Annotated in this window: 54 protein-coding genes, 1 other RNA gene and 1 pseudogene (1 of these 56 only partly in view); 33 read left to right on the forward strand and 23 right to left on the reverse strand. The window is 68.3% G+C overall.

All coding sequences use genetic code 11. The features are described from left to right. Positions 1-16: 16 nt before the first annotated feature. From FHW78_RS18835 to FHW78_RS18845, 3 genes are read right to left on the reverse strand one after another with little or no spacing between them, the layout of a single operon-like run. Positions 17-2,458: a TonB-dependent receptor gene (locus tag FHW78_RS18835; protein WP_183644345.1), complete on the reverse strand. Its 2,442-nt coding sequence runs from the start codon at positions 2,456-2,458 to the stop codon at positions 17-19. Between the two features lie 41 nt (positions 2,459-2,499). After that, positions 2,500-3,687 carry an SO2930 family diheme c-type cytochrome gene (locus FHW78_RS18840; protein ID WP_255443345.1) on the reverse strand — a complete coding sequence of 396 codons (1,188 nt, stop codon included), beginning with the start codon at positions 3,685-3,687 and terminating at the stop codon, positions 2,500-2,502. 5 nt (positions 3,688-3,692) lie between these two features. Continuing rightward, positions 3,693-4,904 carry a parallel beta-helix domain-containing protein gene (locus FHW78_RS18845; protein WP_255443346.1) on the reverse strand — a complete coding sequence of 404 codons (1,212 nt, stop codon included), beginning with the start codon at positions 4,902-4,904 and terminating at the stop codon, positions 3,693-3,695. A gap of 168 nt (positions 4,905-5,072) precedes the next feature. Here FHW78_RS18845 and FHW78_RS18850 point away from each other — a divergent pair, with 168 nt between their 5' ends. Beyond that, positions 5,073-6,116: an AraC family transcriptional regulator gene (locus tag FHW78_RS18850; protein WP_183644351.1), complete on the forward strand. Its 1,044-nt coding sequence runs from the start codon at positions 5,073-5,075 to the stop codon at positions 6,114-6,116. Between the two features lie 27 nt (positions 6,117-6,143). Here the strand turns inward: FHW78_RS18850 and FHW78_RS18855 are convergent, their stop codons facing one another. The 5 genes from FHW78_RS18855 to FHW78_RS18875 form a co-directional block, all read right to left on the reverse strand. Beyond that, positions 6,144-6,527: a RidA family protein gene (locus tag FHW78_RS18855; protein ID WP_183644354.1), complete on the reverse strand. Its 384-nt coding sequence runs from the start codon at positions 6,525-6,527 to the stop codon at positions 6,144-6,146. Between the two features lie 184 nt (positions 6,528-6,711). Beyond that, positions 6,712-8,883 (reverse strand): bifunctional (p)ppGpp synthetase/guanosine-3',5'-bis(diphosphate) 3'-pyrophosphohydrolase, encoded by a 2,172-nt coding sequence (locus FHW78_RS18860; protein ID WP_183644357.1) that lies wholly within the window; start codon positions 8,881-8,883, stop codon positions 6,712-6,714. Between the two features lie 127 nt (positions 8,884-9,010). After that, on the reverse strand, positions 9,011-9,310 hold the full coding sequence (gene rpoZ, locus FHW78_RS18865) for a DNA-directed RNA polymerase subunit omega (RefSeq protein WP_183644360.1): 300 nt from the start codon (positions 9,308-9,310) through the stop codon (positions 9,011-9,013). Between the two features lie 123 nt (positions 9,311-9,433). Beyond that, the gene (gene gmk / locus FHW78_RS18870; RefSeq protein WP_183644363.1) at positions 9,434-10,054 is read right to left on the reverse strand and encodes a guanylate kinase; all 621 of its coding nucleotides are present in this window, start codon (positions 10,052-10,054) and stop codon (positions 9,434-9,436) included. Further along, entirely contained in the window at positions 10,051-10,911 is an 861-nt protein-coding gene (locus FHW78_RS18875; protein WP_183644366.1) for a YicC/YloC family endoribonuclease, read from the reverse strand. The genes gmk and FHW78_RS18875 overlap by 4 nt, the downstream gene beginning before the upstream one ends. Positions 10,912-11,028: 117 nt before the next feature. On the opposite strand from FHW78_RS18875, the gene rph reads away from it, so the two are divergent. The 7 genes from rph (at position 11,029) to pepQ (ending at position 18,266) form a co-directional block, all read left to right on the forward strand. Then, on the forward strand, positions 11,029-11,754 hold the full coding sequence (gene rph, locus FHW78_RS18880; protein WP_183644369.1) for a ribonuclease PH: 726 nt from the start codon (positions 11,029-11,031) through the stop codon (positions 11,752-11,754). 41 nt (positions 11,755-11,795) lie between these two features. Continuing rightward, positions 11,796-12,188, forward strand: a complete 393-nt coding sequence (locus FHW78_RS18885) for a VOC family protein (protein ID WP_183644373.1) — start codon at positions 11,796-11,798, stop codon at positions 12,186-12,188. 32 nt (positions 12,189-12,220) lie between these two features. Beyond that, complete coding sequence (gene rdgB, locus FHW78_RS18890) at positions 12,221-12,811, forward strand: RdgB/HAM1 family non-canonical purine NTP pyrophosphatase (RefSeq protein ID WP_183644376.1); 591 nt, start codon at positions 12,221-12,223, stop codon at positions 12,809-12,811. A 49-nt stretch (positions 12,812-12,860) separates the two neighbouring features. After that, on the forward strand, positions 12,861-14,015 hold the full coding sequence (gene hemW / locus FHW78_RS18895; protein ID WP_183644379.1) for a radical SAM family heme chaperone HemW: 1,155 nt from the start codon (positions 12,861-12,863) through the stop codon (positions 14,013-14,015). Positions 14,016-14,104: 89 nt separating this feature from the next. Next, positions 14,105-16,516 carry a DUF1631 domain-containing protein gene (locus tag FHW78_RS18900; RefSeq protein WP_183644382.1) on the forward strand — a complete coding sequence of 804 codons (2,412 nt, stop codon included), beginning with the start codon at positions 14,105-14,107 and terminating at the stop codon, positions 16,514-16,516. Then, on the forward strand, positions 16,513-16,857 hold the full coding sequence (locus tag FHW78_RS18905) for a PilZ domain-containing protein (protein WP_183644385.1): 345 nt from the start codon (positions 16,513-16,515) through the stop codon (positions 16,855-16,857). Before FHW78_RS18900 ends, FHW78_RS18905 begins: the two co-directional genes overlap by 4 nt. A gap of 68 nt (positions 16,858-16,925) precedes the next feature. Beyond that, complete coding sequence (pepQ, locus tag FHW78_RS18910) at positions 16,926-18,266, forward strand: Xaa-Pro dipeptidase (protein ID WP_183644388.1); 1,341 nt, start codon at positions 16,926-16,928, stop codon at positions 18,264-18,266. Positions 18,267-18,375: 109 nt separating this feature from the next. Here pepQ and FHW78_RS18915 read toward each other — a convergent pair whose 3' ends face one another. Then, on the reverse strand, positions 18,376-19,698 hold the full coding sequence (locus FHW78_RS18915; RefSeq protein ID WP_183644392.1) for an aminopeptidase P N-terminal domain-containing protein: 1,323 nt from the start codon (positions 19,696-19,698) through the stop codon (positions 18,376-18,378). Next, positions 19,698-20,249, reverse strand: a complete 552-nt coding sequence (locus FHW78_RS18920) for a UPF0149 family protein (RefSeq protein WP_183644395.1) — start codon at positions 20,247-20,249, stop codon at positions 19,698-19,700. Before FHW78_RS18920 ends, FHW78_RS18915 begins: the two co-directional genes overlap by 1 nt. A gap of 137 nt (positions 20,250-20,386) precedes the next feature. On the opposite strand from FHW78_RS18920, the gene FHW78_RS18925 reads away from it, so the two are divergent. The 9 genes from FHW78_RS18925 (at position 20,387) to FHW78_RS18965 (ending at position 26,953) form a co-directional block, all read left to right on the forward strand. Further along, complete coding sequence (locus tag FHW78_RS18925; protein WP_183644399.1) at positions 20,387-22,645, forward strand: GGDEF domain-containing phosphodiesterase; 2,259 nt, start codon at positions 20,387-20,389, stop codon at positions 22,643-22,645. A 59-nt stretch (positions 22,646-22,704) separates the two neighbouring features. Beyond that, complete coding sequence (locus FHW78_RS18930; protein ID WP_183644402.1) at positions 22,705-22,926, forward strand: TIGR02449 family protein; 222 nt, start codon at positions 22,705-22,707, stop codon at positions 22,924-22,926. Further along, on the forward strand, positions 22,923-23,222 hold the full coding sequence (locus tag FHW78_RS18935; RefSeq protein WP_141454013.1) for a cell division protein ZapA: 300 nt from the start codon (positions 22,923-22,925) through the stop codon (positions 23,220-23,222). The genes FHW78_RS18930 and FHW78_RS18935 overlap by 4 nt, the downstream gene beginning before the upstream one ends. 89 nt (positions 23,223-23,311) lie before the next feature. Next, positions 23,312-23,498: non-coding RNA, 6S RNA (ssrS, locus tag FHW78_RS18940), on the forward strand. A gap of 343 nt (positions 23,499-23,841) precedes the next feature. Then, positions 23,842-24,444 (forward strand): 5-formyltetrahydrofolate cyclo-ligase, encoded by a 603-nt coding sequence (locus FHW78_RS18945; RefSeq protein WP_183644406.1) that lies wholly within the window; start codon positions 23,842-23,844, stop codon positions 24,442-24,444. After that, the gene (locus tag FHW78_RS18950; protein WP_183644409.1) at positions 24,441-24,911 is read left to right on the forward strand and encodes an EVE domain-containing protein; all 471 of its coding nucleotides are present in this window, start codon (positions 24,441-24,443) and stop codon (positions 24,909-24,911) included. The genes FHW78_RS18945 and FHW78_RS18950 overlap by 4 nt, the downstream gene beginning before the upstream one ends. Continuing rightward, entirely contained in the window at positions 24,908-25,570 is a 663-nt protein-coding gene (rpiA, locus tag FHW78_RS18955; RefSeq protein WP_183644412.1) for a ribose-5-phosphate isomerase RpiA, read from the forward strand. The genes FHW78_RS18950 and rpiA overlap by 4 nt, the downstream gene beginning before the upstream one ends. A gap of 34 nt (positions 25,571-25,604) precedes the next feature. Then, entirely contained in the window at positions 25,605-26,066 is a 462-nt protein-coding gene (locus FHW78_RS18960; protein ID WP_183644415.1) for a DUF192 domain-containing protein, read from the forward strand. 38 nt (positions 26,067-26,104) lie between these two features. Then, positions 26,105-26,953, forward strand: coding sequence for a SirB1 family protein (locus FHW78_RS18965; protein WP_183644418.1), 849 nt, complete (start codon positions 26,105-26,107; stop codon positions 26,951-26,953). 337 nt (positions 26,954-27,290) lie between these two features. Here the strand turns inward: FHW78_RS18965 and FHW78_RS18970 are convergent, their stop codons facing one another. Further along, positions 27,291-27,482, reverse strand: a complete 192-nt coding sequence (locus tag FHW78_RS18970) for a rubredoxin (RefSeq protein WP_141454019.1) — start codon at positions 27,480-27,482, stop codon at positions 27,291-27,293. Between the two features lie 65 nt (positions 27,483-27,547). Between FHW78_RS18970 and thiE the strand changes: the two genes are divergently transcribed. The 3 genes from thiE (at position 27,548) to FHW78_RS18985 (ending at position 30,207) form a co-directional block, all read left to right on the forward strand. Continuing rightward, positions 27,548-28,189 (forward strand): thiamine phosphate synthase, encoded by a 642-nt coding sequence (gene thiE, locus FHW78_RS18975; RefSeq protein ID WP_183644421.1) that lies wholly within the window; start codon positions 27,548-27,550, stop codon positions 28,187-28,189. Between the two features lie 108 nt (positions 28,190-28,297). Beyond that, a complete protein-coding gene (gene hemL, locus FHW78_RS18980; RefSeq protein ID WP_183644425.1) occupies positions 28,298-29,590 on the forward strand; it encodes a glutamate-1-semialdehyde 2,1-aminomutase in 1,293 nt (430 codons plus the stop codon). Continuing rightward, entirely contained in the window at positions 29,590-30,207 is a 618-nt protein-coding gene (locus FHW78_RS18985) for an HAD family phosphatase (RefSeq protein ID WP_183644863.1), read from the forward strand. Before hemL ends, FHW78_RS18985 begins: the two co-directional genes overlap by 1 nt. A gap of 135 nt (positions 30,208-30,342) precedes the next feature. Here FHW78_RS18985 and FHW78_RS18990 read toward each other — a convergent pair whose 3' ends face one another. The 6 genes from FHW78_RS18990 to FHW78_RS19015 form a co-directional block, all read right to left on the reverse strand. Continuing rightward, a complete protein-coding gene (locus FHW78_RS18990; protein WP_183644866.1) occupies positions 30,343-31,572 on the reverse strand; it encodes an acetylornithine transaminase in 1,230 nt (409 codons plus the stop codon). Between the two features lie 141 nt (positions 31,573-31,713). Beyond that, positions 31,714-32,247, reverse strand: coding sequence for a cysteine hydrolase family protein (locus tag FHW78_RS18995; protein ID WP_141454023.1), 534 nt, complete (start codon positions 32,245-32,247; stop codon positions 31,714-31,716). 101 nt (positions 32,248-32,348) lie between these two features. Next, entirely contained in the window at positions 32,349-32,771 is a 423-nt protein-coding gene (locus FHW78_RS19000; protein ID WP_183644428.1) for a VOC family protein, read from the reverse strand. A 27-nt stretch (positions 32,772-32,798) separates the two neighbouring features. After that, positions 32,799-33,206 carry a DoxX family protein gene (locus tag FHW78_RS19005; protein WP_183644432.1) on the reverse strand — a complete coding sequence of 136 codons (408 nt, stop codon included), beginning with the start codon at positions 33,204-33,206 and terminating at the stop codon, positions 32,799-32,801. A gap of 47 nt (positions 33,207-33,253) precedes the next feature. Then, positions 33,254-33,682, reverse strand: coding sequence for an HIT family protein (locus FHW78_RS19010; protein WP_183644435.1), 429 nt, complete (start codon positions 33,680-33,682; stop codon positions 33,254-33,256). After that, complete coding sequence (locus FHW78_RS19015; RefSeq protein WP_183644438.1) at positions 33,682-34,503, reverse strand: NAD(P)-dependent oxidoreductase; 822 nt, start codon at positions 34,501-34,503, stop codon at positions 33,682-33,684. The genes FHW78_RS19010 and FHW78_RS19015 overlap by 1 nt, the downstream gene beginning before the upstream one ends. A gap of 189 nt (positions 34,504-34,692) precedes the next feature. Between FHW78_RS19015 and FHW78_RS19020 the strand changes: the two genes are divergently transcribed. Next, positions 34,693-36,723, forward strand: coding sequence for a bifunctional DedA family/phosphatase PAP2 family protein (locus FHW78_RS19020; RefSeq protein ID WP_183644441.1), 2,031 nt, complete (start codon positions 34,693-34,695; stop codon positions 36,721-36,723). A 6-nt stretch (positions 36,724-36,729) separates the two neighbouring features. On the opposite strand, the gene FHW78_RS19025 is transcribed toward FHW78_RS19020, so the two are convergent. The 3 genes from FHW78_RS19025 to FHW78_RS19035 form a co-directional block, all read right to left on the reverse strand. After that, entirely contained in the window at positions 36,730-37,302 is a 573-nt protein-coding gene (locus FHW78_RS19025; protein WP_183644444.1) for an LON peptidase substrate-binding domain-containing protein, read from the reverse strand. 92 nt (positions 37,303-37,394) lie between these two features. After that, complete coding sequence (mpl, locus tag FHW78_RS19030) at positions 37,395-38,759, reverse strand: UDP-N-acetylmuramate:L-alanyl-gamma-D-glutamyl-meso-diaminopimelate ligase (protein ID WP_255443347.1); 1,365 nt, start codon at positions 38,757-38,759, stop codon at positions 37,395-37,397. 217 nt (positions 38,760-38,976) lie between these two features. Then, positions 38,977-39,555 carry an adenylate kinase gene (locus FHW78_RS19035; RefSeq protein ID WP_183644447.1) on the reverse strand — a complete coding sequence of 193 codons (579 nt, stop codon included), beginning with the start codon at positions 39,553-39,555 and terminating at the stop codon, positions 38,977-38,979. Between the two features lie 121 nt (positions 39,556-39,676). Between FHW78_RS19035 and FHW78_RS19040 the strand changes: the two genes are divergently transcribed. The 3 genes from FHW78_RS19040 (at position 39,677) to FHW78_RS19050 (ending at position 42,303) form a co-directional block, all read left to right on the forward strand. Further along, on the forward strand, positions 39,677-40,933 hold the full coding sequence (locus FHW78_RS19040) for a 6-phosphofructokinase (RefSeq protein ID WP_183644450.1): 1,257 nt from the start codon (positions 39,677-39,679) through the stop codon (positions 40,931-40,933). Positions 40,934-41,117: 184 nt separating this feature from the next. Then, positions 41,118-41,744 (forward strand): hypothetical protein, encoded by a 627-nt coding sequence (locus FHW78_RS19045; protein ID WP_183644453.1) that lies wholly within the window; start codon positions 41,118-41,120, stop codon positions 41,742-41,744. A 7-nt stretch (positions 41,745-41,751) separates the two neighbouring features. After that, on the forward strand, positions 41,752-42,303 hold the full coding sequence (locus FHW78_RS19050; protein WP_183644455.1) for a DUF2846 domain-containing protein: 552 nt from the start codon (positions 41,752-41,754) through the stop codon (positions 42,301-42,303). A gap of 145 nt (positions 42,304-42,448) precedes the next feature. On the opposite strand, the gene FHW78_RS19055 is transcribed toward FHW78_RS19050, so the two are convergent. Further along, positions 42,449-42,976, reverse strand: coding sequence for a hypothetical protein (locus tag FHW78_RS19055; RefSeq protein WP_183644458.1), 528 nt, complete (start codon positions 42,974-42,976; stop codon positions 42,449-42,451). A gap of 254 nt (positions 42,977-43,230) precedes the next feature. On the opposite strand from FHW78_RS19055, the pseudogene FHW78_RS19060 reads away from it, so the two are divergent. Together FHW78_RS19060 and FHW78_RS20095 are read left to right on the forward strand one after the other, a co-directional pair. Continuing rightward, positions 43,231-45,264 (forward strand): annotated as a pseudogene (locus FHW78_RS19060) (sodium-translocating pyrophosphatase); the annotation flags it as partial. Between the two features lie 81 nt (positions 45,265-45,345). Continuing rightward, positions 45,346-45,666 (forward strand): OmpA family protein, encoded by a 321-nt coding sequence (locus tag FHW78_RS20095; RefSeq protein ID WP_225562232.1) that lies wholly within the window; start codon positions 45,346-45,348, stop codon positions 45,664-45,666. A 167-nt stretch (positions 45,667-45,833) separates the two neighbouring features. Here the strand turns inward: FHW78_RS20095 and FHW78_RS19065 are convergent, their stop codons facing one another. Both FHW78_RS19065 and FHW78_RS19070 read right to left on the reverse strand, forming a co-directional pair. Continuing rightward, complete coding sequence (locus tag FHW78_RS19065; RefSeq protein ID WP_183644464.1) at positions 45,834-46,430, reverse strand: hypothetical protein; 597 nt, start codon at positions 46,428-46,430, stop codon at positions 45,834-45,836. An 80-nt stretch (positions 46,431-46,510) separates the two neighbouring features. Continuing rightward, the gene (locus FHW78_RS19070) at positions 46,511-47,563 is read right to left on the reverse strand and encodes a LysR family transcriptional regulator (RefSeq protein ID WP_183644467.1); all 1,053 of its coding nucleotides are present in this window, start codon (positions 47,561-47,563) and stop codon (positions 46,511-46,513) included. Between the two features lie 129 nt (positions 47,564-47,692). Here FHW78_RS19070 and FHW78_RS19075 point away from each other — a divergent pair, with 129 nt between their 5' ends. From FHW78_RS19075 to FHW78_RS19105, 7 genes are all read left to right on the forward strand, one after another. Beyond that, positions 47,693-47,920: a hypothetical protein gene (locus FHW78_RS19075; RefSeq protein WP_183644470.1), complete on the forward strand. Its 228-nt coding sequence runs from the start codon at positions 47,693-47,695 to the stop codon at positions 47,918-47,920. Beyond that, positions 47,917-48,402 carry a hypothetical protein gene (locus FHW78_RS19080; RefSeq protein WP_183644473.1) on the forward strand — a complete coding sequence of 162 codons (486 nt, stop codon included), beginning with the start codon at positions 47,917-47,919 and terminating at the stop codon, positions 48,400-48,402. The genes FHW78_RS19075 and FHW78_RS19080 overlap by 4 nt, the downstream gene beginning before the upstream one ends. Then, on the forward strand, positions 48,399-49,175 hold the full coding sequence (locus FHW78_RS19085) for an SDR family NAD(P)-dependent oxidoreductase (RefSeq protein WP_183644476.1): 777 nt from the start codon (positions 48,399-48,401) through the stop codon (positions 49,173-49,175). Before FHW78_RS19080 ends, FHW78_RS19085 begins: the two co-directional genes overlap by 4 nt. 67 nt (positions 49,176-49,242) lie before the next feature. Next, positions 49,243-50,463: an efflux RND transporter periplasmic adaptor subunit gene (locus FHW78_RS19090; protein ID WP_183644479.1), complete on the forward strand. Its 1,221-nt coding sequence runs from the start codon at positions 49,243-49,245 to the stop codon at positions 50,461-50,463. A gap of 116 nt (positions 50,464-50,579) precedes the next feature. Then, the gene (locus FHW78_RS19095; RefSeq protein ID WP_183644482.1) at positions 50,580-53,750 is read left to right on the forward strand and encodes a multidrug efflux RND transporter permease subunit; all 3,171 of its coding nucleotides are present in this window, start codon (positions 50,580-50,582) and stop codon (positions 53,748-53,750) included. Between the two features lie 55 nt (positions 53,751-53,805). Further along, positions 53,806-54,540, forward strand: a complete 735-nt coding sequence (locus tag FHW78_RS19100) for an SDR family oxidoreductase (protein WP_183644485.1) — start codon at positions 53,806-53,808, stop codon at positions 54,538-54,540. After that, positions 54,534-54,597, forward strand: partial view of an efflux transporter outer membrane subunit gene (locus FHW78_RS19105; protein WP_183644488.1) — the beginning only. It continues 1,409 nt past the right edge of the window; 64 of the gene's 1,473 nt are visible here — the first part of the coding sequence; its start codon is at positions 54,534-54,536; the stop codon falls past the right edge of the window. The genes FHW78_RS19100 and FHW78_RS19105 overlap by 7 nt, the downstream gene beginning before the upstream one ends.

Here is a 54,597-nt window from a genome sequence, read left to right on the forward strand (position 1 = left end):
GAACCGCCCGCCGGCATCAGAACCGGGCGCTGAACTCCACGCCGACCTGGCGCGAGGCCGAGATCGAGGCGAACGGCGTGCCCAGCACCGAGGCGGAAATGTTGTTCACCCCGGTCACGTAGCGCTTGTCGAACACGTTGTTGCCGTACACGCCGACGCCCCACATGCCATCGGCCGAGGACCACTGCACGCGCATGTCGGTGCGGTTCTGCGCCTCGCCGGTGCGGAAAGCCGGGCTGGCCTGGCAGGTGCCCTGGGTTTCGGACTCGGCGTTGCAGCGGCTCTTGCCGCGGTAGGCGTGCAGCAGCGAAAAACGCACGTCGCCGCCGTCGTCCAGGTTCCAGGTATAGCCGGCGCCGAACGACGCCGACAGGTAAGGCTCGCCGGTCGGATCGCCGGAAATGTCGCGGCCGTTGGTGGACAGGCCATCCTTGTAGGTGGCGTCGATGAACGAGGTGTTGAAGGTCAGGTCCAGGCCGGTGACCGGCCGCCACTGCAGGTCCACGTCCACGCCCCAGGCCTGCATGTCGCTGGTATCCACCACATAGCGGGGCACGCCGGAGCCGGCGGTATTGAGGTCCAGGCTTATCGCCTGGCGATCCTTGTAGACGTAGTAGTAGCTGGACGCATTGAGCGACAGCTTCTGTTCCGGGAACACGGTCTTGACGCCGAACTCCGCGTTCCAGACGTCCTCGTTGTCGAACTGCGACTGCGGCTGCACGCTGTTGAAACCGCCGGCCTTGTAGCCCTTGGCCAGCGAGCCGAACACCATGGTGTTGTCGTTGATCGCGTAGTCGACGACGAAGCGCGGGCTGACATCGGTCCACGACTTCTTCCGGCTGTTCCGCACACCATCCAGTTCACCGAAGGCGAACACGAAATCGCGCTGGAACAGATCAGGCGTGATCGGGAAGTCGGGAAACATCTGCTGCAACAGCTCGAAGAAGCCCTGTTGCTCCAGCATCGCCACGGTGGCATCCAGCGTCGCCGCCTCGCGCGGGCCGTTGAACCAGGAGAACTCCTTGCGATCGTGGGTCAGGCGCAGGCCGAAGGTCAGGTTGAGCCGATCGTTGACGTGCCAGATGACGTCGCCGAACGCCGCGTATGCCTCGGCCTTGCCCTCGTTGACCATGCTCTCGCGCCAGGGGTGTCCCTGGAACCGCAGGGGCAGGCCCGCCCCTTCCAGTACCTGGTCCAGCAACGCGATGACGTTAAGCCCGCCGAAATCCGGAAGGTTGCCCATCGCGGTACCCACGCTGTCGGTGAACAGGTTGGTCTCGCTGGTCTGGTCGGCCTCCTCCTTGAACCAGCTGGCGCCGGCCACCCAGTCGAACTTGCCGGACACGCCGGAGAACTTGAACTCCTGGTAGTAGCTGCGGTTGCTCTCGATGTTGGCGGTGTCGAAATAGAGGTTGATGCGGTTGGTGCCGTCCTCGTCTTCGCGGTTCACGGTGTCGAAATCACGCACGGCGGTGGTCGACTGCAGGCTGCCCCAAGGGAAGGCGTGGTCGATCTGCAGGGTCAGGCCGTTGAAGGTGCGTGATTCCTCGTTGTGGACCACGTCGTTGAAAACCGGAGCCTTCAGCGGGTTCCGATAGGTCAGCGGATTGGCGGGATACGGAGCCGGGGCCGGATACGGGTCCAGCGCCACCAGGCCGACCGCCGGACGCGCCAGCTGGTCGATGTTCTCGTAGTCCCAGGACAGGTTGAGGGTGGTCGACTCGCCCAGATCCGAACGCCAGGCCGCGCGCAGCGCCATCGTGTCCTCGGGGTTGAGCCGGTCACCGGTCGCGGCATCGGTCATCCAGCCGTCGCTGTGGTTGGACAGTGCGCTGAAGCGCAGCGCGTGACGCTCCCCGAAGGGGACATTGAACAATCCGGACAGATAGCGGCGACCATCCTCGCCCACCCGGATGCGGGCATTGCCTTCCGCCACGTTGCTCGGCTTGTTGGTGATGATGGACACCGCGCCGGCGGCGCTGTTGCGGCCGAACAGGGTGCCCTGCGGCCCCTTCAGCACTTCGATGCGCTCGATGTCGTTGAACGCCAGCATCGCTCCGCCCGTGCGGGCCGAATAAACGCCGTCGATATAGACGCCCACGGCCGGATCGGTGCCGATGCCGAAGTCGCCGGTGGAAATGCCGCGGATGGCGTAGCGCGGCTGGGTCGGACTGCCGTCGCTGACCTCCAGGCCGGGCACGAACATGTCCAGGTCGCCGATGTCGGCGGCCGCGACCTGGTCGATCATCTCGCCGTTGAGCACGTTGATCGCGATCGGCACGTCCTTCAGTTCCTGTTCGCGGCTCTGCGCGGTCACCTTGATGGTGTCCAGCGTGGTCGCATCGTCGGGCGCGGCGGCGGCCTGCCCCCATGCGGTACCCGACACGCCCAGCAACACGCAGCTTCCGAACAGGGCGCGCCGCAGCCCCACCACCAGACACCGTTGATTCAACTTCATCACTCCCTCCCAGAAGCGTTGTGTTCCTACGGATGTTTCCCTCAAATGGACGCCGGTACCGCTTCTCCCCCCGGCGCCTCCCCATCGCAACTGCCATGCTGCGCGCGAATCCAGGCATCGATCAGTTCCACGCCTTCGCGATGCACCACCGAGCGCCCCAGTTCCGGCATCATCACCGCCGGATCGGCGCTGTCCATGCGGAAGCTGAGAATCGATTCGTCCGGCTTGCCCGGCTCGATGTCGTGCCGCCGGTCGCCAGTGCCCTTGCCGGCGGCGATCGGCTGCTTGCAGAAACCCAGCTTCAGGCGCTCCCGGGTGCCCGCGTCCAGCCACAGGCCGGAAGTGATCGCCGGTCCGGTCGGGCTGTGGCAATGCCCGCAGTTGACGTCCAGGTAGGCGCGCGCGCGCGCGTCGAGGCCGGCGTTCGTGTCCATCCAGTCGGCATCGCGCGGTGCCTGCGCAGGTGCGGGCGCGCCGGTCAGGTAGCCGATCCGGGCCAGGTGCGCGAGCTGGTTCTCGCGACCATCGCCATAGTCGAAATCCCGGTTCAAATGACGCGCCTTCGGCCCGATCGGCGACAGTTGCCGCGACCGGTTGTCGGTCATGTGGCAGCCGCCGCACTGGTTCTGGTCGGGTACCTGGTAGGACGCTTCCTCGCGCTCGCCGGAAGCGTCGACCAGTTCCAGCGAGATCAGATCACCGGTGCGCTTGAGCGTGGCTTCGGTCTGGGCTTCGTTCCAGACGTACGGCATCGCCACCCAGCCCGATTCGCGCCGCACCAGCAGGCGGGTTTCGATCAGGCGCACCTTCGACAGGTCCAGCGACTCCTGCTTCAGCATGCTGGCCGAGGGCGGGGTGCGCGCCACCGAGCGGCCATCCCATGCCTGTCCTTCCGGCAGCGGGTAGTAGAAGGTCTTGCTGATGATGGTGCCGACCGGGAAGTCGAAGGCGGCGTCGGCCCGATAGGCCGCCGCCTTGCCCTTCGGCATCCAGATGGTGCGCAGCTTGTGCGCGTAGTCGCTGAACAACGGGGTGTTGAGATCGTAGGGCACGACGCCGCCATTCAGGCGCAGCCGGCCGTTCTCGATGCGCAGCACGTGCCAGTCGTCCAGGCTGGCCGGCTGGCCCTCGGCGAAGAAAGTCACTTCCTGCTGACGCTTGCAGCTCGTGATCAACCCGGCGGCCAACAGCGCGCCGATGGCCATCCACGCGGCCCGGTACTTCCGCATCGTGATCAACCCCGCTTCAGGTCCACCGCCGGCAGGCGCGGCAGTTCGCACTGATGGGACCGGGTGTCCTTGCTCGGGCTCTTGTAGCCGCCGGGGCCGTCGGCGTTGATCACGCCGCTGACGTCGCGCAGGCAGATCTCCGGTCCACGCGCCTGGCCATCGACCTTGCGGTCCTTGTTGAAATAGCCATCCCACAGCACGTCCGGGAAGTTGCCGCGCAACCCGTACATCGCCACCTTCAGCGCCTTCAGATCGAAACCGTCGGGCGAATCACCGCCGCCGGACAGGGTGTTGCCATGCACATAGATGCGCTCCGGATACGGATCGAAGGTTTCCGACTTGCTCGAATCCTTGTAGCCGGTGGAGTAGACACTGGAGATGATGATGTTGGTGGTCGCGTTGTCGCGGATCTCGTTGCCGAAGATCTCGATGTCGTCGTTGGAATTGACCACGATGCCGGAACCGGCCGGCACGCTCGCCACCGGCGTACCCTTGGCGCCGAAGTTCTCGTGGTTGTTGGCGATGACCTTGTTGTTGAACACGCGGATGTTGCCACCCTGCTGCTTCAGCCCGGGCATGTTGAACACCAGGATGCCGCCGGTGTTGCCGGTGGCGACGTTGTCGTGGACGTCGGCGTTGATGGTGTTCTCGATCTCGATGCCCGCCACGTTCTTCTCGGCGCGGCTGCGACGCACGATGACGCCGTCGGACTGGCCCACGTAGATGCCGGCATCCGAGGCACCGATGGATACCGAATCCTCGATCAGCACGTTCTTCGTCAGCACCGGATACAGCCCGTAGGCACCGTTCTTGGTGCTGGGACCGCCGGTCCATTCGACCTTCACCCCGCGAATGGTGATGTTCTCCGATTCGCTGATCTTCAGGCCATCGCCCTTGGAGTCCTGGATGGTCAGGTTCTCGATGGCGAAGTCGTCGCCGTTGACCAGCAGGCCCTCGGCGCCGGCCTTCTGGCCCTTGAAGCTGAGCACGGTCTTGTCCATGCCGGCGCCGCGGATCGTCACGCCGTCCGCGCGCAGGGTCAGGCTGCGATCGAAATGATAGGTGCCGGCGGGAATCTCGATGACCTCGCCGGGCTTGGCGTCGAGCAGCCGCTCGTGGAGTTGCCGGGCGAAGTCCGTGCTGGCCGCATCCGCCTTCGGTGCCTGTTCGTCGCCCTTCGGCTGGCAGGCGGCCAGCGCCAGTGCCAGACCCGCCATCAACATCGTCCGCTGCATCGCGTTCCCTCCCCGGTCCTCGCGCGGCGGCCGGCGGCCACCATACGCGTGCGAATTCAGTAATTGAGAGTCTTGTCCCACTGGTTTCCCTGAAGTAGGGCAGGAGCGGCATACTTGGGGGGGCAAAGCGGACAAGCTGGAGGGGCTTCGATGCGCCGTAAACTGGGCCTGGACGGGGGCAATCGCCTGTCCATCGCCAACCTGCCGACCAACATGCTGTGCAGCCTGGTGCTGCTGGCGGGCGAGTTGGGCGTGAACTGCGAGTCCTGGTTCAGCGGGCTCCGCCTGACCCCGCGGGAGATCCAGGATCCGCTGGCACGGGTCTCCTACCGGCAGGCGACCGAGGTCATCCGCCGCGCGCTGCCGACCCTGCCCATCGAGGACGTGGGCCTGACCCTGGGCGGCAACCAGAACGGCGCCAACTTCGGCCTGCTGGGCCTGGCGATGCGGATGGCGCCGAATTTCGGCGAGGCGGTCAACATCGGCCTGACCTACCAGCGCAACCTGGGGCCGCTGATGGACCTGCAGTTGCTGCAGGAAGATCCCGAAGTGGTGTCGGTGGTGGCGACCACGCCGCTGGATCTGCCGGAGATCCTGCCGTTCCTGTGCGAGGAGATGTTTTCCAGCGTGCTGATGCTGGCGCGGGAACTGGCCGGCCCGGAATTTCATCCGGTGCGGCTGGATCTGACCTACCCCGCTCCGGCCTATGCCAGCAAATACAGCCGGATGTTCGAATGCGAGGTGCGGTTCCGCCAGGGCCAGAACCGGATGCTGGTGGATCGCAGCTGGTTCTCGCTGCCGTTCACCAGCTACAACCCGGTCGGCTCGCAGCAGGTGCTGGCGCTGTGCCACGCGCAACTGGCAGCGGTGGCGACCTCGGGCGAGGCGACCGCGGCGGTGGAACGACAGCTGCGACCACGCTTGCGCGAAAACCCGCAGATGACCGAGATCGCGACCGCGCTGCACCTCAGCGAGCGCACCCTGCGCCGGCAATTGGCCGACGAAGGCCAGCGCTTCAGCGACATCCACGACCGGGTACGCACCGATCGCGCACTGGAATTGTTGCAGGATCGCGAACTGACCATCGCCTACATCGGCACCCAGCTGGGCTTCAACGACGTGCGCGAATTCCGCCGCGCATTCAAGCGCTGGACCGGGCACACGCCCAGCGAGGCGCGCGATCGGATGGTGTGATCGCGCGCCGGGGTCAACGGCGGGCGGTCAGCCGACCACCATCACCGCGTCAACCTCGAACGCCGCGCCCTTGGGCAGGCCGGCCACCTCAATGGTGGAGCGCGCCGGAAACGGCGCCTGGAAGTAGTCCTGCATCACCGCGTTGACCTTGGCGAACTCGCCCAGGTCGGTCAGGTACAGGCCCAGGCGGACGACGTCGCCCAGCGAACCGCCGGCCGCCTCGGCCACCGCCTTGAGATTATCGAACGCGCGGCGCGCCTGCGCCTCGATGTCGCCCTCGACCAGGTTGCCGGTGGCCGGATCCAGCGGAATCTGCCCGGAGAAATACACGGTGTTGCCGGCGCGCACCGCCTGCGAATACGGGCCGATGGCGGCGGGCGCCTGTTCCGTGTGGATGATCTGCTTGCTCATGGGGCGCTCCTGACGGGAAAGGCGGGGATTTTAACCGAGGCAGCAATCCGGCACGGTACACGCCATCCCCTTGTGGGAGCGACGTGAGTCGCGACGGGATGTACCGGGCGACCGCAATCGCGACTCACGTCGCTCCCACAGGGCGAAATCCGGGCACCGGAAAGGCAGCGGAGCGAGATCCGCTCTACTGGCGGCGGACGCCGTGGACGACGTTGAGGCGGCGCAGGCGACGCATCACTTCGGCCAGGTGGTTGCGGTCGCGCACCTGGATGGAGAAGCGCAGCACCGCCACGTTGATGTCGCGCTCCAGGTATTCCACCCGCTCGATGTTGGACTGGCTCTTGGCCACCGCGGCGGCGACCTGGGCCAGGACGCCCGGACGGTTTTCAACGTCGATCAGCAGCGAGGCGTCGTAGTCGCCAGTGACGTTGGCGTCCCAGGCGATCGGCACCCAGCGCTCGGGTGACTTGCGGAATTCGGTGACGTTGGGACAGTCCATCCGGTGCACCACGATGCCCTTGCCGGCGGTGTGGTAGCCCATGATCTCGTCGCCGGGAATCGGCTGGCAGCAGTTGGCGAAGCTGACCACGCCGCGCTCGGTGCCCTTGATCAGGATCTTTTCCTGCGAGTGGCGCGAGTGCGCGCCGGCACGCAGTTCGGCGTGCGCGGTCAGTGCCTGCGCGGCCTGTCCCGGCATCCAGTTGCCGAGCGCGATGTCGGCCAGGAAGGCTTCCAGGCGCGGATAGCGGTGCTCGGCCAGGAAGGTGTCCAGCCGCTGTTGCGGCAACCGCTCCAGCGAACTGTCCAGTTCCTCCAGCGCGCGATCCAGCATGCGGTGGCCCAGCTGCACGGCGTCCTCATGCTCCAGTTGCTTGAGCTGGTGGCGGATCGCGGTGCGGGCCTTGCTGGTGACCACGAACTCCAGCCACTGCGGCTTGGGCGCGGCGGACTTGGCGGTGATGATCTCCACGCTCTGGCCGCTGGCCAGCTTGGTGCGCAGCGGCACCAGCTTCTTGTCCACGCGCGAGGCCACCGCCTGGTTGCCGACATCGGTGTGCACCGCGTAGGCGAAGTCCAGCGCGGTGGAGTTGCGCGGCAAGGACAGGATCTTGCCCTTGGGCGTGAACAGGTAGACCTCGTCCGGGAACAGATCGACCTTGACGTTCTCCAGGAACTCCAGCGACGAGCCGGCGGCGCGCTGGTTGTCGATCAGTTCGCTGATCCAGGCGTGCGCGCGGTTCTGCGCGCTGTTGGGCGAATCGGTACCGAACTTGTAGGTCCAGTGCGCGGCGATGCCGCGCTCGGCGATGAGATCCATCTCCTGGGTGCGGATCTGCACCTCGATCGGCGAACCGTAGGGGCCGAACAGCACCGTGTGCAGCGACTGGTAGCCGTTGGCCTTGGGAATGGCGATGAAGTCGCGGAAGCGACCGTCCAGCGGCTTGTACTGCGCGTGCACCGCGCCGAGGGCGTGGTAGCAGGAAGGCACCGAATCGACTACCACGCGGAAGCCGAAGACATCCATCACCTGGTCGAAGCTTTTGCCCTCCGCGCGCATCTTGTTGTAGATGCTCCACGGGGTCTTGATGCGGCTCACCAGGCGATGTTCGATGCCCTCCTTGGTAAGTCGCTGGGACAAATGCGCCTCGATCTGCGCCATCGACTCGCGGCGCATGACCGGCTGGCTGCGGATGTGCTTGTCGATCACCGCGTGCCGCCACGGATGCAGCGCGCGGAAGCCGAGATCCTGCAGCTCCGACTTGACCAGGTTCATGCCCAGCCGCTGGGCGATGGGCGCGTAGATTTCCAGGGTCTCGCGGGCGATGCGCTGGCGCGCCTCGGCGCTCTGCGCGCCCAGCGTGCGCATGTTGTGCAGGCGGTCGGCCAGCTTGATCATGATGACGCGCAGATCGCGCGACATCGCCAGCAGCATCTTGCGGAAACTCTCGGCCGCGGCCTCCTGGCGGTCGCGGAACTTCAGCTTGTCCAGCTTGGTGACGCCGTCCACCAGTTCCGCCACCGACTCGCCGAACTCGCCGGCGATGGCCTCGCGGGTAAGCGGGGTGTCCTCGATGGTGTCGTGCAGGATCGCGGCGATCAGGGTCTCCGCGTCCATGCCCAGTTCGGCCAGCACGCCGGCCACCGCGACCGGATGGGTGATGTAGGGCTCGCCCGACTTGCGGGTCTGGCCTTCATGCGCGGCGGCGCCGACCTCCCAGGCACGGCGCAGCAGCGGCAGCTGTTCCTTGGGCAGGTATCGGGCGGTCTTTTCGAATTGGGCGAGATAGTCCGGCACGCCATCGTTGCGCGATGAAGCGGGAGTGCGGAGCGCCTTGGCGGTACGGCCTGGGTTCATGCCGCCAGCCTAGTGCAGACGTGGCGGTACGGCAAACCCGGAAAACGCGAAAAGCCCGCTCGCGCGGGCCTTTCCGACAAGTGTGACCTGGCGGTGCCGCCCCTCGGGTGACGGGCGGCGTCCGGCGTCAGTCGTCGCCCTTGGACATGTCGTCGTCGGCGACCACTTCGGCGGCGGCCCATTCCAGCGCTTCGCGCTCGGCGCGCTCGCGCTCGGCCTTCTCGACGCGATCGATCAGATCGTTGTCGATCTTGCGGGCGGCGATTTCACGCAGCGCCAGCACGGTGGGCTTGTCGGCGGTTTCGCTGTTGTCGATGGTGGACTCGACGCCATTGGCGAGCTGGCGGGCGCGCTTGGCGGCCATCGTGACCAGTTCGAAACGGTTGTTGACGACTTCCAGGCAATCTTCGACGGTGATGCGGGCCATGCGGGCTCCCGGCGACCCGGGGGTCGCGCGATGAATAGGGAAAGGGGCGGCGATTGTACGGCCTCGGCTGGCCCGAGGCAACCGTTTCTTTACAAATCAGTCAGTTAGCAGCCCACGCGGCCCCTACTCGGCCAGCAGCGCCCCGATCAGCGCCTCGTGCCGCTGCTGCTGGGCTTCCCGGCGCAGGCGGCTGGCGGTGAAGATGGCATGCATCTGGTCGCAAGCGGTGTCGAACACGTCGTTGACGATCACGTAGTCGAACTCGTCGTAGTGCGACATCTCCTCGCGTGCCGCCGCCAGCCGGCGCTGGATGACCTCCTCGCTGTCCTGGCCGCGTGCGCGCATGCGCTGTTCCAGCGCATCGCGCGAAGGCGGCAGGATGAACACGCTGACCGCGTCGGGCACCTTCTCGCGCACCTGGCGCGCGCCCTGCCAGTCGATTTCCAGCAGCACGTCCTTGCCGGCGCACAGCTGCGGTTCCACCGACTGCCGGGCGGTGCCCTTCCAGTCGCCGTGGACCAGCGCGTATTCGAAGAAGTCGCCGGCGCGGATCATCGCCTGGAACTCGTCGGCGTTGATGAAGTGGTAATGCTGGGCGTGGCGCTCGCCCGGACGCGGCGCGCGCGAGGTGAAGGAAATCGACAGGGCGATTTCCGGATCCCGCGCCAGCACGGCGTTGACGATGCTGCTCTTGCCGGCGCCCGAGGGCGCGGCAACGATGTAGAGGGTGCCGCGGCGGCTCATTCGATGTTCTGCACTTGTTCGCGGATCTGGTCGATCAGGACCTTCAGTTCCACCGCCAGGTTGGTGGTGCGCGTGTCCACCGACTTCGAACCCAGCGTGTTGGCCTCGCGGTTGAATTCCTGCAACAGGAAATCCAGCCGGCGGCCGACCGGCTCGGCCTGCTTGAGGACGCGGCGGATTTCCTTGACGTGGCTGTCTAGCCGGTCCAGTTCCTCGTCCACGTCCAGCTTCTGCAGCCACAGCACCAGTTCCTGCTCCAGCCGGCCGGGATCGGCGGGCTGGGACAGCTCGGCCAGCCGCGCTTCCAGCTTCTGCCGCTGGCCGGCGCGGATGATCGGCAACAGTTCGCGCACGTCGGCGGCGCGGGCGGCGATCGCGTCGACGCGCTCCAGGATGGCGGCGACCAGCTTCTGTCCCTCGCGTTCGCGGGCGACGACGAACTGCTCGACCACCGCGTCCACCAGCGCCAGCGCCTCGGCCTGCAGGATCGCCTGATCCACCGCCTTGCTCTGCACCACGCCGGGGAACTGCAGCAGATCGGTGAACTCCGTGCGCAGGGCCGGGAACCGCGCATGCAGGTCCAGCGCCAGCTCGGACAGCTGGGCGACCAGCGCGGGATTGATCTGCAGCGCGCCCTCGCCCTCCGGCGCGCGCAGGCGCAGGGTGAAGTCCAGCTTGCCGCGCGACACCCGCGCGGACACGCGTTCGCGCAGCGCCGGTTCCAGCGCGCGCAGTTCCTCGGGCAGGCGCGTGCCCAGCTCCAGGAAACGATGGTTGACCGCGCGCAGTTCGCCGGTCAGCGTGCCACCGGAAGTGGCGCGTTCGACGGCGGCGAAGGCGGTCATGCTGCGGATCATGGGAAACCCGGTCGGATCGAAAGCGCGAATGGTACCCTAGCGCGCCCCGGTCGGCCGAATCGGCGGGCCGTCCGGCCCACGCGGTCATCCGCTCCTTCCTCCAGTCGAGTTCCCTGCATGTCCGTCCTTCGTCCCAGCGGCCGCCTTCCCGATCAGATGCGCGAGGTCCGCATCGAGCGCGGCTACACGCGCCACGCCGAAGGCTCGGTGCTGATCCGCTTCGGCGAGACCCGGGTGCTGTGCACCGCCAGCGTCGAGAACAAGGTGCCCTCGTTCCTGCGCGGCAAGGGCGAGGGCTGGGTCACCGCCGAATACGGCATGCTGCCGCGCGCCACCCATACCCGTGGCGATCGCGAAGCCTCGCGCGGCAAGCAGGGCGGTCGCACGCTGGAAATCCAGCGCCTGATTGGCCGCGCGCTGCGCGCCTGCGTGGATCGCGCCGCGCTGGGCGAACGCACCATCACCCTGGACTGCGACGTGATCCAGGCCGACGGCGGCACCCGCACCGCCGCCATCACCGGCGCCTACGTGGCGCTGGCCGATGCGATCGGCTGGCTGCGCCAGCGCAATGAAATCAAGCGCGACGTGCTGCTCGGCGCGGTCGCCGCGGTCTCGGTGGGCATCTACCGAGGCGCACCGGTGCTGGACCTGGATTACGCCGAGGACAGCGACTGCGACACCGACATGAACATCGTCATGAACGATGGCGGCGGCTTCATCGAGTTGCAGGGCACCGCCGAAGGACACGCCTTCCGCCGCGACGAACTGGACGCGCTGCTGGCGCTGGGCGGGAAGGGCACCGCCGAGCTGTTCGCGGCCCAGCGCGCGGCACTGGCGGGCTGACGCCCCGCGCAAGCATTCCCTCCCTCCACCGGTTCAATCCGATGCGCCAGACGCTCAGCCTGATCACCGTCGTGGTCGACGACTACGACCGGGCCATCGCCCATTACACCGGCGCGCTGGGCTTCGAGCTGCGCGAGGACACCGACCAGGGCGGCGGCAAGCGCTGGGTGCGGGTCGCTCCGCCCGGCTCGCGGGAAACCTGCCTGCTGCTGGCCGTTGCCGGCAACGACGCCCAGCGCGCGCGCATCGGCGACCAGACCGGTGGACGGGTCGGTTTCTTCCTGGAGACCGACGACTTCCATCGCGACCATGCGCGGATGCTGGCGCAAGGCGTGGAATTCCTGGAAACCCCGCGCGAGGAAAGCTATGGAACGGTCGCGGTGTTCCGCGATCTCTACGGCAACCGCTGGGACCTGCTGCAGCTCAAATCCTGATCCCCCCGAATCCCCCTGACGGATCCCCACCCGTGAAACTGGTACTCGCCTCCTCCAACGCCGGCAAGCTCGAGGAACTGCGCCACCTGCTGGCCGATACCGACATCGAGCTGATCGCCCAATCCGATCTCGGCGTCACCGACGCCGACGAAACCGCCACCACCTTCGTCGAGAACGCGCTGATCAAGGCGCGCCACGCTTCCCGCCTGACCGGCTTGCCGGCGCTGGCCGACGATTCCGGCATCTGCGTCGATGCCCTCAATGGCGCGCCCGGCCTGTATTCGGCCCGCTATGCCGGCGAGCACGGCAACGCTGGCCGCAACATCGACAAGCTGCTGGACGCGCTCAGGGACGTTCCCGACGCGCAGCGCGACGCGCATTTCTACTGCGTGCTGGTGCTGCTGCACCATGCCGACGATCCGCAGCCGCTGATCGTGGAAGGCGAATGGCGCGGGCGCATCCTGCACGAGCGCCGCGGCACCGGCGGCCACGGCTACGACCCGGTGTTCCTGGATCCGCAGCTGGGCCGCTCGGCGGCGGAACTGGAAGTGGCGCTGAAGAACCGCATCAGCCACCGCGGCCGCGCCCTGGCCGCGCTGCGCGAGCGCCTGGCCCGCGCCTGATCGCAAAACCGGCATCCCGCCGGCGGCGGGATGCGACAATGTGCCGGCCATGCTGATCCCGCCGCCGCTGTCGCTGTATGTGCACCTGCCCTGGTGCGTCCGCAAATGCCCCTACTGCGACTTCAACTCGCACCAGGGCAAGGGACCGCTGCCGTTCGACGACTACGTCGACGCGCTGATCCGGGATCTGGATTTCGACCTGCCGCTGGTCTGGGGCCGCACCGTGCATTCGGTGTTCTTCGGCGGCGGCACGCCCAGCCTTTTCCCGCCGGAGGCCATCGACCGCTTCCTGCAGGCCGCCGCGGCGCGGCTGCGATTCGCGCCGGGCCTGGAAGTCACCCTGGAAACCAATCCGGGCACCGCCGAGCACGGCCGCTTCGACCGCTACCTGGCCGCCGGGGTCAACCGCATCAGCTTCGGCATCCAGAGTTTCGATGATGGCTGCCTGCAGCGGCTCGGCCGCATCCACGACAGCGGCGAGGCCGAAGCGGCGGTGAAGCTGGCGCAGGACGCGGGTTTCGACAACTTCAACCTGGACCTGATGTACGCCCTGCCCGGCCAGACCCTGGCGATGGCCGAGCGCGATCTGGAACGCGCCTTCGCCCTGCAACCGGCGCACATCTCCCACTACCAGCTCACCCTGGAACCGAACACGGTCTTCTTCGCCCGGCCGCCGCAGGGCATTCCCGACGACGATGGCGCCTGGGAGATGCAGGCCCATTGCCAGGCGCTACTGGCCGGAGCCGGGTTCGGCCACTACGAGATCAGCGCCTATGCCCGCGAGGGCCGGCAGTGCGCGCACAACCTGAACTACTGGCGCTTCGGCGACTACCTGGGCATCGGCGCCGGCGCGCACGGCAAGATCAGCCTGGGCGCGGAGCAGGCGATCCTGCGCCGCTGGAAGGTCAAGCATCCCACCGCCTACCTGGCCGCGGCCGGGACCGCGCAGGCGCTGGGCGGCGACGATCGCATCGCGCCGGAACAGCGTCCGTTCGAGTACATGCTGAACCTGTTGCGCCTGCACGAGGGATTCCGCGTGGCCGATTTCGAACATGGCACCGGGCTTCCGCTGGCCGCCATGGAAGCGCCGCTGGCGCGGGTCGTGGCCGCCGGGTGGCTGCGGCGCGAAGGGGACCGGTTCATCCCGACCGAACTGGGCAGGCGCTTCACCAACGACGTCGTGTCGGCCTTCCTGGCCGATTGACGGCCCGCCATCACCCCTCCCCCACGCCGGGGCGGTCACGATTCCAAAATGTTGTGATAATTGTCGCCTCAGGGGAGATCCACCACGCCGTGACCGCGATACCACCACCACCGCCCAGCGCCGCCGCAGGCAGCCTCGCCGGCGCACCGCTGCCGCCGCGTGTGCGCAAGCTTCTCCGCGGCTTCTTCGATCACATCTCCAGCGACATCATCCAGTCGCTCAACGCGATGCTGCCGGAGTACGAGCAGGCCTTGTTCAAGCAGGCCGAACAGGCCCGCAGCGACAACCGCCAGGCTGAATTCTTCAGCAACCTGCGCGCGTTCCAGCGCAACCGCGGCGAGTTCGTCCCGCACTTCATGTTCGCGCTGGAAGCCGAGCTGGCCGCTGTCCGCACGCCGCCCTCGCGCACCCGCGCGACGGCACCCTCCGGCATCGAGTTCCGCACCCTGACCCTGGTGGAAGACGCCGCGATGGACGAGGAAATCGTCCTCAGCGACATCGCCCGCCGGCACGAGGCCCGCGCCTCCCAATCCCTGCTGCTGCTGGGCCAGCGCTTTGGCGCCCTCGGCGGCGCGCCCGCTTTCGACAACGAACGCCTGCCGATTGGACCGCAGGGCCTGTGCCGGATGCTCAAGCTGGCCGCGCGCACCCTGGAGCTGGACCTGGAGGAGCGCCTGCTCCTCTATCGCACCTTCGACCACAAGGTGATGGCCAACTATCAGGAGTGGGCGGAAACACTGAACCAGTACCTGTCGCAGGAAGGCGTGCTGCCCGGCCTGATCTACCTGCCCCGGCGTACCCGGGCGGTGGATGCGGCCTCGCCCGCGCGCGCCGGCGCCGATGCGGCCCGCGCCGCCGGGCGCGCCGACGCGAACAGGCCGCTCACCGGCTGGCACGGCCCGTCCACGCCATCGGCCTGGACCATCCCCACGCCCGCGCCCGGCGCCACCCCGCCGCCGCTTCCGGATGTCCCGGGCAGCCGGGGAGCGGCCGGCGACGGCCCCAGTTTCGAACTCCTGCAGCAACTGCTGGCGGTCCGGCGACAGGCGACCGCGCGCTTCAGCGAGCCGGCCGCCACCCGCTTCGCCGGAGCGGAAACCGGCGGCGCCGGCGTGCCGGCGGGAAATACCGCCGGCCCGGCCATGCCGGCGGCCGCGACCGCCGACGGCACCCGCAAGCTGGTGCCGACCCCGGAAGTGCTGTCCGCGCTGCAGGCCCTGCAGGGCACGGCCGCGCCACGCATCGAGGGCCAGCCCAAGCGGAGCCTGAAGGACATCCAGCAGGCGCTGGTCGCGCGGATGCGCCAACAGCATGGCGCCCAGGCCGCCCTGGCCGCGCCGGACTCGGACACCTTCGAACTGCTGGGCTTGCTTTACAACGAAGTCGAGCGCGAGGTGCGCCCGGAGTCGCCGGCCAGCGATCTGCTGACCCGCCTGCAGGTGCCGCTGGCGCAGGTCGCCTTGCGCGATCGCGAATTCTTCCTGCGTCCGGAACACCCTGCCCGCGAACTGCTCAACGCGGTGGCCGAATCCGGCGCCACCTGGCAGACCGACGATGATCTGGACCCGCGCCTGCTGCACCAGTTGCACCAGTCGGTGGACTTCGTGGTCAAGCACTACCAGGGCGACGAAGCGGTATTCGCCCAGGCCAACACCGAGGTGCAGCGGCACCTGGAAGCCGCGGCGCGCAAGGCCGAACTGGCCGAGCGCCGGCACATCGAGGCCGCACGCGGCAAGGAACGGCTGGAGATCGCCAAGCAGCGCGCGAGCGAAACCATCGAGACCGCCTTCAACGATCAGCAGCCGCCGCGGTTCGTCCAGGCGCTGGTCAACCAGGCCTGGGCCGACGTGCTGACCCTGACCCAGTTGCGCCAGGGCGAAAACTCGGACGAGTGGACCGAGCAACTGCAGACCACCCTGCAGATCGTCGCCGCCACCACCGCGCCGGCGGACGCGCCCAAGGACTCGCAATTGCCGGCGCGGATCGAGAAGGCGCTGTTGCAGGTCGGCTACCACGAGGACGAGGCGCAGGCCATCGCCCGCCGCCTGTCCAGCGCCGACGGCGAGGACGATGGCACCTCGCGCACCGAACTGACCGCCAAGCTGAAGGCGCGCGCGCGCCTGGGCGAGCAGAACATGATCCGGCGCGAACCGATCCAGCCGCGCTCGCCCCGGGAACAGGAGTGCTACGACCTGCTCCGCTCGCTGCCCTACGGCACCTGGTTCGAATTCACCCTCAACCAGCAGGGCGACGTGCAGCGCCAGCGGCTGTCATGGTTCAGCCCGGTCACCGGCCACGCGCTGTTCGTCAACCAGCGCGGCCAGCGCACCGGCGAGCACACGCTGGACAGCCTGGCCCGGCTGATGGCCCAGGGCCAGGCGCAGGTCGTGACCGAAGACAAGGGCCGGTTGATCGATCGCGCCTGGAACGCCACGCTGCGCGCGCTGCGCAGCCTCACTGGAATGGGCAAGGCCGCGGACATCGGAGGAAACGGCGCATGATCCAGGAATTCCGCCGTGCCCGCCGCCGCAACGTGCCCGAGCCGGTTGCGGTGATGGATACCTTCACCGACCAGCTGGTCGGCCGCCTGGGCAATGTGTCCGAGTCGGGCATGCTGCTGCTCGCCAGCGCGCCGGTGGTGGAGGACGCGATCTACCAGCTGCGTTTCCATCTTCGCCTGGGCGGCGGTCGCGAAGTGCCGATCGATGTCGGCGCGCACGTACTCTGGATGGCCGAGGCCAACACGCCCGGACAGGGTTTCGCCGGCCTGCGGTTCCTGACCATCGAACCGGCTTCGCTGGAAACCCTGCGCGCGTGGGTGAACGCGCCCGGCACGGCCTGAGCGAACGTCACGGGAAAGGCGGGCGCGGATGCGGCAAAATGCGGGTTTCGCCCGCAAGAGCCGCCGCCATGAACGCCTCCGCCCCCCAGGCCACCGAACTCGTCCCGCTGTACGCCGAACACCTGGCGTTGATGAAGCGGCGCGCGGAGGAAGCGCTGGCGCGTGGCGGTTTCGATCACCTGGTCGTGCCCAGTGGCGGCCTGCACTACCAGGTGTTCGACGATCGCGACTATCCGTACGCGGTCAACCCGCAGTTCAAGGCCTGGCTGCCGCTGACGCGGGTGCCAGACAGCTGGCTGGTGTACACGCCCGGCCAGCGCCCGAAGGTGATCTACCACCAGCCCTTCGACTACTGGCACGTGGTACCCGCCGCGCCGACTGGCTGGTGGGTGGATCATTTCGACATCCAGATCATCCGCAAGCCCGCCGACGCGCTGGCGCTGCTGCCCGGCCCGGCGGCGCGCTGCGCCATCCTCGGCGAACCGCAGAGCGCGCTGGGCGATTACCAACCCAACAATCCGGAAGCGGTGGTCAACTACCTGGAGTACCAGCGTTCGTACAAGTCCGCTTACGAAATCGCGCTGATGCGCGAGGCGCAGCGGTTGGCGGTGCGCGGGCATCGCGCGGCGGAAGCGGCGTTCCGCGAGGGCAGGAGCGAATTCGCCATCCACATGGCCTACTGCGCCGCGGTCGGCCAGGATCCCGCCGAACTGCCGTACGGCAACATCGTGGCGCTCAACGAACATGGCGCGGTGCTGCACTACATGGAACTGGATCGCCAGGCGCCCGCCGCCCCGCGCAGCTTCCTCATCGACGCCGGCGCCAGCTTCCACGGTTACGCCAGCGACATCACCCGCACCTACGCAGCCGATTCCGCCGGCGAATTCCAGGCCCTGATCGACGCGGTCGACCAGGTGCAGGTCGCGCTGGGCCAGGCGGTGCGCGCGGGCGTGGACTACAAGCAGCTGCACCTGGACGCGCACCTGCGCCTGATGGGCATCCTCAAGGATTTCGGCGTGCTGAAGGTGTCGCCGGAGGCGGCGCTGGCCAGCGGCGTCAGCTTCGCGTTCTTCCCGCACGGCCTGGGCCATCCGATCGGCCTGCAGGTACACGATGTGGCCGGTTTTGCCGAAAGCGATCGCGGCGGCCGCATCCCGCGTCCGGAAGGCCATCCCTACCTGCGCATGACCCGGGTGCTGGAACCGGGCATGGTGGTGACCATCGAGCCGGGCATCTACTTCATCGACATGCTGCTGGACGAGGCGAAGAAGAACGGCCACGCAGACAGCATCGACTGGGCGCGTGTGGATGCGTTCCGTCCCTACGGCGGCATTCGCATCGAGGATGAAGTCCTGTGCACCGACGGCGCCCCTCTCAATCTGACCCGCCCGGCCTTCGCGGCGGATTGATGACCTTTCCCCCTGTGGGAGCGACGTAAGTCGCGATGCTTTTCCTGCCTCCGGGTAAGGATTCGCGACTTACGTCGCTCCCACACCACAGGTGAGGTCTGGACGGGTTTCAGCCGGCCATCGCCGCTTCGATTTCCTCGGCGCTGCGTGCCAGGCCATCGGTCAGCACACGGTGGCCGTCGGCGGTGATGACCACGTCGTCTTCCGTGCGGATGCCGATGCCGCGCCACTTCTCGGCGACACTGGTGTCGTCCGGCGATACGTACAGACCCGGTTCGATGGTGAAGACCATGCCCGGTTCCAGCAGCCGCGATTCGCCTTCGATGCGGTAGTCGCCGACGTCGTGCACGTCCAGGCCCAGCCAGTGGCCGGTCTTGTGCCGGTAGAAGCGGCGGTAGTGGCCCTCGGCGATATTGCGCTCCAGCGATCCCTTCAGCAGGCCCAGCCGCAGCAGGCCCTCGGTCAGCACTTCGACCGCGGCGAGGTGGCCGGCTTCGTACGGCACTCCCGGCTGCGCCTGCGCCAGCGCGGCCTGCTGGGCCTGCCCGACCAGGTCGTGCAGCGCGCGCTGCGCCGGACTGAAGCGACCGTTGACCGGGAAAGTGCGGGTGATGTCGCTGGCGTAGCCGCGGAACTCCGCGCCGGCGTCGATCAGGACCAGATCACCGTCCCGGGCGACGCCGTTGTTGGCGCGATAGTGCAGCACGCAGGCATTGGCGCCGGCGCCGACGATGCTGCCGTAGGCCGGCCAGGCGTCGTTGGCGCGGAACACCCGCTCCACGTCCGCCTGCAGCTCGTATTCGTGGATGCCGGGCCGGACCGTGCGCATCGCCGCGCGGTGCGCCTCGATGCTGATGTCGGCGGCCCGCTGCATCAGCTTGAGTTCTTCCTTCGACTTGAACAGGCGCAGGTCGTGCAACAGGTGGCCGAGTTCGAGGAATTCGTGCGGCGGCTGCGCGCCCTGGCGCACCTGCGCGCGTACGTGGCGGACCCAGCCGATCAGCTTGAGATCGAAATCGGCGTCGCGCCCGAAGTGGTAATACACCCGCGAGCGCCCTTCCAGCAGGCCAGGCAGGATTTCGTCCAGATCCTCGATCGGATAGGCATCGTCCATCCCGTAGTGCTCGACCGCGCCTTCCTGCCCCGCGCGCGGGCCGTCCCAGCTCTCGCGCTCGGGATCGCGCTCGCGGCAGAACAGCAGCGTTTCGCCATGGCGGCGGCCGGGCACAAGCACCAGCACCGCTTCCGGTTCCGGAAAACCGCACAGGTACCAGAAATCCGAATCCTGCCGGTAGGGGTAATGGGTGTCGTGGCTGCGCACGCGCTCGGGCGCGGCCGGCAGCACCAGGATGGCGTCGTTGCCGGCCATCCGCATCAACTGCCTGCGACGGCGGGCGAACTCGGCCGCGGCCAGGCCGGTCTCGGCCTTCATCAGTTCAGCCGCTTGCGGTGACGCGGCCCCATCACGCAATCGCCATGCAGCAGCAGCACCGCGATGCGCACGTATTCCTCGATCTCGGACAGCGCATCCTCGTCTTCCTGGTCGTCACCGCCCTCCGGGCTGGCCTGGGCCAGCCGGGCCAGGTCCTGCAGCGCCTCGGCACCCTCTTCCGACAACGGCGGATGGGCGCCCGCGGCCAAACCGAAGCTGCCCAGGAAGCCCCGGCACCACGCGAACAGCGCGTCGGCGCGATCCACGGTGCTGGTCTCGTCGGGCAGCAGCAGTTCGAAGGCGAAGCTGCGATCTTCCAGTTGCGCCACGCTGGCCGTGCGCAGGCGATCCAGCGCGCTTTCCGGCTGCGGGGTCGGCAACTGCGGATCCGCCAGCGCGCGCGCGGGCCAGTCGGCCACGTCCGCGCCGCCGCCGGCGAGCCAGCCACACAGCGCGCCGTGGAGTTCGGCGGGGTCGGCGGCCAGGTGTTCCCGGCGCGAGGCTTCGCCGATTTCGGCGTAGGAAGGGAGATCGGACGGCTGGTGAGACATGGACTAACGCAATCCGCGAACGGAGTCGGACAGATCCCGAAGTGTAGCAATGAATTGCCCCCGGGCCGCTTGTTGTGCCTGTTCACCCGCCCCTACACTGGCCCGTCTCCAGGCTCCGGACGGCTCCCAGCGACTTCATGCTCTGCGCACTCGCCGCCGTGACGCATCCCAGCTGGCCGCTGTCGGCGCGCCTGCCGCTGCTGGCGGTGGCGCTGCTGGTACTGGCCGGGGTCGCGCTGGTCGCCACCCGCCGCTACTGGCGACCGTGGCTGGATGCCCGGCGCGCGCCGCCGGAACCCCTGCGCACCGAGTCCACCCGCACCCGCGACGAACGCCTGAAGCTGGCGCTGTGGGCCTCGGGCGAGCACTTCTGGGACTACGACCTGGTCCAGCGCAAGCTGTACCGGATGCGCGCGGACGAGACCGCCCTGCATTCCTCCGACATCACCGTGTTCACCCGCCATGGCGAAGTGCCGCCGATCCATCCCGACGACATGCCGCTGGTGATGGAACGCCTGCGCCTGCACCTGCAGGGCAAGGCGCCGTTGTTCATGTCCGAGCACCGCATGGACATGGGCCAGAACGGCAACTGGATCTGGGTGCGCGCGCGCGGTCGCGTGGTCGAGCGCGATCCGGAAGGACGTCCGGTCCGCATCGCCGGCACCGCCCGCGACATCACCCTCAGCCGCAACGCCGAGTACGAACACCGCATCGCCGGCGAAGTGATGCGCAGCATGAACGAAGCGGTGGCGGTGCTGGACTGGGCGCACCACTTCATCACCATCAATCCCGCCTTCACCCGCATCACCGGCTACAACGAGGACGAAGTGCTCGACCGGCCGGCGCGGATGCTGGACAGCGACCAGCACGACGAGACGTTCTTCGAGCGCATGAACGCCGAGCTGCTGCATACCGGCCACTGGTCCGGCGAAGTGTGGAAGGTGCGCAAGGACGGCGAGGAAATCCTCTGCCGGATCGAGACCAACGTGGTGCCCGACGCGTCCGGCGAACGCCAGCTGTACGTGCAGGTGCTGACCGACATCACCGAGCAGAAGCGCGCCGAGCAGGAACTGCGCTACCTGGCCAACTACGACACCCTGACCAGCCTGCCGAACCGCTCGCTGCTGTCCGAGCGGCTGTCGCGCGCGATTGTCCGAGCGCGGCGCGAGCAGGGTCACGTCGCGGTGCTGTTCATCGATCTGGACCGCTTCAAGGACATCAATGATTCGCTCGGCCATGCCACCGGCGACCGCATCCTGCGCGCGGCCGCCTCGCGTGTGCAGCAGACCGTCGGCGCCCAGCACACCGTCGCGCGCCTGAGCGGCGACGAGTTCACGGTGGTGCTGGAGGACATCGACTCGCTGCAGGACGCCGAGCGGATCGCCCAGCAGATCATCGAAGCCTTCCGCACTCCGCTGAACTTCGGCGAACGCCTGGAAATGTCGGTGTCGCCTTCGATCGGCATCAGCCTGTACCCGCAGCACGCGCAGGTGCCGACCGAACTGCTCAAGCACGCCGACACCGCGATGTACCAGGCCAAGGCCATGGGCCGGCACACCTACCAGGTGTATTCGGAATCGATGGACGAGAAGACCCGCCATCGCGCCATCCTCGCCAGCGCGCTGCGGCGCGCGCTGGAGCGCAACGAGCTGTCGCTGGTGTTCCAGCCGCGGCTGGCGATCACCCCGCAGCGGATCACCGCGGTGGAAGCGCTGATGCGATGGGACAGCCCGGAGTTCGGCATGGTGTCGCCGGCGCAGTTCATCCCGCTGGCGGAGGAATCCGGCCTGATCCTGGAGATTGGCGCATGGGCCCTGCGCGAATCCTGCCGGATCATGCGCAGCTGGCACGATCGCGGGCTGGAAGAACTGACCGTGGCGGTCAACATCTCGGCGATGCAGTTGCAGCGCGGCGACCTGCCGGCGGTGCTGGCGCGGATCCTGGCCGAGACCGGCATTCCCGCCGATCGGCTGGAACTGGAACTCACCGAGAGCGTGGTCATGGCCAACCCGGAACAGAACGCCGACACCCTGCGCGCCTGCCGGCGGCTCGGCATTTCCCTGGCCATCGACGATTTCGGCACCGGCTATTCCTCGCTGGCCTACCTGAAGCGTCTGCCGCTGACCACCCTGAAGATCGATCGCGAGTTCATCGGCGATCTGCCCGACGACAGCGACGACGCCGCCATCACCAGCACCATCATCACCATGGGCCGTTCGCTGGCGCTGAAGGTCATCGCCGAGGGCGTTGAAACCTACGACCAGTTCGAATTCCTGCGCGATCACGGCTGCGACGAGGTGCAGGGCCACTGGGTTTCGCGGGCGCTGGAACCGGAACAGTGTTTGCAGTTCATCCAGGAGTACTACCCCGGTTCGGGCATCCGCGCGGTCTCCTGAACGGGGCGCCCGCCGGACGCCCTTGACCGGCCTCCGGCCCCGCCCCTATCGTGCCGCCCATGGACAACGCCGACCCGCTGGAACAGATTCGACGCCTCTCCACGCGCATCCAGGCGCTGGCCGATCGTTGCCAGCAACTGGCCGACGAGAACCGCAGCCTGCGCCACCAGCAGGAACAACTGGTCGGCGAGCGTTCGCAACTGCTGGCCAAGAACGAACAGGCCCGCTCGCGGGTGGAAGCGATGATCAGCCGCCTGAAGTCCCTGGAGCAGCACACGTGAGCGCCAACGAGCCGGTCAGCATCCACATCCTCGATCGCGAGTACACCGTCGGCGTGGAGCCGGAGGAACGCAGCAGCCTGATGGCCGCCGCCAAGCTGCTGGACAGCAAGATGCGCGAAGTGCGCGGCAGCAACCGGATGGCGGCGGTGGACCGGGTCGCGGTCCTGGCCGCGCTGAACCTGGCACACGAATTGCAACAATTGCGCGACGAACGCCATTCGCGCGATCGCGAATTCTCGCGCGCGCTCGACGATCTGCACCGCAGGCTGGACGAAGTACTCGACGCACCGCGTTAGTGCAGTGATCGCGCGGTGTCGCGAACCGCGACTGAATTGTGCCGACGAACGGACTAGGCAATTTCCGACGGGCCGCTATACTGGCGCCGCGTCCTCTGCTGTGAACGACAGCGCGCGCAAACATTCGCCTTGTCCCTTAATGACGACCACGGGATGGCAACGGTAGCCGGGAGTGCAGGTCCGCCTTCGCAGCGGGAAGCCCGATGGATATCCAGCCTTCCCACTTGAACCCCGGGTTCAAGGTCGTTTCGCGAGCATCGCCATGGCGGAGGACGTATTTTTTCCCGCGCAGCAGCGCCGTCAGTCGCGACCCGGCCGGTCTTGCCATCCACCTTCTGCCGGATTGCTTCGCGACGAAGCCGTCGTATCCGGACCGTCCTCCCGCGGCCGCGACTGACGGCGCTGCTGCCATTCCCGTGTTGTCATGCCCGCGTGGCACCCGCGCCGCACCACCCGCCGTTCGCGCGTTTACGGGTCCTGGCGGTCTCGGCCTGGCGGCATCCGCTCCGCGCGCGGACGGCATGTCCCGCTCCCCCGATGACGGTATCGTCCGGCAAACGACCCGGAACCGGCCGCTTGGCTTAAAATTCCGGGCCATGGATTCGTCCCGCCCGCTCTCATGAGTTCAGATCGCGACGCGCTCCGGCGCGAACTGCGCCAGCGCCGCCGGGCGATTCCCGCCGCGCAACGCATCGCCGCCGCCGATGCGCTGGCCGAGCGGCTGCGCGCGCTGCCCTTCCTGCCCGCATCCGGCTATGCCGCCGGCTACTGGGCCATGGACGGTGAAATCGGCCTGCACAACTGGCAGTTGCGCCTGCCCGCGGGCCTGGTCTACTGCCTGCCGGTGTTGCGCGCGGACAATACCCTGGGCTTCGCGCCCTGGCGTCCCGGCGATGCGCTGGTCACCAACCGCTTCGGCATTCCCGAGCCCGACGTCGAGCCCGCCTCGGCGCTGGATCCGACGGAAATGGCGCTGGTGCTGATGCCGTTGGTGGGCTTCGATGGCGACGGCCACCGGCTGGGCATGGGAGGCGGCTGGTACGATCGCAGTTTCGCTTTCCGCCAGCGCTCGAACCCGCCGCCCTGGTTGGTCGGAGTGGGTTTCTCCGCCCAGCGCATCGACACCCTGGCGCCCGCTGCCTGGGATGTGCAGGTGGATGCCATCTGCACCGAAAGCCAGACCCTGTTCCCGTCCCGCAGCCCCCACGGAATGCCCGCATGACCGCACGCAAGCGCTACTGGTTGATGAAGTCCGAGCCGGATGCCTTCTCCATCGACGACTTGCGGAAGGTGGGCGTGGAACCGTGGAACGGCGTGCGCAACTACCAGGCGCGCAATTTCATGCGCGACGGCATGCAGGTGGGCGACGGCGTGCTGTTCTACCACTCCAACTGCCCGGTGCCGGGCATCGTCGGCGTCGCCAAGGTGGCCAGCGCGGCCTATCCGGATCCGACCCAGTTCGACAGGAAGAGCGACTACTACGACCCCAAGAGCAAGCCCGAGGAACCGCGCTGGGTGCTGGTCGACGTCGCCTTCGAACGCAAGCTCAAGCGCACCATCCCGCTGGACGAGATCAAGCAGCAGGCCGACGCCCTCGGCGACGGCTTCGCCCTGATCGCCCGCGGCAACCGCCTGTCCGTCCTGCCGGTCACCGCCGCGCAGTGGAAACACCTCCTCTCCATGGAATGACCGTCGTGTCGCAGAACGAACACAAGCGCCTGGCCGGCGAAAAGGCCATCGATTTCGTCGAGGACGGCATGATCGTCGGCGTCGGCACCGGTTCCACCGTGGCCTACTTCATCGATGCGCTGGCGCGGATCAAGGATCGCATCGCCGGCGCGGTGTCCAGTTCCGAGCAGAGCACCGAGCGCCTGCGCCGGCATGGCATCGAAGTCATGGATCTCAATGCCACCGGCACCCTGTCCCTGTACGTGGACGGCGCCGACGAGTGCGATCCGCACAAGCGCCTGATCAAGGGCGGTGGCGCGGCGCTGACCCGCGAGAAGATCATCGCCGAGGCCAGCCGCAAGTTCGTCTGCATCATCGACCCGATCAAGCAGGTGCCGGTGCTGGGCAAGTTCCCGCTGCCGGTCGAAGTCGTGCCGATGGCGCGCAGCCTGGTGGCGCGCGAGATCCTGGCGATGACCGGCGGCCAGCCGGTCTGGCGCGACGGCGTGACCACCGACAACGGCAACTGGATCCTGGACGTGCACAACCTGTCCATCGTCGATCCGGTCGGCCTGGAACGCGAACTCAACCAGATCCCGGGCGTGGTCAGCGTCGGCCTGTTCGCGCGCCGCCCGGCGGACGTGGTGATCATCGGCGGCGAGCCGCCGCAGGTGCTGTAATCCCCTTTTCCGCCCGCGCCGCAGGAGGCTCCGCATGCTCAACCGTATTCTCGTCACCGGCCTGCTTTCCGTCGCCGCGTCGCTGGCGTTGAGCGGATGCGCCAGCGCCGACGGCCGCTGGGTGGAAATCGGCGGCCAGCGCTACCAGGTGGAAATCGCCGACGACGACGCCGAGCGCGCGCGCGGGCTGATGTTCCGCGACGTGCTGGCCGACGGCACCGGCATGCTGTTCATCCACGACCGCGAGGAACCGCAGGCGTACTGGATGAAGAACACCCGCATCCCGCTGGACATCCTGTATTTCGACGACGAACGCAAGCTGGTTGCCCAGCGCCGTGACACCCCGCCCTGCTCGGCCGGCGACGCCTGCCCGTCCTATCCGAGCAACGCGCCGGCACGCTACGTGCTGGAACTGAATGCGGGCGAAGCCGAGCGCCTGAAGCTGCAGGACGGGGCTGAACTGCATCTGGGCAAGGACATCGCGCCCGCCCGCTAGGGCTTGATCGCGGCGGAAATTGGCCGCAGTCTGGCGTCATGGGGGATCGCCTCACATTGCCGGATTGGAACAGCCTGGCGACCCGCGCCGACGAGGCGCTGCCGCTGCTGGAAACCGCGCTGCTGATCGCGCGCGACGAGTACCCCGATCTCGACGCGGATGCGTATGACACGATGGTGCAGGGCCACGTCTCGCACCTGCGCGCGGAAATCGACGCCATCGCGGCATGGCCGCTGAAGATGGCCGCGATCAACCGCCACCTGTTCGACGAACTCGGCTACAGCGGCGACCACGAGCAGTACTACGACCCGCGCAACAGCTATCTCAACCAGGTGTTCGAACGCCGCCTGGGCAATCCGATCTCGCTGGCGATGGTTCAGATGGAAGTCGCGCGCCGGCTCGGCGTACCGCTGGACGGGGTGTCATTTCCCGGTCACTTCCTGGTCCGCCTGCCGGTGGACGATGGCCTGCTGGTGATGGATCCGTTCAACGGCGGCCGCCCGCTCGGCGCCGACGAACTGCGCGAGCGGGCCCGACCGCACCTGGGCGGCGACATTCCCGACGACAACGCGCTGTTGCGCATCCTCGACCCGGCCAGCCACCGCGCCATCCTGGTGCGCGTGCTGCGCAATCTGCACGGCGTGTACGCCGAACGCGACGAATGGGATCGCGCCGCGCGCAGCGCCGACCGCGTGCTCAAGCTGATTCCCGACCAGGCCGACGCCCTGCGCGATCGCGGCATGGCCTACCTGAAGATGGAACACCTCGGCGGGGCCCGCCAGGACCTCGCGCGCTACCTGCAACTGGCTCCCGAAGCCACCGACGCGGTCGAACTGCGCGAACGCCTGGTGGAACTGAATGCCACGCCGCCGTCCCGGATGCATTGAGGACCGGGATTCGGGATGACCGGCCGTGCGGCCGTTGAAAGCCGGGATTCGGGATTCGGGATTCGAAGCTTTGCCTTTTCTCCCCCTTTGAAAAAGGGGGACTAAGAGGGATTTGGCTTTGGGTGCGAAGAGCAAGCGCTCCGCAACAGCCGGATGGCTGGTCAATCCCCCGTCACCCGCTTCGCAGGCGCCCGCCCCCTTTTTGCAAAGGGGGCTCCCGGAGCAGGATCTTCCTCTGCGCGTCATGTAGAGCGGAGCTTGCTCCGCTGCCCTGGAGTTGACACACGTCCCCGACTCGCCCGCTCCCGGCATCGCGCCAGGGCAGGCAAACCCGGCGCTACGGCACCTCGACCATCTCGAAGTCGTCCTTGGTCACGCCGCAGTCCGGGCAGGTCCAGGTGTCGGGAATGTCCTCCCAGCGGGTGCCGGGGGCAATGCCCTCTTCCGGCAGCCCCTCCGCCTCGTCGTAGAGGAAGCCGCAGACCACGCACATCCAGGTGCGGTAGGTGGTGGCGGTGGCGTCGGTCATCGGATAATGCGGGTCGGTGGGCCGTCCATTGTCCCACTCCCGTTCCCGCACCGGAAGTTTCGCCGATGAATTCCCCCTGGCCCGCCGGCGGCCCCGCGCCGCGCGGCCTGTACCTGATCACCCCCGACGAGGCCGACACCGCGCGGCTGCTGGCGCGGGTGGAACCGCTGCTCGCCGAAGGTGTCACCTGGCTCCAATACCGGCACAAGGGCGCCGACGCGGCGCTGCGCGGCCAGCAGGCGAGCGCGCTGCAGGCGCTGTGCGCGCGTGCCGGCGTGCCGCTGATCATCAACGACGACGCGGCGCTGGCGCTGGCGGTGAACGCGGCCGGCGTGCACCTGGGCGAGGACGACGGCGACATCGCCGCCGCCCGCGCGTTGCTGGGCGAGGCGGCCATCGTCGGCGCATCCTGCTATGACGAACTCGATCGCGCCCGGCGCGCGGTCGCCGCGGGCGCCAACTACGTGGCGTTCGGCGCGTTCTTCCCCACCCGCAGCAAGGCCACCACGCGCCGGGCCACGCCCGCGCTGCTGGCCGACGCCGCCGTTCTGGGCGTGCCGCGGGTGGCGATAGGCGGCATAACCCCGGACAATACACCTGCCCTGGTCGCCGCCGGAGCCGATCTGGTGGCGGTCATCGGCGGCGTGTTCGAGGCCACCGACCCCATCGGGGCGGTGCGCGCCTACCGGCGAAGCCTCGCCGCCTGACCGGCGGCCTGCTGTGGGAGCGACGCCCGTCGCGATGAAGCTTTCCCCGGCGTTCCTTCGCGGTCCAGGCCGCTCCCACCGGACGCCTCCTGCCTGTTTGGAATCCAGATGAACCACGATCAGTCCCACGCCCTGTTCTCCCGCGCCCAGCAACTGCTTCCCGGCGGCGTCAACTCGCCGGTGCGCGCGTTCAAGTCGGTCGGCGGCGAGCCCTTCTTCGTGCAGCGCGCCGACGGCGCCTTCCTGCATGACGTGGACGGCAACCGCTACATCGACTACGTGGGTTCGTGGGGACCGATGATCGTCGGCCACAACCATCCGGCCGTGCGCGAAGCGGTCCAGGCCGCCATCCAGAACGGCCTGTCGTTCGGCGCGCCGTGCCCGGCCGAGGTCACCATGGCCGAGACCATCACCCGTCTTGTGCCGTCCTGCGAAATGGTGCGCATGGTCAACTCCGGCACCGAAGCCACGCTGTCGGCGATCCGGCTGGCGCGCGGCGCCACCGGCCGCAACCGGATCGTCAAGTTCGAAGGCTGCTACCACGGCCATGGCGATTCGTTCCTGGTCAAGGCCGGCAGCGGCATGCTGACCCTGGGCGTGCCGACTTCGCCCGGCGTGCCCGCGGGCCTGAGCGAACTGACCCTGACCCTGAGCTACAACGACTTCGAGGGCGCGACCGCGCTGTTCGAGCAATACGGCAGCGAAATCGCCTGCCTGATCATCGAGCCGGTGGTCGGCAATGCCAACTGCCTGCCGCCGCGCGAAGGCTATCTCCAGCATCTGCGCGCGCTGTGCACGCGGCACGGCGCGCTGCTGATCTTCGACGAGGTGATGACCGGCTTCCGCGTCGCCCTCGGCGGCGCGCAGGCGCACTACGGCATCACCCCGGACCTGACCACCTTCGGCAAGGTCATCGGCGGCGGCATGCCGGTGGGCGCCTACGGTGGCCGCCGCGAACTGCTCTCGCAGATCGCCCCGGCCGGCCCCATCTACCAGGCCGGCACGCTCAGCGGCAATCCGGTGGCGATGGCCGCCGGCCTGGCAATGCTGGAACTGATCCAGGCGCCGGGTTTCCACGCCGGCCTGGCGGACGCGACGAATGCGCTCTGCGATGGCCTGGAGGCCGCCGCGCGCGAGGCCGGCGTGCCGTTCTCCACCACCCGCGTCGGCGCGATGTTCGGCATGTTCTTCACCGACCAGTACGTGGACACCTACGCGCAGGCCGTGGCCTGCGACATCGGCGCGTTCAACCGCTTCTTCCACGCGATGCTGGAACGCGGCGTGTTCCTGGCGCCTTCGGCGTTCGAGGCCGGCTTCATGTCCAGTGCGCACGACGCGGCGATCATCGAGCAGACCGTCGCCGCCGCGCACGAGGCATTCAAGGTGGTGGCCGCCGGATGATGGTGCCGCCGCGGATCGAGCGGGTGCTGTTCGACTTCGATGGCGTGCTCGCGCACTACCATCACGAACAGCGTATCGCCCACCTGGCCGCCCACGCCGGCGCGGAGCATGAACGCGTGCGCGAGGTGCTGTTCACCTCAGGCCTGGAAACCGAGTACGACGGTGGCCGGATCAGCACGGAGCTGTATCTGTCGCGCCTGGGCGAAGGCATCGCCCGGGCGATCGACGAAGACACCTGGATTGCCTCGCGGATGGCCGGCAGCCACGCCGACCCGGCGGTACTGGACCAGATCCTGGCCCTCGACGCCAGCCTGGAACTGGGCGTGCTCACCAACAACGGCCTGCTGATGGCCCGGGCCATCCCGCGCATCGTCGCGCCCATCCATCCGCGCCTGGAAGGCCGCGTGATCTGCAGCGGCGCCCTGCAGCTGCGCAAGCCGGAGCCGCGCATCTACACGCTGGCGCTGGCGCAACTGGGATGGGACGCCGCGCGCACGCTGTTCGTCGACGATGTGTTCGCCAATGTCCAGGGCGCCCGCAGCGTGGGCCTGCACGCGGAAACCGTCACCGACGCCGCCAGCCTGCGGCAGGTGTTCAGGCGTTACCGGTTGGCCTGAAACCCAGCGTGCATTCCGGCCTGTGTTGTGGGAGCGACGTAAGTCGCGATTGCCGTCCAACGAGCTGCTGTCGGCACACGCGCAGAAGCTTCGCGACTGACGTCGCTCCCACAAGGGGAGCAATCGGTTGTGCGCCTACTTCCCCACAAACTGGCGCAGCGCGGCATGCAGGCGCTTGCAGCCCTCGGCCAGCTCGTCGTCGTGGATGTTCAGCGCCGGCACGAAACGGAGCACGTCCGGGCCGGCCTGCAGCAGTAGCACGCCCTGCGCGGCGGCTAGGTCGAGGATTTCGCCGGCGCGTCCGGCGAAGGCCGGCTTCAGCACCGCGCCGAGCATCAGGCCACGGCCGCGCACCTGCGAGAACAGGCCCAGTTCGGCGTCCATCTCGGCGAGCGCCTTGCGCAGCGCCGCCGACTGGCGGGCGACGTTGTTGGCAATGGCCGGCGCGGCCAGCTTGCGCAGCGCGACCCGCGCCACCGCCGCGGCCAGCGGATTGCCGCCGAAGGTGGTGCCGTGCGCGCCGAACTGCATCGCCTCGGCCACCTTCGGGCCGGCCAGCATCGCGCCAATCGGGAAGCCGCCGCCCAGCGCCTTGGCCAGGGTGACGATGTCCGGGGTCACGCCATCCTGCCAGTGCGCGAACAGGGTGCCGGTACGGCCCATGCCGGACTGGATCTCGTCCAGTACCAGCAGCGCGCCGTGGTGATCGCACAGCTCGCGCACCGCGCTGAGGAAGCCGGGCGCGGCCGGCATCACCCCGCCCTCGCCCTGGATCGGTTCCAGCATCACCGCGGCGACATCACCGGCCGCCATCGCGATTTCCAGCTGGGTGAGGTCATTGAAATCCACATAGCGGAAACCGCCGGGCAGCGGTTCGTAGCCTTCCTGGTACTTGGGCTGCGCGGTCGCGGTCACCGTCGCCAGCGTGCGGCCATGGAAGCTGCCACGGAAGGTGACGATGACGCGCTTGTCCGGCGCCCGTCCCTGACCGGCCGCCCACTTGCGCACCAGCTTGATCGCCGCCTCGTTGGCCTCGGCACCGGAATTGCACAGGAACACGCGGCTGGCGAAGCGCGACGAGGCCACCAGTTCCTCGGCCAGGCGCAACGGCGGCTCGCTGTGGAAGACGTTGCTGGTGTGCCACAGCTTGCCGGCCTGCTCGACCAGCGCCGCCACCAGATCGGGATCGTTGTGGCCCAGGCCGCACACGGCGATACCGGCGGACAGATCGATGTATTCGCGGCCTTCGCTGTCCCAGATGCGCGCGCCCTGGCCACGATCCAGGATCAGCTCGCGCTGGCGATAGATGGGCAGGTAGTACTGCTTGCCCTTGGCGAGCAGGTCGGAGGCGGGGCTGGCGGTCATGGCGTCGGCGGGCGGGCGGGACAAGAGCGATATTGTCGCTGATTTCCCCCCGATCGGCGGTCCCCGCGGGCCGCCGGCGCCGTCATCCCCGGCGGCGTCGGCAAGGCTCGCGCCGGCATGCGCCGGAACGGGCGTTGCGGATCAGGCGAAATCGATCGCGTCGGCCGGCACCGCCCGGATCCGCGGTCCGAAACTGGTGATGTCCGGCAGGGTGGCGTTGTGGTGCGTGCGGATCTGCGCGGCGCTGGCGTGCGCCTTGTCATGGGTGGTGTGCGCGTCCGCCGCCAGCGTCACGGCATAGCCGTGCGCGGCCGCGCTGCGGGTGGTGGTATCGACGCAGAACTCGGTGGCGTAGCCGCAGATCACCAGTTCCTCCACACCCAGGAAAGCCAGCACTTCGTCCAGCCCGGTACGCAGGAACGAATCCGGCGTGCTCTTGCGGATGCGGCGATCGCCATCGACGACGTCGAGCCGCGGATCCAGTTGCCAGCCGGACGATTCCGGCTCCATCCCGCCCGCGCGCTCGTGCTGCACGTGGATCACCGGCACGCCGCGCGAGCGCGCGCGCCCGGCGAGCGCATTGATGCCGGCGATCACGCCGTCCGCGTCGGCCGGTGGCGGGCTGGTCTCGAACAATCCACGTTGCACATCAATCACCAGCAGTGCCAGGCTCATCATGCATCCGTCGTGTCATCGCGGGAGCACAGCTTCCCCGATCTGGATGGCGAATCCAAGTGCGTCGCGCGCGCCCGCGACCGCCATCATCGAGGTCGCGTTCACCATACGCCGACGTTTGCCATCGACGTCCACGGCTCCTGCGGCGGCAATGCCGCGCCCTTCTGCAACAGCTCGATGGAAATCAGATCGGGCGTGCGCACGAACGCCATGCGGCCATCACGCGGCGGGCGGTTGATGGTGATGCCCAGCGACTGCAGGTGCGCGCAGGTGGCGTAGATATCGTCGACCTCGAAGGCCAGGTGGCCGAAGTTGCGGGCGCTGCCGTAATCCTCGTCCGAACCCCAGTTGTAGGTCAGTTCGATTTCCGACTCGGGATTGGCCGGCGCGCCGAAGTAGACCAGGGTGAACTTGCCGGCCTCGTTGTCCATGCGGCGTGTCTCGCGCAGGCCCAGGCCCTCGGTGAAGAACTTGCTGGTGGCGTCCAGATCGTGGACGCGGATCATCGCGTGCAGGTATTTCATGTCGTTCTCGTGAATCGTTGTTGCGGTTCAATGGGGGATGGCGGAACGCCGGGGCCGGCAGGCCCAGGCCAGGCCGAGCAGGCAGGCCAGGATCAGCACGCTGTACTCCATGCCGTTGCGGCCGAGGCCGACCACGAACCAGCCTTCCTGCGCGTGCACCAGCCAGATGCCGCAGGCGTAGATGACGGCGAACACCAGCGCCAGCGGGGTCACCCAGCGACCCCAGGCGAGCAGCAGGGTAGCGGAGAGTTCGAACCCGGTGATGAACCAGGCGATACCCGCGCCGAAGGGAAACCCTTGCGCGTCCAGGAACTGCCCGAACGGTGCCACGCCTCCCGCGCCCAGGCGGGCCGCGCCATGGATGAAGAGCAACGCCGCCAGCACGCAGCGGATCAGGGTCAGTCCTTGCCGGAAGGAGGCGGCGTCGGCGGTCATCGGGATGCTCCGGTGGAAAAGACGTTCTGGAAAAGTGGCCTGGACCTTCAGGAAGCGATATGGCAGTGCGGGCGCAGGCGCGCGGCCAGCCCATCCAGATCGGTGCGCGCCGCCGGTGCCGGCAGCCCCTGCGGATACAGCCGGAACAGGCCATCGCGATGCTGGCGCGGCTGCACATGCAGATGCACGTGCGGGACTTCCTGCCCGCCGGCGTGGCCGTTGGACTGCCACAGGTTGAGGCCGGGTGGATCGAGTTCCGCCCGCAGCGCCTGTGCGACCCGCACCGCCATCCGCATCAGCGCGGCGGCGGTGTCCGGCGCCAGTTCGTAGATCGTCTCGACATGCGCGCGCGGCACCACCAGCACATGCCCCGGCACCGGCTGGCGCAGATCCAGGAACGCCACCACGTCGGCATCCTCGGCCACCCGGCTGGCCGCGGCCCGACCTTCGAGGATGGCGCAGAAGATGCACGTCATCAGGGATCCAGGAACAGGTCCGGCAACAGCGGCTGGGAAGGGTCCACGGCGTAGCCGGAGAAATCCTCGACGCCGGCTTCTCGCAGCACGTTCTCGTCGATCAGGAAATGCCCGTGGAAACCCGCTGCCGGCCGGGTGAGCACGGCATGCGCGGCGTCGGCGACGATGGCCGGGGTGCGGCAACGCGGAATCTCGACGCCGGGAATCATGTTCAGGGCGTCGGTGGCGATGATCGTGCGCGGCCACAGCGCGTTGACCGCCACGCCCTGCGGACCGAACTCGCCGGCCAGGCCGAGGGTCACGAAGCTCATGCCCATCTTCGCCAGGGTGTAACCGGTGTGCGGTGTCCACCAGCGCGGATCCAGCGACGGCGGCGGCGCCAGGGTGAGGATGTGCGGATTGGCCGCTTGGCGCAGGTACGGCAGGCACGCCTGCGCGCACAGGAAACTGCCGCGCGCATTGACCTGGTTCATCAGGTCGAAGCGCTTCATCGGCGTGTCCAGCACGCCGGCCAGCCAGATCGCGCTGGCATTGTTGACCAGGATGTCGATGCCGCCGAAGGCGTCCACGGTCGCGGCCACCGCCGCGCGCACGTCGTCCTCCTCGCGGATGTCGCATTTCAGCGCCAGGCCCTGCCCGCCCGCCTCGGTGACCGCCTGCGCCGCGCTGTGGATGGTGCCCGCCAGCTTCGGGTTGGGGACCGAGGACTTGGCCGCGATCGCCACGTTGGCGCCGTCGCGCGCCGCGCGCAGGGCGATCGCCAGGCCGATGCCGCGCGAGGCGCCGGTGATGAAGAGAGTCTTGCCCTGCAAGCTGGCCATGGAAGTCCTGCGTCCGCCGATGGAAATGGGATGCCTTTCAGGATACCCCGGCCGGGCGGCGGGCCGGCGGCAGCGGGACGAAGCGTCCGGATACGGGGCCGGGAGCACGTCGCCAGCCACGTTTCACGTTGAAAGTCCACGCCCATCAGACGGGATGCCAGTCATGAACGGCCGCCTATAATCCGGGCGATGAATCCGTCCTGGTTCGACTCGCTGCTGGCCTGGATCAGCGCACATCCGGTGGCCGCGGGGGCGGTGATCTTCGCGATCGCCTTCTGCGACGCGGTGATCATCCTGGGCGCCATCGTGCCGGCGCTGCCGCTGCTGTTCGCGGTCGGCGTGCTGATCGGCCTGGGCGAGATCTCCGGCCCCTATGCGCTGATCTGCGCCGCCATCGGCGCGCTGGCCGGCGACGGCACCAGTTTCTGGGTCGGCCACCGCTGGGGGCCGCAACTGCGCCGTCACTGGCCTTTCAGCCGCTATCCGCAGTTGCTGGACCGGGGCGAGGTGCTGTTCCGCCGCAACGCCATCAAGAGCATCCTGATCGCCCGCTACGTCGGTCCCATCCGGCCGTTCGTGCCGGCGGTGGCCGGCATGCTGCGGATGCCGATGAAGCGCTACCTGCCGGCCAGCCTGCTGGCGGCGGTTTCGTGGGCGGCCCTGTTCCTGCTGCCGGGCTGGATATTCGGGCACGCCTACGACGCGGTGGCCGCGGTCGCCGGCCGCCTGGGCCTGGTGCTGGGCCTGTTGCTGGTGGTGCTGGCCCTGGCCTGGGCGCTGGTGCTGTACAGCTACCGCTGGTTCGCCGCCCATGCCGATGCGCTGCTGGCGCGCGCGCTGGCCTGGTCGCACGCGCATCCGGTCATTGGCCGCTATTCGGCGGCGGTGTTCGATCCCGGGCGCCGCGAGTCGGTGCCGCTGGCGCTGCTGGCGATCCTGCTGCTGGCGATCGTCTGGGTGTGGTTCGCCTTCCTGGTCATCGTCATCGGCCACGGCGAGCCGCTGGGCATCGATCTGGCCGTGCACGAACTGATGCAGGTGCTGCGCAATCCGCTGGCCGACCAGCCGCTGGCCGCGATCGCCTCGCTCGGCGACGAGCAGGTGCTGGCGCCGGCCTCGCTGCTGGTGCTGGTCTACCTGTGCTGGCGCCGACGCTGGATGGCGGCGGCGCACTGGCTGGCCGCGCTGGCGTTCGGCCTCGCGCTGACCGCGTGGCTCGGCGCCTCGGTCGATATTCCCAAGCCGCCGTCGGTCAGCAGCGGTTTCGGCTTCCCGTCCATCGCGGTGACGATGGCGACCATCACCTTCGGTTTCTTCGCGGTGCTGATCGCGCGCGAACTGCCGGGCCGCCAGCGGGTCTGGCCCTACCTGGTCTCGGGAATAGTGGTGGCGCTGATCGGCTTCGCCCGCATCTACCTGGGCGCGCACTGGCTCAGCGACATCATCGGCGGCATGCTGTTCGGCATCGTCTGGCTGCTGGTGCTGGGCATCGCCTACCGGCGGCGCATGGTGCGCTCGTTCTGGATCACCCCGTTGGGCTGGCTGTTCTACGGCGCCTTCGCCGTCGCCGCGCTGTGGCACGCGCCGCGCAACGTGGATCGCATGCTGGCGCAGTTCGAGACCCCGGTGATGGTGCGGGCGATGGCGATGGACGACTGGTGGCGGGAAGGCTGGCAACGACTGCCGGCGCGCCGCAACGAGTTCGACGACGAACAGCGCTGGCCGCTGGACGTGCAGGTGGCCGGGCCGCTGGCGCCGCTGCAGGCGCGACTGGAAGCGGCCGGCTGGCGGGCGCAGCCGCAGGCCGGCTGGGAGGACGCGCTCAACCTGCTGGATACCGATCTGTCCCCGGCCGAGCAGCCGGTGCTGCCGGCCACCCTGGATACCCGCGCCGAGAGCCTGCTGATGGTGCGCGACGGCGCCCAGCCCGGCCTGCGCTTCGTGCTGCGGCTGTGGCCGGCGAACACGCTGCTGCAACCGGGCGACACCCCGCTGTGGATCGGCAGTGCGCAGGTGTTGAAGCACCAGCAGGCGTTCCGGCTGGTGGGCGTGTGGCGCCCGTTGCGCGAAGCCGATGCGGCACTGCTCGCGGTGAGTGCCGCCACCGCGCCGATGCAGCACCGGATCGAACCGCACCCGCAATCGAAACTGCCGGTGCTGCGCGTACGCACGGATGCCGTGCCGACCGCTCCGCCGGAACCTGCCGCCAGGAAACCTTGAGCCTGATCAGGCGATCGCCGCGAGCAGCCGATCCAGGCGCACGTGCGGATTGTCTTCCTGCAGCAGCATCGCCCGCTGCTGCGCGCTGAGCGGAAGCAGTTCCGCCAACCGCCATCCCACCCACGCGGCGCTGTCCATCTGCGCCGGGGTGATCCGCGCCAGATCCGCGCCGGCCTGTTCGAGCAGGCTCTGCAGCAGCGTCGCCAGCAGGCCGTGCTGGGGTTGCAGTTCGTCGTCGGGCTCGGGCTCGCACCACTGCACTTCGCCCATCACCAGGCCGTTGTCGCGCACGCGGGTGCGCATGACCCGGAACCGGCGCGCGCCGCGCACGCGCAGGGCGAGCAGGCCGTCGGGGCCGGTATCGAAGTCCTCGATCATGGCCTCGGTGCCGTAGGCGGCCGGCACCGCGGGCTGTCCCGCTTCCTCGCCTTCCAGGATCAGGCAGATGCCGAAACCGCGACCGGATCGCCCGCAATCGCGCACCAGGTCCAGATACCGCCGCTCGAATACCCGCAAGCCCAGCCCCGCACCGGGCAGCAACACGGCATGCAGGGGGAACAACGGCAGGATTTCGATCATCGGATCTCCGTCAACCACGGTCCAGGGTGGCGTATCGGAATCCATCCACGGAACAGTCATCGACACTGGGCGGTGGTGGGGCGGGATCCACCCTACGCGGTTTCCCGCAGCGCCGCCAGGAAGCGGCGCGGCGCGCCGTCGAAGCCGCCGTTGGACATGAACACCACGTGGTCGCCCGGGCGCGCGATCGACCGCAGCGCGGCGATCAACGCCTCCACGTCCGGCACCGTGCGCGCGTCGCCGCGGATCGCGTCGACCACCTTGCCGGCGTCCCACGGCAATTCCGGCCGATGCAGGAACACCACCGCGTCGGCCAGCGCCAGCGATGGCGCGAGCGCATCGGCGTGCGCGCCCAACCGCATCGAATTGCTGCGCGGCTCCATCGCCACCACGATGCGCGCGTCGCCCACCTTCGCCCGCAGTCCTTGCAGGGTCGTGTGGATGGCGGTGGGATGGTGGGCGAAATCGTCGTACAGGGTGATGCCGTCGGCCTCGCCGATGACTTCCAGCCGCCGCTTGACGCTGCGGAAATGCGCCAGCGCCGGCATCACCGTCGCCGGGTCCACGCCGACCGCGTTCACCGCGGCCAGCGCGGCCAGTCCGTTGAGCACGTTGTGGCGGCCCAGCAGCGGCCAGCGCACTTCACCGAGTTCGCGGCCCTGGTGGCTCACGGCGAAGACGCTGCCGTCCTCGCGGATCAAGCGCGCGCTCCATTCCAGCGCGGGATCGAAGCCGAATCGTTCCACCGGCGTCCAGCACCCCATCGCCAGCACTTCGGCCAGGCGCGCATCCTCGCCGTTGACGATCAGGCGGCCGCGGCGCGGCACCGTGCGGACCAGATGATGGAACTGGCGCTGGATGGCGGCCACGTCGGGAAAGATGTCGGCGTGGTCGTATTCCAGGTTGTTGAGGATCGCCACCAGCGGCCGGTAGTGGACGAACTTGCTGCGCTTGTCGAAGAACGCGGTGTCGTACTCGTCCGCCTCCACCACGAACTCGCGGCCCTGGCCCACCCGCGCCGACACGCCGAAGTCCTCCGCCACGCCGCCAATCAGGAAACCCGGCGAGCGTCCGGCCGCTTCCAGCAGGTAGGTCAGGATGGTGGTGGTGGTGGTCTTGCCGTGGGTGCCGGCCACCGCGAGGGTGTCGCGGCCGGGCAGCACGCGCTCGGACAGCCACTGCGCGCCGGAGGTGTAGCGGCGGCCCTCGTCCAGCACCGCCTCGACCGCGTCGTTGCCGCGCGAGAGCGCGTTGCCGATGACGATCTCCTCGCAGTCCGGCGAGATGTTGTTTGCCTGGTAACCCTGCGCCAGCGCGATGCCGAGGTTCTCCAACTGCGTGGACATCGGCGGGTAGATTGCCTGGTCGCTGCCTTCGACCTCGTGCCCCAGCTCGCGGGCGAGCGCGGCCACGCCGCCCATGAACGTGCCGGCAATTCCCAGAATGTGGATCTTCAAGACGACGTTTCCGTGGTGAACGACGAGACTTTAGCCCAGTGCTCCCCTTTCGGCACGCCGGTGCGCCAGCGGCGGTGCGGCCCGGCGCACGGACGATGCAACCGGGGCGGGAGGCCCGGGCCAGCGAGACAGGGAGCGCGTTATCAGCGGCGTTCCGCCGCCTCGCGGTGGGCCGCCATGCAATCACACAGCGGCCGCAGCCGTGCGGAAGCCGGCCTCAGCCGACTTCCTTGGCCGGCGCCAACGCTTCGATCAGGCGGCTGAACACCTCGTCCAGCGAACCGACGCCATCGACGACGGTGAGCTGGCCGTGCTGGCGGTAGTACTCGATGACCGGCGCGGTCTGGCTGGTGTACTTGTCTAGGCGGTTGCGGACCACGTCCGGGGAATCGTCGTCGCGGCCCTCGGCCTTGGCGCGGCCGGCGATGCGTTCCACCAGCAGATCGGTGGGGACTTCCAGCTGCACTGCGAAATCCATCGGCTGGCGGATCCGCTCCAGCAGCACGCCCAGGGCGTCGGCCTGGACCAGGTTGCGCGGGTAGCCGTCGAGGATGAAACCGTTGGCGGTGTCCGGACGGGCGAACCGATCCTCCAGCATGCCCAGCAGGATCTCGTCGCTGACGAAATCGCCGCGCGCCATGATTTCCTTGGCCTGCACGCCCAGCGGCGTGCCCGCCGCGACTTCCGCGCGGAGCAGATCACCGGTGGAAATGTGGGGAACCTGCAGATATTCCTTCAGACGCGCCGCCTGAGTGCCCTTGCCCGACCCGGGGGGGCCCAGTAGAACCAATCGCATTGTGTAACTCCCGAACTAGAATCCTGCTGGCGGTGCCGGGCGGCGGGATCCCCCGCGCCTCGCTGCACCGCGTCATCTGTGTGAAGCTTACCGCATCCCAGCAACCCGGAACGTACCCCCCATGTCCCAGGGCACCCTACTTTATGCGCAGTCCGGCGGTGTCACCGCCGTCATCAACGCCACCGCAGCGGCCGTCATCGGCGAGGCACGCGCCCGTAAAATCAAGGTCTTGGCGGCCCGCAACGGCATCCTCGGCGCCCTGCGCGAGGAGCTGATCGACACCAGCAAGGAGTCCGCCGCGGCCATCCGCGCGCTGGCCCAGACCCCCGGTGGCGCGTTCGGCTCCTGCCGGGTCAAGCTGAAGTCGCTGGAGGCCGACCGCGCCCGCTACGAACGCCTGCTGGCGGTATTCAAGGCCCACGACGTGCGCTGGTTCCTCTACAACGGCGGCAACGACTCGGCCGATACCGCGCTCAAGGTGTCGCAGCTGGCCAAGGCCTTCGACTACCCGTTGACCTGCATCGGCGTGCCCAAGACGGTCGACAACGATCTGGCCGTCACCGACACCTGCCCGGGCTTCGGTTCGGCCGCCAAGTACACCGCGGTATCCGTGCGCGAGGCGGCGCTGGACGTGGCGGCGATGGCCGAGACCTCCACCAAGGTGTTCGTGTACGAGGCCATGGGCCGCCACGCCGGCTGGCTGGCCGCGGCCGCCGGCCTGGCCGGGCAGTCGCCGGACGACGCGCCCCAGATCATCCTGTTCCCGGAGCGCGCCTACGACGAGACGGCGTTCCTGGCCCAGGTGAAGAAGGTCGTGGCCAAGGTCGGCTGGTGCGTGGTGGTGGCCAGCGAGGGCATCCAGCACGCCGACGGCCGCTTCGTCGCCGACGCCGGCGGCGGCAAGGATTCGTTCGGGCACACCCAGCTCGGCGGCGTGGCGTCCTATCTGGCCGGCCGGGTCAAGGACCAGTTGGGCTTCAAGGTCCACTGGACCCTGCCCGACTATCTGCAGCGCTCGGCCCGCCACATCGCCTCGAAGACCGACTGGGAACAGGCCCAGGCGGTCGGCAAGGCCGCAGTCCAGTACGCGCTTAAGGGACAGAACGCGGTGATGCCGGTGATCGTGCGCACGTCCGACGCGCCGTACCGCTGGAAGATCGAAGCCGCGCCGCTGGAAAAAGTCGCCAACCACGAAAAGAAGATGCCGAACGGCTTCCTGCGCAAGGACGGCTACGGCATCACCGCCGCCGCGCGCAAATACCTGGAGCCGCTGATCCGCGGCGAGGCCTATCCCGAGTTCGGCCGCGACGGCCTGCCGAAGTACGTCGCGCTGAAGAACGTGGCGGTGAAGCAGAAGCTGCCGAAGTGGGAGGGGTGAGCGGGAGATGGCGTCCGCGATGAAACATCGTGGCGCCGTCTTCCTGCTCGTTTCCTTGTTCATCGTTCAATGACGCGGGTGGGACCAAGTCCCACCGTCGCCCCAAACTTCGGCGTGATATCCCCTATGCAGTTCCCCACGCCTGCGCTAGCCTGCGCGCGGGGAAATCTGGAGGGGAAACCCGATGTCGACGGTTCGCGCCTTGCCGGCGCTGGCGTTGCTGTGCGCGTCCGCCGTCGCTGGCGCCGTCACGCCGGGTCAGGCGATTCCCTCCATTCCCGCGGTTCCACCCTCGGCGCCCGTCACGGTACCGGCCTGCCCGCCATCGGAAGGCGCAGAGCTGGAACTCGCACTCGCGGACACCTTGAATTCCGCCCGCACCCAACGCGGCGAACGCTTTCGCCTGACGCTTGTCGAGCCCGTGATCACTTCCGACGGCACCTTGCCCGCCGGCACCGCCGGCGTCGGTGAAGTCGTGCATGCCGAGCCGTCGCGCGGCGGCGGCAAGCCGGGCGAAATCCTGCTGGCGGCGCGGTATCTCGAATACCAGGGCGAGCAGATACGACTGCGCGGTTTCAAGCTGGGCGGCAGCGGCCAGGATCGCTCGCGTGCCGCGATCGGCACGGCCGTCGTGGCCGGTCCCTTCGCCTATTTCCTCAAGGGCAGGGAAATCGAACTGCCCGCCGGCACCCGCGCGCGGGCCCGGCTCGCGCAGGCGCTGCCGCCATCGGCATCGCCGTCGCCGGCCTGCGCCATCGCGCGGACGCCGCCAACCGAATCCCCACGCACCACCACCCAACCAACGGAGTAGAGCATCCATGCGTTTCCGCCTGACCCGCCTCGTGATCGCCGCAGTCCTGTGTGCCCCGTTCGCCATCGCCGCCCAGGAAGCCGCCACCGCGGCGCCGGCGGAAGCGGCCGATGCCGCCCCCTCGCCCGCGCCACGGGAACAAGCAGCACCTGCGCCGGCCCCCGCCGCCGACGCGCCCGCGCCGGCATCGCAGTCCAAGGGCGCGATCGCCATCGCCGCTCCGGAGGCCGGCAAGGGCCAGATCGTGTTCTTCCGTGAAAAGAAATTTGCCGGCGCCGCCGTCAACTACATCGTCCGCGAAGGCGAAACCGAACTGGGCAAGCTGAGCAGCGGCAGCTATTTCGTCGTCGCGGTGGAACCCGGCGCGCACGCCTACACCGTGCATTCGGAAGCCAAGGACGTGCTCAACCTGGAAGTGGAAGCCGGCGAGACCTACTACGTGATCGGCGGCATCACCATGGGCTTCCTGGCGGGCCGGCCGAACCTGTCGCCGTCGGATCAGGCCGCGTTCGACGCCATGTCCGGCAAGCTCAAGCCGTCCAAGCCGTTGAAGAACTGAGTTTCATCCACCGGCGCACGCGCGGCTGGGCCCGCGTGCGCCGCGTGTGGTCATTGCACGCATGGTGGGAATGACGCGGCGTGATTGGAACGGATTGCTCGACCATCGTCGAGCAACGACGATGGCCGTCAGGCAGGTCCCCACCCTAGGGACACTTGCCCTCGACCTTCATCCCGGCGGCGAACAGCGGAATCTTCGCCTGCGCGATCTTGCCGGCGGCGATGTCCTGCTTGGCGTCTTCCAGGTAGATGCGGGCCTGGCCCTGGCCATCCTTGTCCGGCGTGCTGACCGCCACCGGCTTGCGCCAGATGCGGACGACCGCCTGCTGCGAGGCGCAGGCCGCGCTCGGAATGCGGATCACGTCGTTGAGCAGCCAGCCCGACGCCGTGTCCGGCTTGGCCTTGGCCGCGTCCAGCAGGCGCGCGCGCGGCTGGCACTGCGCGCTGGTGCGGACCACGCTGAAACGGTAGGGCTGCGCCGCATCGCCGGTGAACATGCCCTCGAAACGGGCGCACGCCTCCGGAATCTGGCGGATGGTATGGACCGCGCCCACCGCCTGCGCGGTGGCGGCGCCGGGCCGCTTGATCTCCGGCTGCGGTTCGGCCGCAAACGCCGGCAGGACAACGGCGGCGGCCAGGGTGGCGGTGAGGACGAGGGAGGAAATCGGACGCATCGGGCAACCTCGGGAACACGACCGCGCAAGGCTGGCACGGCCTGCCTGAACCCCGGCTCGTGGTTGGCGGGCGGGCCGGGCTCGGGTCATACTCGGGGCGCTCCAGGGATTGTCTGAACACGTCGGTATCCGCGCGGCCCCTCGCCGCAGTGGCTGTATCCCGTTCGACAGGCTCCATCGGGATCACCGCCCCACCCGGATTTTCGACCGGTCATGCACTCGCCGGACGTCATCCATCTACCTTGGGAGGGGTCATGCTGGAACAACACGGTTTGACGCTGTCGCTGGTCTGCGCCGCGGTGGCAATTCTTTACGGAATATTCTCGGCACGCTGGATTCTGTCCCGGCCTGCCGGCAATCCGCGCATGCAGGAAATCGCGGCGGCGGTGCAGGAAGGCGCAAGCGCCTACCTGCGCCGGCAATACACCACCATCGCGATCGTCGGCGTCATCCTGTTCCTGATCATCGGCTTCGTGCCCGCGCTGGGCTGGCCCACCGCCATCGGTTTCGCCATCGGCGCGGCGCTGTCGGGCGTGGCCGGTTTCATCGGCATGTTCGTCTCGGTACGCGCCAACGTGCGCACGGCCGAGGCCGCCACCCACGGCCTGAACCAGGCGTTGAAGATCAGTTTCACCGGCGGCGCGGTCACCGGCTTGCTGGTGGTCGGCCTGGGCCTGCTGGGCGTGGCCGGCTATTTCATCGTGGTCTGGAACGGCCAGCCCACCGAGGCCGCGATCAAGGCCGCGTTGCAGCCGATGGTCGGGCTGGCCTTCGGTGCCTCGCTGATCTCGATCTTCGCGCGCCTGGGCGGCGGCATCTTCACCAAGGGCGCCGATGTCGGCGCGGATCTGGTCGGCAAGGTCGAAGCGGGCATCCCCGAGGACGACCCGCGCAACCCGGCGGTGATCGCCGACAACGTCGGCGACAACGTCGGCGACTGCGCCGGCATGGCCGCCGACCTGTTCGAGACCTATGCGGTGACGGTAATCGCGGCGATGCTGATCGCCGGCATCTCCTTCGCCACCTACGGCTGGGCCGGCGTGGTCTATCCGCTGGTGCTGGGCGCGGTGTCGATCCTGGCTTCGGTCATCGGCACCTTCTTCGTCAAGGCGCGTGAAGGCGGCAAGATCATGAACGCGCTGTACCGCGGACTCGCGGTTTCCGGCGTGCTGGCCGCCATCGCGTTCTTCTTCGTCACCAAGTCGATGTTCGCGCCGGAACTGTTGATGCCGCTATTCGGCTGCGCGCTGATCGGCCTGGTGCTGACCGCGGCGATGGTGGTAATCACCGAGTACTACACCGCCACCGAGTACGCGCCGGTGCAGCAGGTCGCCAAGGCGTCCGAAACCGGCCACGCCACCAACATCATCGCCGGCCTGGCGGTGTCGATGAAGTCGACCGCGCTGCCGGTGATCGCGGTGGCGATCGCCATCCTGGCCAGCTTCTGGGTGGGCGGCCTGTACGGCGTCGCCGTCGCCGCCACCGCGATGCTGTCGATGGCCGGCATGGTGGTCGCGCTGGATGCCTACGGCCCGATCACCGACAACGCCGGTGGCATCGCCGAAATGAGCGAGCTGGGCCCGGACATCCGCAAGATCACCGATGCCCTGGACGCGGTCGGCAACACCACCAAGGCGGTGACCAAGGGCTATGCGATCGGTTCGGCCGCGCTGGCGGCACTGGTGCTGTTCGCCGACTACGCGCACAAGCTGGGCGAGAAGTTCGGCGAGGGCGCGGTCAGTTTCGCCATCAACGATCCCAAGGTGGTGGTCGGCCTGCTGATCGGCGGCCTGATTCCGTACCTGTTCGGCGCCTTCGCGATGCAGGCGGTGGGCCGTTCGGCCGGCGCGGTGGTGGAGGAAGTGCGCCGCCAGTTCCGCGAGATCAAGGGCATCATGGAAGGCACCGGCAAGCCGGAGTACGACAAGGCGGTGGACCTGCTGACCAGGTCGGCGATCCGCGAAATGATCGTGCCGTCGCTGCTGCCGCTGATCATCCCGATCATCGTCGGCCTGCTGCTCGGCCCGGCCGCGCTGGGCGGCCTGCTGATGGGCACGATCGTCACCGGCCTGTTCGTCGCCATCTCGATGTGCACCGGCGGCGGCGCCTGGGACAACGCCAAGAAGTACATCGAGGAAGGCCATCACGGCGGCAAGGGTTCGGATGCGCACAAGGCCGCGGTCACCGGCGACACCGTCGGCGATCCGTACAAGGACACCGCCGGCCCGGCCATCAATCCGCTGATCAAGATCATCAACATCGTCGCCCTGCTGCTGGTGCCGCTGCTGCCGGTGGACGGTTGGTTCAAGGGCGGCGCCAGCGCGGCGGCGGGCGGCGCCCATTCGGCCGAATCCATGCACGTCGCGGAGATGACCGACGCCCGCCTGGCCAAGGTGTACTTCGATGTCGGCTCGGCGGTGGTTCCGGCCGATGCCAGCGCGCGGCTGGCCAGCGTGCTCGGCAGCCTGCACGCCAAATCCGACAGCAAGGCGCGGGTGTCCGGCTTCCACGACGCCAGCGGTGATCTGGCGACCAACCAGGAGCTGGCCAAGCAGCGCGCGCAGGCCATCCAGCAGTGGCTGGTGGTCAATGGCATCGCCGCCGAGCGCATCGAACTGGACAAGCCGATGCAGACCGAGGGCAACGGCAACGCCGACGAGGCGCGGCGGGTGGAAGTGAAGGTGGAATAGCGCGAACCGGCATTCGTCGGCGCAATCAGACAGGGCGGCCCATGGCCGCCCTGTTTGTTGTGGATACCCCATCTTGTGGGAGCGACGTAAGTCGCGATGCGCCGATCTTCGACGGATGCGGTCCCGTAAGAGCCTCGCGACTTACGTCGCTCCCACAGGTCAGGGACTCACCGGGTCGGCTGCAGCGCCACCACGCGCACGTTGAAGGAATTGCAGGCCTTGTCCACGCAGATGCCGTTGAGCCATGCCTCGCCACTGCCGAACATCACGCCCTTGTAGTTGACGAACAGTTCCGAGTAGCGCTGGCGGACGATCGCGTCGGCCATCGCCGGCGTGACGATGCGGCCGTACTGGGCGATGAATTCCGGCGCATTCCGGATGGTCGTGGCCTTGCCGTCGACCGTGGTCTTGAACGGGAAGTCGATCATCGCCGCCACCGTGGCGGCGTCCTTCTGCGCGACCGCCTGCTGGAACGCCAGGATTGCGGTTTCATAGCGCGCGGCGTCGCCCAGCAGCTGGCCGATGCGCTGGTTGACCTCGGTGTGATCGTCGGCTTCACCGGCCGCGGCGGGCGTCGGCGCGGCCGCGCCGCCATGGGTCTGCGCAATCGGTTCGGGCGTGGAAGACGCCGGCGCGTCCGCCGCCGGGGCCGCGGCTTCGGCTGGGACGGCAGCGGGTTCGGGAGCGGCTGCGGGTTGCGGTTCCGCGGCGGGTTTGCAGGCGGCCAGCAGCAGCATCGCGGCCACGGGAATCCATGCTTTCATTGTTCGCCTCCGGCAAAGGCGCGCGCGTCGCGCCACGGCGGCATGTTAGCCGGTTCCGTGGCGGCGACGCGGGAAGCGTGTCACTCCACGACTTCCGCCAGCACGCGGCGGCCGGTGGCGATCTCCACCGCCTCCTCCGCTTCGGTTTCGCGGCGCGCCGATTCGGCCAGCGCGCTCGCGCACGCCTCGGCCTGCTGCTTCAGGTACACCGGGCAGTGTTCCATCATGTAGTCCATGTCGAACTTCAGCCGCTCGACCAGGAAATCGACGAACGCGCGCACCTTCGGCGACATCATGCGGCCACGCGGAAACACCGCGTTGAACTCGAATTCCGGGCCGGTCCATCCGGCCAGCACACGCTGCACGTAGCCCTGTTCCAGGTAGGGTTTGACCATCACGTCGGCCGCCACCATCAGGCCCTCGCCGCACAGCAGCGCGCCCTTCAGCGCGGCCGGATCGTTGGCGACCAGGATCGGGTTGATCGCGAAGTCCTTGTCCTGGTTGCCGTCGTTGAGGGTCCAGCAGAAGCTGCCGCCGCCGCGCCGGTGCTTGGGCATCGCCAGCGCGCGATGGTGCTGGAGATCGTCCGGGCCCAACGGTTCGCCGTAGCGGGCCAGGTAGCTCTTGCTGGCGTAGACCTGGGTGCGCAGCACGCCCAGCCGGCGCGCGACCAGATTGGAATCGGGCAGGTTGCCCAGCCGCAGCGCCACGTCGATCTCGCCGCCGATCAGATCCAGCGGTTCGTTGCTGAGCAGCATTTCCACCCGGATCTCCGGAAACTGCGCATGGAATTCGCCCAGCAGCGGGGCAATCTTGTCGATGCCGATCGAGTAGGGCGTGGTGAAGCGCAGCCAGCCGCGCGGGCCACCCTGCAACTGGTTGACCGCGCTTTCGGCCTCGCTCAGTTCACGCGCGATGCGCTGGCAGTGTTCGTAGTAGATGTTGCCCGCTTCGGTGAGGCCCAGCTTGCGGGTGGTCCGATGCAGCAACTGCGCGCCCAGGCGCGTTTCCAGTTCCTGCACCTTGCGGCTGACCGTGGTCTTGGGCAGGCCGAGCGTCTTGGCGGCGGCGATGAAACTGCCCTGTTCGACCACCTTGACGAAGATCAGCGTGTCGTTGAGATCGTGGCTCATGGGGGAGACTCCGGGGAGGCGGATCCGGATTGGACCGCCAGCGGGATGATTATTCCCCTAAATCCGGACTAATCAAGTCCCCATTGAAGGCATAAGGTAGCCGCCTGTTCCGCTGGCGATGACCTCCCCATGTCGCTTTCCCTGCCCAACCGCCTTCCCCTGGCCGTCCGCCGTCTGTCCGAAACACCGGTCATGCGGTCGTTTGCGCTGGCCCATCGCGCGCCTGGCGTGGAGATCCGCCTGCGTCCGCGCCGCGCGGCCGAAACGGTGGAGGTGGGTCAAGGCAGCACCCCGTCGGCGACCGCTCCCTGGCTGTTCCCGATAATTATCCCGAATGCGGGAGTAAACATCCCATGAGCGGGATACTTGCTTCTTCTTTCTCCGGCCAGGCGGCGTCGCCGTCCCCGGCGCTGCGCCTGAACCTGGCCGCGACCGTGCGTTCCGGTTCCGCATCGCAGGATCGTGCAATCACGCCGCAGGATCCGGATATCGCTTTCCCGTCCGCCCGCCCCACACTTTCCCCCACGTCGGAACCCTCCCCCGCCGACGCGGTGAAAGCCACCGCCCCGGACAATGCCGCCGCCTCCCTCCCCCAAGCGCCTGGCGGCGTGTCCGGCCTGCTGGCCAGGTGGTGGCGCCGTTGGTCACGGGGACAGTCCGCCGACACGTCGACCGAACCGTCGCGTGCGCGTCTGTCCCCGCGGCCGCCGGTGGCGGGTTTCCGGGAATTCACCGTGCCGCGCCGGATGCAGTCGGGCGCCGCGACCGTGCTGCGCGCCCGCGCGTTCGGCCAGCGCGCGCTGTTGACCGGCGCGGGTTCCCGCCGGAGCCGGCCATGAAAGGCACCGCCACGCATCCGCAGGCGCTGGTGCTGGGTGCCGCCGGCACGGTCGGCGCCGGTGTGGTCGGCGCGCTGCTGGAAGTCGGCAGCCCGGTGCTGGCGGTTGGACGCGAAGGCCCGCGCATGCAGGCGCTGGCCGATCGCTTCACCGACGAGCCCGGCCTGGAGTTCATGCACAGCGGCTGCATCTTCAGCGATGACGATGCGGCGCGGCTGGCCCGGGACATCCGTGCGCGCGGCCGGCCGCTGCGCGCGGTGTTCGCCAGCCTGACCAGCCCGCTCGAATCCGGGCGCCTGCTGGACAAGCCCGCCGACGTGCTTCGCCACAAACTGGAAATGGACGTCATCCCGCACCTGGCCGCGGCCCGGCACCTGCTGCCGCTGCTGGCCGAGTCGGGTGGCACCACGCACTACATCCTGGTCGGCGGCCCGTTCGCCGAACGCGGATGGTCCGGCTACGGACATGCTTCGGTGACCGGCGCCACCATGCGGATGATGGCGCAGGTGCTGCACGAGGAAGCGCACGCACTGGGCGTGCGCGTGCAGTTGCTGTCGGTGGACAAGCCGATCTGCACGCCGGCCAACGCCGGCAACGCCTGCGCCGAATGGCCCAACGCGCTGGCGGTGGGACGCAATGCGGTGTCGTTGCTGAGCCGTCACGGCAAGCCACTGCCAATCGTCTCCTATTCGAAGGAGTTGGCGGCGGCACCGACCCGGACGCTGTTCTCCGATTTTCCCGCTTCCCGCTGGGGCGATGCCGCCCCCGCTTGACCTCAACTTAAGTTCAGGTCTTAGGCTTCACGCCCGTTGTTCCTCCCCCACCCACCACGAGACTTCCATGAACAAGTACATCGACATCGCTCCGCGTACGCGACGATTCCTTGCCCTGGGCGCGGCCAGCGTGCTGTCGCTGGCCATCCTGGCCGGCTGCAGCGGCGGCCAGGCCAGCGAAACCGGCGCCCCGCCGCCGCCTTCGGTCAGCGTCGCCCCGGTGCTGATCAAGCCGGTCAGCCAGTGGGACGAATTCAGCGGCCGCATCGAGGCCATCGAGAACGTCGAACTGCGTCCGCGCGTGTCCGGCTACATCGATCGCGTCAACTACACCGAAGGCCAGGAAGTGAAGAAGGGCGAAGTCCTCTTCACCATCGACGCGCGCAGCTACCGCGCCGAACTGGCGCGCGCGCAGGCCGAACTGGCGCGTGCCCGCACCCAGGCCGAACTGGGCCGCAGCGAGGCCGAGCGTGCGCGCAAGCTGTCCGAGCTGCAGGCCATCTCCACCGAGGAATACGAGCAGCGCCGTTCCGCCGCCGCCCAGGCGCAGGCGAACGTCGCCGCCGCCCAGGCCGCGGTGGACTCGGCCCGCCTCAACCTGGAATGGACCCAGGTGCGCGCGCCGATCGACGGCCGCGCCGGGCGCGCGCTGGTGACCGCCGGCAACCTGGTCACCGCCGGCGACAGCGCCAGCGTGCTGACCACGCTGGTGTCGCTGGACAAGGTGCACGTGCACTTCGACGCCGACGAGCGCGCGTTCCTGCGTTACGCCGAGATGGCCCGCAAGGGTGAACGCCCGAGCGAACGCGACGGCAAGGTGCCGGTGCAGGTCGCGCTGGCTGACGACCAGGGCTTCCCCTACAACGGCACGGTCGATTTCCTCGACAACCAGGTCGATCGCAGCACCGGCACCATCCGCGCCCGCGCGGTGCTGGACAACAAGGATCGCCTGTTCACGCCGGGGCTGTACGCCCGCGTGCGCCTGCTGGGCAGCGGCGAATTCAAGGCCGCGCTGATCGACGACAAGGCCGTGCTCACCGATCAGGACCGCCGCTACGTCTACGTGGTCGACAAGGAAGGCAAGGCGCAGCGCCGCGACGTCAAGCTGGGCCGGATGGTGCAGGGCCTGCGGATCGTCGAACAGGGCCTGGTCGCCGGTGACCGCGTGATCATCAGCGGCGTGCAGAAGGTGTTCTTCCCCGGCATGCCGGTGAACGCCAAGGTGGTCGCGATGGATGCCAAGCCGGAAGACAAGGCCCCCGCGCCCGACGCCGTCGCCATGAAGTAAGCCCCGCCGCGCCCGCCGGAGGCGGGCAACGCATTGACTGAGCCGTCCCTCCCCACCTCCCCCACGTCGTGGGAGGGGCGAGTCCTCTGCTTTCCCATTTTCCAGGAAATCCACCCATGGACTTCTCAAAGTTCTTCATCGACCGGCCGATCTTCGCCGCGGTGTTGTCGATCGTGATCTTCGCCGCCGGCCTGATCTCGATCCCGATGCTGCCGATCGGCGAATACCCCGAAGTGGTGCCGCCCTCGGTGGTCGTGCGCACGGTCTATCCCGGCGCCAATCCCAAGGTCATCGCCGAAACCGTCGCCACGCCGCTGGAAGAAGCCATCAACGGCGTCGAGGACATGATGTACATCAAGTCCGTCGCCGGTTCCGACGGCGTGCTGCAGCTGACCGTGACCTTCAAGCCGGGCACCGATCCGGACGAGGCCGCGGTGCGCGTGCAGAACCGCGTCGCCCAGGCGCAGGCGCGCCTGCCCGAGGACGTGCGCCGCCAGGGCGTGACCACGCAGAAGCAGTCCCCCGTGTTCCTGATGGTCGTCCATCTGGTCTCCAAGGACGGCAAGTACGACTCGCTGTACCTGCGCAACTACATGCGCCTGCACGTCAAGGACGAGATGGCGCGCATCACCGGCGTGGGCGATGCCCAGGCCTTCGGTGGCGGCGACTACGCGATGCGCATCTGGCTGGATCCGGACAAGGTCGCCGCGCGCGGCCTGACCGCCAGCGACGTGCTGCGCTCGGTGCGCGAGCAGAACGTGCAGGTCTCGGCCGGCCAGCTCGGCGCCGAGCCGATGCCCAACGGCAGCGACTTCCTGCTGCCGATCAACGCCAAGGGCCGCCTGGAAAGCGCCGAGGAATTCGGCGACATCGTGCTCAAGAGCGGCAGCGAGGGCGAAATCGTGCGCCTGTCGGACGTGGCCCGGATCGAACTGGCCGCCGGCGACTACACCCTGCGCGCCCGCCTGAACGGCATGAACGCCGCCGCGCTGGGCATCTTCCAGGCACCCGGCGCCAACGCGCTGGAAATCCGCGACGCGGTCGTCGCCAAGATGGCGGAAATCCGCAAGAAGCTGCCGCCGGGCGTGGAAATCACCTCGGTGTACGACACCACGGTGTTCGTGCGCGATTCGATCAAGTCGGTGATCACGACGCTGCTGGAAGCCACCCTGCTGGTGGTGCTGGTGGTGATCCTGTTCCTGCAGACCTGGCGCGCCTCGATCATCCCGCTGCTGGCGGTGCCGGTGTCGGTGGTCGGTACCTTCGCGGTGCTGTACCTGCTGGGCTATTCCATCAACACCCTGACCCTGTTCGGACTGGTGCTGGCGATCGGCATCGTGGTCGACGACGCCATCGTGGTGGTGGAGAACGTCGAACGCCACATCGAGGAAGGCGCCACCCCGCTGGAAGCGGCGCACCTGGCGATGAAGGAAGTGTCAGGCCCGATCATCGCGATCGCGCTTGTGCTGTGCGCGGTGTTCGTGCCGATGGCGTTCCTGACCGGCGTGACCGGCCAGTTCTACAAGCAGTTCGCGGTCACCATCGCCATCTCCACGGTGATCTCCGCGATCAACTCGCTGACCCTGTCGCCGGCGCTGGCCGCCAAGCTGCTGAAGCCGCACGGCGCGCCCAAGGACGCCCCGGCGCGCATCATCGACCGCCTGTTCGGCTGGCTGTTCCGCCCGTTCAACCGGTTCTTCAAGCGCAGCTCCGAGCGCTATGAGGGCGCGGTCTCGCGCGCGTTGGGCCGTCGCGGCGCGGTGTTCGCGGTGTACGCGCTGCTGCTGCTGGGCGCGGGCGTGATGTTCAAGGCCGTGCCGGCGGGCTTCATCCCGCTGCAGGACAAGCTGTACATCATCGCCGGCGTGAAGATGCCGGAAGGCGCCTCGATCGAACGCACCGATGCGGTGCTGAAGAAGATGGCCAAGATGGCGATGGAAGTGGAAGGCGTGCAGGACGAGATCGCGTTCCCCGGCCTGAACCCGCTGCAGTTCACCAATACCCCCAACAGCGGCGTGGTGTTCTTCAACCTCAAGCCGTTCGGTGACCGCAAGAACAGCGCCGAGCAGATCACCGCCGAGCTGAACCAGAAGTTCTCCACCATCCAGGAAGGCTTCACCTTCGCGCTGATGCCGCCGCCCATCCAGGGCCTGGGCAACGGTTCGGGCTGGTCGCTGTTCATCGAGGACCGCACCCGCCTGGGTTATGGCGAGCTGCAGAATGCGGTGCAGGCGTTCCAGGGCGCGGCGTCGCAGACGCCGGGCATGGGCTTCCCGATCAGCAGCTACCAGGCCAACGTGCCGCAGCTGGACGCCGAGGTCGATCGCGTCAAGGCCAAGGCGCAGGGCGTGCCGCTGACCGAGTTGTTCGACACCCTGCAGACCTACCTGGGTTCGGCCTACGTCAACGACTTCAACATGTTCGGCCGCACCTGGCAGGTCATCGCCCAGGCCGACGGCCAGTTCCGCGACAACGTCGAGGACATCGCCAACCTGCGCACCCGCAACGCCAACGGCGAGATGGTGCCGGTCGGCAGCATGGTCAACATCAAGCAGACCTACGGTCCGGATCCGGTGATCCGCTTCAACGGCTATCCGGCCGCCGACCTGCTGGGTGAAGCCGATCCGCGCGTGCTGTCGTCCGGTGAGGCGATGGCCAAGGTCACCGAGCTGGCCGAGAAGGTCCTGCCGACCGGCATGGGCATCGACTGGAGCGACCTGAGCTACCAGCAGGCGACCCAGGGCAAGGCCGCGCTGGTGGTGTTCCCGCTGGCGGTGATGCTGGCCTTCCTGGTGCTGGCGGCGCTGTACGAAAGCTGGACCCTGCCGCTGGCGGTGATCCTGATCGTGCCGATGACGCTGCTGTCGGCGCTGCTGGGCGTGTGGCTGACCAACGGCGACAACAACGTGTTCGTGCAGGTGGGCCTGGTGGTGCTGATGGGCCTGGCGTGCAAGAACGCGATCCTGATCGTCGAGTTCGCCCGCGAGCTGGAACTGCAAGGCAAGAGCATCGTCGAGTCGGCGCTGGAAGCCTGCCGCCTGCGCCTGCGTCCCATCGTCATGACCTCGGTGGCGTTCATCGCCGGCACCGTGCCGCTGGTGCTGTCGACCGGCGCCGGCGCGGAAGTCCGCTCGGTCACCGGCATCACCGTGTTCGCCGGCATGCTGGGCGTGACCCTGTTCGGCCTGTTCCTGACCCCGGTGTTCTACGTGGCGCTGCGCAAGCTCGCGCATCGCCCGCTGGTCTCGCACGCCCCGGCGCACGCGACCGGTGAAGCACACCCGTAAGCATCCCTTTCGTCCTTTGGTTCGTTTCTCCCTCCCCCACTCCCTGGAGAATCCCATGCAAGACACATCCCGCATCGCCCTGGTCACCGGCGCCACCCGCGGCATCGGCCTGCACACCGTGCGGCAACTGGCCGAGGCCGGCGTGCACACGCTGCTGGCCGGCCGCGATCGTGCCAAGGCGGTCGAGGCCGCGCTCAAGCTGCAGGCCGAAGGCCTGCCGGTGGAAGCGATCACGCTGGACGTCACCGACGATGCCAGCATCGCCGGGGCCGTCGGCACCGTCGAGGCGCGCCACGGCCGCCTCGACATCCTGGTCAACAACGCCGGCATCCTGGTCGACGAAATGGGCAAGAAGGTCTCCGAGCAGACCGCCGCGACCTGGCGCAAGACCTTCGACACCAACGTGTTCGGCCTGATCGCGGTGACCCAGGCGTTCCTGCCGCTGCTGCACAAGTCCTCGTCCGGCCGCATCGTCAACGTGTCCAGCATCCTGGGCTCGGTGGCGCTGAACGCGGATCCGTCCTCGCCCATCTATGACTTCAAGGTGCCGGCCTACAACGTCTCCAAGAGCGCGGTGAACGCGTGGACGGTGCAGTTGGCCTACGAACTGCGCGACAGCCGGATCAAGGTCAACACCATCCATCCCGGCTACGTGAAGACCGACATGAACGCCGGCGAAGGCGAACTGGAAATCGCCGACGGCGCCCGCACCAGCGTCGCCCTGGCGCTGATCGACGACAACGGTCCGCAGGGCGGCTTCTTCTACCAGGGAGAGGTGCTGCCATGGTGATCCGTTCCCTCGTCGTCGGCATCGCCTCCGCGCTGCTGGCCGCCTGCGCCATCGTCG

Source organism: Pseudoxanthomonas sp. OG2, assembly GCF_014192765.1.
GTDB lineage: Bacteria > Pseudomonadota > Gammaproteobacteria > Xanthomonadales > Xanthomonadaceae > Pseudoxanthomonas_A > Pseudoxanthomonas_A beigongshangi.

Excerpts from the sequence above, each read along its gene's own strand:
- FHW78_RS18835 (WP_183644345.1), bottom strand. The coding sequence starts at position 2,458 with ATGAAGTTGAATCAACGGTGTCTGGTGGTGGGGCTGCGGCGCGCCCTG.
- FHW78_RS18840 (WP_255443345.1), bottom strand. The coding sequence starts at position 3,687 with ATGCGGAAGTACCGGGCCGCGTGGATGGCCATCGGCGCGCTGTTGGCC.
- FHW78_RS18845 (WP_255443346.1), bottom strand. The coding sequence starts at position 4,904 with ATGGCGGGTCTGGCACTGGCGCTGGCCGCCTGCCAGCCGAAGGGCGAC.
- FHW78_RS18850 (WP_183644351.1), top strand. The coding sequence starts at position 5,073 with ATGCGCCGTAAACTGGGCCTGGACGGGGGCAATCGCCTGTCCATCGCC.
- FHW78_RS18855 (WP_183644354.1), bottom strand. The coding sequence starts at position 6,527 with ATGAGCAAGCAGATCATCCACACGGAACAGGCGCCCGCCGCCATCGGC.
- FHW78_RS18860 (WP_183644357.1), bottom strand. The coding sequence starts at position 8,883 with ATGAACCCAGGCCGTACCGCCAAGGCGCTCCGCACTCCCGCTTCATCG.
- rpoZ (WP_183644360.1), bottom strand. The coding sequence starts at position 9,310 with ATGGCCCGCATCACCGTCGAAGATTGCCTGGAAGTCGTCAACAACCGT.
- gmk (WP_183644363.1), bottom strand. The coding sequence starts at position 10,054 with ATGAGCCGCCGCGGCACCCTCTACATCGTTGCCGCGCCCTCGGGCGCC.
- FHW78_RS18875 (WP_183644366.1), bottom strand. The coding sequence starts at position 10,911 with ATGATCCGCAGCATGACCGCCTTCGCCGCCGTCGAACGCGCCACTTCC.
- rph (WP_183644369.1), top strand. The coding sequence starts at position 11,029 with ATGTCCGTCCTTCGTCCCAGCGGCCGCCTTCCCGATCAGATGCGCGAG.
- FHW78_RS18885 (WP_183644373.1), top strand. The coding sequence starts at position 11,796 with ATGCGCCAGACGCTCAGCCTGATCACCGTCGTGGTCGACGACTACGAC.
- hemW (WP_183644379.1), top strand. The coding sequence starts at position 12,861 with ATGCTGATCCCGCCGCCGCTGTCGCTGTATGTGCACCTGCCCTGGTGC.
- FHW78_RS18905 (WP_183644385.1), top strand. The coding sequence starts at position 16,513 with ATGATCCAGGAATTCCGCCGTGCCCGCCGCCGCAACGTGCCCGAGCCG.
- pepQ (WP_183644388.1), top strand. The coding sequence starts at position 16,926 with ATGAACGCCTCCGCCCCCCAGGCCACCGAACTCGTCCCGCTGTACGCC.
- FHW78_RS18915 (WP_183644392.1), bottom strand. The coding sequence starts at position 19,698 with ATGAAGGCCGAGACCGGCCTGGCCGCGGCCGAGTTCGCCCGCCGTCGC.
- FHW78_RS18920 (WP_183644395.1), bottom strand. The coding sequence starts at position 20,249 with ATGTCTCACCAGCCGTCCGATCTCCCTTCCTACGCCGAAATCGGCGAA.
- FHW78_RS18925 (WP_183644399.1), top strand. The coding sequence starts at position 20,387 with ATGCTCTGCGCACTCGCCGCCGTGACGCATCCCAGCTGGCCGCTGTCG.
- FHW78_RS18930 (WP_183644402.1), top strand. The coding sequence starts at position 22,705 with ATGGACAACGCCGACCCGCTGGAACAGATTCGACGCCTCTCCACGCGC.
- FHW78_RS18945 (WP_183644406.1), top strand. The coding sequence starts at position 23,842 with ATGAGTTCAGATCGCGACGCGCTCCGGCGCGAACTGCGCCAGCGCCGC.
- FHW78_RS18950 (WP_183644409.1), top strand. The coding sequence starts at position 24,441 with ATGACCGCACGCAAGCGCTACTGGTTGATGAAGTCCGAGCCGGATGCC.
- rpiA (WP_183644412.1), top strand. The coding sequence starts at position 24,908 with ATGACCGTCGTGTCGCAGAACGAACACAAGCGCCTGGCCGGCGAAAAG.
- FHW78_RS18960 (WP_183644415.1), top strand. The coding sequence starts at position 25,605 with ATGCTCAACCGTATTCTCGTCACCGGCCTGCTTTCCGTCGCCGCGTCG.
- FHW78_RS18965 (WP_183644418.1), top strand. The coding sequence starts at position 26,105 with ATGGGGGATCGCCTCACATTGCCGGATTGGAACAGCCTGGCGACCCGC.
- FHW78_RS18970 (WP_141454019.1), bottom strand. The coding sequence starts at position 27,482 with ATGACCGACGCCACCGCCACCACCTACCGCACCTGGATGTGCGTGGTC.
- thiE (WP_183644421.1), top strand. The coding sequence starts at position 27,548 with ATGAATTCCCCCTGGCCCGCCGGCGGCCCCGCGCCGCGCGGCCTGTAC.
- hemL (WP_183644425.1), top strand. The coding sequence starts at position 28,298 with ATGAACCACGATCAGTCCCACGCCCTGTTCTCCCGCGCCCAGCAACTG.
- FHW78_RS18985 (WP_183644863.1), top strand. The coding sequence starts at position 29,590 with ATGGTGCCGCCGCGGATCGAGCGGGTGCTGTTCGACTTCGATGGCGTG.
- FHW78_RS18990 (WP_183644866.1), bottom strand. The coding sequence starts at position 31,572 with ATGACCGCCAGCCCCGCCTCCGACCTGCTCGCCAAGGGCAAGCAGTAC.
- FHW78_RS18995 (WP_141454023.1), bottom strand. The coding sequence starts at position 32,247 with ATGAGCCTGGCACTGCTGGTGATTGATGTGCAACGTGGATTGTTCGAG.
- FHW78_RS19000 (WP_183644428.1), bottom strand. The coding sequence starts at position 32,771 with ATGAAATACCTGCACGCGATGATCCGCGTCCACGATCTGGACGCCACC.
- FHW78_RS19005 (WP_183644432.1), bottom strand. The coding sequence starts at position 33,206 with ATGACCGCCGACGCCGCCTCCTTCCGGCAAGGACTGACCCTGATCCGC.
- FHW78_RS19010 (WP_183644435.1), bottom strand. The coding sequence starts at position 33,682 with ATGACGTGCATCTTCTGCGCCATCCTCGAAGGTCGGGCCGCGGCCAGC.
- FHW78_RS19015 (WP_183644438.1), bottom strand. The coding sequence starts at position 34,503 with ATGGCCAGCTTGCAGGGCAAGACTCTCTTCATCACCGGCGCCTCGCGC.
- FHW78_RS19020 (WP_183644441.1), top strand. The coding sequence starts at position 34,693 with ATGAATCCGTCCTGGTTCGACTCGCTGCTGGCCTGGATCAGCGCACAT.
- FHW78_RS19025 (WP_183644444.1), bottom strand. The coding sequence starts at position 37,302 with ATGATCGAAATCCTGCCGTTGTTCCCCCTGCATGCCGTGTTGCTGCCC.
- FHW78_RS19035 (WP_183644447.1), bottom strand. The coding sequence starts at position 39,555 with ATGCGATTGGTTCTACTGGGCCCCCCCGGGTCGGGCAAGGGCACTCAG.
- FHW78_RS19040 (WP_183644450.1), top strand. The coding sequence starts at position 39,677 with ATGTCCCAGGGCACCCTACTTTATGCGCAGTCCGGCGGTGTCACCGCC.
- FHW78_RS19045 (WP_183644453.1), top strand. The coding sequence starts at position 41,118 with ATGTCGACGGTTCGCGCCTTGCCGGCGCTGGCGTTGCTGTGCGCGTCC.
- FHW78_RS19050 (WP_183644455.1), top strand. The coding sequence starts at position 41,752 with ATGCGTTTCCGCCTGACCCGCCTCGTGATCGCCGCAGTCCTGTGTGCC.
- FHW78_RS19055 (WP_183644458.1), bottom strand. The coding sequence starts at position 42,976 with ATGCGTCCGATTTCCTCCCTCGTCCTCACCGCCACCCTGGCCGCCGCC.
- FHW78_RS20095 (WP_225562232.1), top strand. The coding sequence starts at position 45,346 with ATGACCGACGCCCGCCTGGCCAAGGTGTACTTCGATGTCGGCTCGGCG.
- FHW78_RS19065 (WP_183644464.1), bottom strand. The coding sequence starts at position 46,430 with ATGAAAGCATGGATTCCCGTGGCCGCGATGCTGCTGCTGGCCGCCTGC.
- FHW78_RS19070 (WP_183644467.1), bottom strand. The coding sequence starts at position 47,563 with ATGAGCCACGATCTCAACGACACGCTGATCTTCGTCAAGGTGGTCGAA.
- FHW78_RS19075 (WP_183644470.1), top strand. The coding sequence starts at position 47,693 with ATGTCGCTTTCCCTGCCCAACCGCCTTCCCCTGGCCGTCCGCCGTCTG.
- FHW78_RS19080 (WP_183644473.1), top strand. The coding sequence starts at position 47,917 with ATGAGCGGGATACTTGCTTCTTCTTTCTCCGGCCAGGCGGCGTCGCCG.
- FHW78_RS19085 (WP_183644476.1), top strand. The coding sequence starts at position 48,399 with ATGAAAGGCACCGCCACGCATCCGCAGGCGCTGGTGCTGGGTGCCGCC.
- FHW78_RS19090 (WP_183644479.1), top strand. The coding sequence starts at position 49,243 with ATGAACAAGTACATCGACATCGCTCCGCGTACGCGACGATTCCTTGCC.
- FHW78_RS19095 (WP_183644482.1), top strand. The coding sequence starts at position 50,580 with ATGGACTTCTCAAAGTTCTTCATCGACCGGCCGATCTTCGCCGCGGTG.
- FHW78_RS19100 (WP_183644485.1), top strand. The coding sequence starts at position 53,806 with ATGCAAGACACATCCCGCATCGCCCTGGTCACCGGCGCCACCCGCGGC.